Source organism: Paenibacillus sp. GCM10027628, assembly GCF_042676385.1.
Taxonomy (GTDB): domain Bacteria; phylum Bacillota; class Bacilli; order Paenibacillales; family NBRC-103111; genus Paenibacillus_E.
In genome coordinates this window covers 1-57,671 of the sequence record NZ_JBHTHA010000013.1, presented here as the reverse complement: position 1 = coordinate 57,671, position 57,671 = coordinate 1, and the positions used below count along the sequence as shown (strand labels likewise).

The 57,671-nt window shown below is 49.6% G+C and carries 53 protein-coding genes and 1 riboswitch (1 of these 54 running past the window's edge); of the genes, 34 read left to right on the top strand and 19 right to left on the bottom strand.

Translation table 11 applies throughout. The features are described from left to right. Window positions 1–9, bottom strand: the beginning of a protein-coding gene (locus ACFQZT_RS13665; RefSeq protein ID WP_379300655.1) for a TetR/AcrR family transcriptional regulator. Its footprint begins 597 nt before the window's first position; the window shows 9 of its 606 coding nt (coding positions 1–9); its start codon is at window positions 7–9; the stop codon falls past the left edge of the window. 145 nt (window positions 10–154) lie between these two features. Here ACFQZT_RS13665 and ACFQZT_RS13660 point away from each other — a divergent pair, with 145 nt between their 5' ends. Then, complete coding sequence (locus ACFQZT_RS13660; RefSeq protein ID WP_379300653.1) at window positions 155–1,399, top strand: MFS transporter; 1,245 nt, start codon at window positions 155–157, stop codon at window positions 1,397–1,399. Window positions 1,400–1,513: 114 nt separating this feature from the next. Here the strand turns inward: ACFQZT_RS13660 and ACFQZT_RS13655 are convergent, their stop codons facing one another. From ACFQZT_RS13655 to ACFQZT_RS13645, 3 genes are all read right to left on the bottom strand, one after another. Continuing rightward, window positions 1,514–2,122, bottom strand: coding sequence for a transglutaminase-like domain-containing protein (locus ACFQZT_RS13655; RefSeq protein WP_379300651.1), 609 nt, complete (start codon window positions 2,120–2,122; stop codon window positions 1,514–1,516). Between the two features lie 152 nt (window positions 2,123–2,274). Continuing rightward, a complete protein-coding gene (locus tag ACFQZT_RS13650) occupies window positions 2,275–2,790 on the bottom strand; it encodes a hypothetical protein (RefSeq protein WP_379300649.1) in 516 nt (171 codons plus the stop codon). Window positions 2,791–2,806: 16 nt separating this feature from the next. Next, window positions 2,807–3,259, bottom strand: a complete 453-nt coding sequence (locus ACFQZT_RS13645) for a hypothetical protein (RefSeq protein WP_379300647.1) — start codon at window positions 3,257–3,259, stop codon at window positions 2,807–2,809. 221 nt (window positions 3,260–3,480) lie between these two features. Between ACFQZT_RS13645 and ACFQZT_RS13640 the strand changes: the two genes are divergently transcribed. Next, window positions 3,481–3,849 carry a winged helix-turn-helix transcriptional regulator gene (locus ACFQZT_RS13640; protein WP_379300645.1) on the top strand — a complete coding sequence of 123 codons (369 nt, stop codon included), beginning with the start codon at window positions 3,481–3,483 and terminating at the stop codon, window positions 3,847–3,849. On the opposite strand, the gene ACFQZT_RS13635 is transcribed toward ACFQZT_RS13640, so the two are convergent. After that, window positions 3,842–4,930: a YncE family protein gene (locus ACFQZT_RS13635; RefSeq protein WP_379300643.1), complete on the bottom strand. Its 1,089-nt coding sequence runs from the start codon at window positions 4,928–4,930 to the stop codon at window positions 3,842–3,844. The genes ACFQZT_RS13640 and ACFQZT_RS13635 overlap by 8 nt on opposite strands. Window positions 4,931–5,196: 266 nt before the next feature. On the opposite strand from ACFQZT_RS13635, the gene ACFQZT_RS13630 reads away from it, so the two are divergent. Next, on the top strand, window positions 5,197–5,574 hold the full coding sequence (locus tag ACFQZT_RS13630; protein ID WP_379300641.1) for a PH domain-containing protein: 378 nt from the start codon (window positions 5,197–5,199) through the stop codon (window positions 5,572–5,574). A gap of 344 nt (window positions 5,575–5,918) precedes the next feature. Here the strand turns inward: ACFQZT_RS13630 and ACFQZT_RS13625 are convergent, their stop codons facing one another. Both ACFQZT_RS13625 and ACFQZT_RS13620 read right to left on the bottom strand, forming a co-directional pair. Further along, entirely contained in the window at window positions 5,919–7,253 is a 1,335-nt protein-coding gene (locus ACFQZT_RS13625; protein ID WP_379300639.1) for a 5'-deoxyadenosine deaminase, read from the bottom strand. Window positions 7,254–7,331: 78 nt separating this feature from the next. Then, a riboswitch (purine riboswitch) is annotated at window positions 7,332–7,431 on the bottom strand. Between the two features lie 161 nt (window positions 7,432–7,592). Then, window positions 7,593–9,773, bottom strand: coding sequence for a multicopper oxidase family protein (locus tag ACFQZT_RS13620; RefSeq protein ID WP_379300637.1), 2,181 nt, complete (start codon window positions 9,771–9,773; stop codon window positions 7,593–7,595). Between the two features lie 92 nt (window positions 9,774–9,865). Between ACFQZT_RS13620 and ACFQZT_RS13615 the strand changes: the two genes are divergently transcribed. From ACFQZT_RS13615 to ACFQZT_RS13595, 5 genes are all read left to right on the top strand, one after another. Then, window positions 9,866–10,087, top strand: coding sequence for an alpha/beta fold hydrolase (locus ACFQZT_RS13615; protein WP_379300635.1), 222 nt, complete (start codon window positions 9,866–9,868; stop codon window positions 10,085–10,087). A 223-nt stretch (window positions 10,088–10,310) separates the two neighbouring features. Continuing rightward, window positions 10,311–10,511, top strand: a complete 201-nt coding sequence (locus ACFQZT_RS13610; RefSeq protein ID WP_054817005.1) for a cold-shock protein — start codon at window positions 10,311–10,313, stop codon at window positions 10,509–10,511. A gap of 65 nt (window positions 10,512–10,576) precedes the next feature. After that, window positions 10,577–10,804, top strand: coding sequence for a cold-shock protein (locus ACFQZT_RS13605; protein WP_379300632.1), 228 nt, complete (start codon window positions 10,577–10,579; stop codon window positions 10,802–10,804). A 114-nt stretch (window positions 10,805–10,918) separates the two neighbouring features. Then, the gene (locus tag ACFQZT_RS13600) at window positions 10,919–11,545 is read left to right on the top strand and encodes a DUF2238 domain-containing protein (protein ID WP_379300630.1); all 627 of its coding nucleotides are present in this window, start codon (window positions 10,919–10,921) and stop codon (window positions 11,543–11,545) included. Window positions 11,546–11,592: 47 nt separating this feature from the next. Beyond that, on the top strand, window positions 11,593–13,014 hold the full coding sequence (locus ACFQZT_RS13595) for a peptidoglycan DD-metalloendopeptidase family protein (RefSeq protein ID WP_379300628.1): 1,422 nt from the start codon (window positions 11,593–11,595) through the stop codon (window positions 13,012–13,014). Window positions 13,015–13,106: 92 nt separating this feature from the next. On the opposite strand, the gene ACFQZT_RS13590 is transcribed toward ACFQZT_RS13595, so the two are convergent. Beyond that, window positions 13,107–13,262: a hypothetical protein gene (locus ACFQZT_RS13590; protein WP_379300781.1), complete on the bottom strand. Its 156-nt coding sequence runs from the start codon at window positions 13,260–13,262 to the stop codon at window positions 13,107–13,109. Window positions 13,263–13,429: 167 nt separating this feature from the next. Here ACFQZT_RS13590 and ACFQZT_RS13585 point away from each other — a divergent pair, with 167 nt between their 5' ends. From ACFQZT_RS13585 to ACFQZT_RS13575, 3 genes are all read left to right on the top strand, one after another. Beyond that, a complete protein-coding gene (locus ACFQZT_RS13585) occupies window positions 13,430–16,447 on the top strand; it encodes a carboxypeptidase-like regulatory domain-containing protein (RefSeq protein ID WP_379300626.1) in 3,018 nt (1,005 codons plus the stop codon). 142 nt (window positions 16,448–16,589) lie between these two features. Continuing rightward, window positions 16,590–18,683 carry a sensor histidine kinase gene (locus tag ACFQZT_RS13580; protein ID WP_379300624.1) on the top strand — a complete coding sequence of 698 codons (2,094 nt, stop codon included), beginning with the start codon at window positions 16,590–16,592 and terminating at the stop codon, window positions 18,681–18,683. A 3-nt stretch (window positions 18,684–18,686) separates the two neighbouring features. Beyond that, entirely contained in the window at window positions 18,687–19,391 is a 705-nt protein-coding gene (locus ACFQZT_RS13575; RefSeq protein ID WP_379300622.1) for a response regulator transcription factor, read from the top strand. A 499-nt stretch (window positions 19,392–19,890) separates the two neighbouring features. On the opposite strand, the gene ACFQZT_RS13570 is transcribed toward ACFQZT_RS13575, so the two are convergent. Continuing rightward, window positions 19,891–20,406 (bottom strand): MarR family transcriptional regulator, encoded by a 516-nt coding sequence (locus tag ACFQZT_RS13570; RefSeq protein ID WP_379300620.1) that lies wholly within the window; start codon window positions 20,404–20,406, stop codon window positions 19,891–19,893. A gap of 197 nt (window positions 20,407–20,603) precedes the next feature. Between ACFQZT_RS13570 and ACFQZT_RS13565 the strand changes: the two genes are divergently transcribed. Further along, window positions 20,604–22,940, top strand: coding sequence for an ATP-dependent DNA helicase (locus ACFQZT_RS13565; protein ID WP_379300618.1), 2,337 nt, complete (start codon window positions 20,604–20,606; stop codon window positions 22,938–22,940). A 25-nt stretch (window positions 22,941–22,965) separates the two neighbouring features. Here the strand turns inward: ACFQZT_RS13565 and ACFQZT_RS13560 are convergent, their stop codons facing one another. Next, on the bottom strand, window positions 22,966–23,337 hold the full coding sequence (locus ACFQZT_RS13560; RefSeq protein ID WP_379300616.1) for a VOC family protein: 372 nt from the start codon (window positions 23,335–23,337) through the stop codon (window positions 22,966–22,968). A gap of 424 nt (window positions 23,338–23,761) precedes the next feature. Beyond that, window positions 23,762–24,925 carry an iron-containing alcohol dehydrogenase gene (locus tag ACFQZT_RS13555; RefSeq protein WP_379300614.1) on the bottom strand — a complete coding sequence of 388 codons (1,164 nt, stop codon included), beginning with the start codon at window positions 24,923–24,925 and terminating at the stop codon, window positions 23,762–23,764. Window positions 24,926–25,290: 365 nt separating this feature from the next. On the opposite strand from ACFQZT_RS13555, the gene ACFQZT_RS13550 reads away from it, so the two are divergent. Continuing rightward, entirely contained in the window at window positions 25,291–26,187 is an 897-nt protein-coding gene (locus ACFQZT_RS13550) for a GGDEF domain-containing protein (protein WP_379300612.1), read from the top strand. Here the strand turns inward: ACFQZT_RS13550 and ACFQZT_RS13545 are convergent. Then, window positions 26,161–26,955, bottom strand: coding sequence for a PaaX family transcriptional regulator C-terminal domain-containing protein (locus ACFQZT_RS13545; protein ID WP_379300610.1), 795 nt, complete (start codon window positions 26,953–26,955; stop codon window positions 26,161–26,163). The two genes, ACFQZT_RS13550 and ACFQZT_RS13545, sit on opposite strands and share 27 nt — an antisense overlap. Before the next feature lie 157 nt (window positions 26,956–27,112). On the opposite strand from ACFQZT_RS13545, the gene ACFQZT_RS13540 reads away from it, so the two are divergent. The 10 genes from ACFQZT_RS13540 to ACFQZT_RS13495 all read left to right on the top strand — a co-directional run bounded on the left by ACFQZT_RS13540 (window position 27,113) and on the right by ACFQZT_RS13495 (window position 37,876). After that, a complete protein-coding gene (locus ACFQZT_RS13540) occupies window positions 27,113–28,078 on the top strand; it encodes a YbhB/YbcL family Raf kinase inhibitor-like protein (RefSeq protein ID WP_379300608.1) in 966 nt (321 codons plus the stop codon). 90 nt (window positions 28,079–28,168) lie between these two features. Then, window positions 28,169–28,564: a VOC family protein gene (locus ACFQZT_RS13535; RefSeq protein ID WP_379300606.1), complete on the top strand. Its 396-nt coding sequence runs from the start codon at window positions 28,169–28,171 to the stop codon at window positions 28,562–28,564. Window positions 28,565–28,685: 121 nt separating this feature from the next. After that, window positions 28,686–29,003: a GNAT family N-acetyltransferase gene (locus ACFQZT_RS13530; protein WP_379300604.1), complete on the top strand. Its 318-nt coding sequence runs from the start codon at window positions 28,686–28,688 to the stop codon at window positions 29,001–29,003. Between the two features lie 254 nt (window positions 29,004–29,257). Next, on the top strand, window positions 29,258–29,596 hold the full coding sequence (locus ACFQZT_RS13525) for a hypothetical protein (RefSeq protein WP_379300602.1): 339 nt from the start codon (window positions 29,258–29,260) through the stop codon (window positions 29,594–29,596). A 636-nt stretch (window positions 29,597–30,232) separates the two neighbouring features. Then, window positions 30,233–32,065, top strand: a complete 1,833-nt coding sequence (locus tag ACFQZT_RS13520; protein WP_379300600.1) for an ABC transporter ATP-binding protein — start codon at window positions 30,233–30,235, stop codon at window positions 32,063–32,065. Between the two features lie 260 nt (window positions 32,066–32,325). Then, complete coding sequence (locus tag ACFQZT_RS13515) at window positions 32,326–33,828, top strand: ATP-binding protein (protein WP_379300598.1); 1,503 nt, start codon at window positions 32,326–32,328, stop codon at window positions 33,826–33,828. A gap of 20 nt (window positions 33,829–33,848) precedes the next feature. Further along, on the top strand, window positions 33,849–34,829 hold the full coding sequence (locus tag ACFQZT_RS13510; RefSeq protein ID WP_379300596.1) for a Gfo/Idh/MocA family protein: 981 nt from the start codon (window positions 33,849–33,851) through the stop codon (window positions 34,827–34,829). Window positions 34,830–34,995: 166 nt separating this feature from the next. Further along, window positions 34,996–36,054 (top strand): ABC transporter substrate-binding protein, encoded by a 1,059-nt coding sequence (locus ACFQZT_RS13505; RefSeq protein ID WP_379300775.1) that lies wholly within the window; start codon window positions 34,996–34,998, stop codon window positions 36,052–36,054. Window positions 36,055–36,167: 113 nt separating this feature from the next. Further along, window positions 36,168–37,082, top strand: a complete 915-nt coding sequence (locus ACFQZT_RS13500) for an ABC transporter permease (RefSeq protein WP_379300594.1) — start codon at window positions 36,168–36,170, stop codon at window positions 37,080–37,082. After that, the gene (locus tag ACFQZT_RS13495) at window positions 37,082–37,876 is read left to right on the top strand and encodes an ABC transporter ATP-binding protein (RefSeq protein ID WP_379300592.1); all 795 of its coding nucleotides are present in this window, start codon (window positions 37,082–37,084) and stop codon (window positions 37,874–37,876) included. The genes ACFQZT_RS13500 and ACFQZT_RS13495 overlap by 1 nt, the downstream gene beginning before the upstream one ends. Before the next feature lie 346 nt (window positions 37,877–38,222). Here ACFQZT_RS13495 and ACFQZT_RS13490 read toward each other — a convergent pair whose 3' ends face one another. After that, window positions 38,223–38,693 (bottom strand): PepSY-associated TM helix domain-containing protein, encoded by a 471-nt coding sequence (locus ACFQZT_RS13490; protein ID WP_379300590.1) that lies wholly within the window; start codon window positions 38,691–38,693, stop codon window positions 38,223–38,225. Between the two features lie 264 nt (window positions 38,694–38,957). Between ACFQZT_RS13490 and ACFQZT_RS13485 the strand changes: the two genes are divergently transcribed. Continuing rightward, window positions 38,958–40,748: a methyl-accepting chemotaxis protein gene (locus ACFQZT_RS13485; RefSeq protein WP_379300588.1), complete on the top strand. Its 1,791-nt coding sequence runs from the start codon at window positions 38,958–38,960 to the stop codon at window positions 40,746–40,748. A 186-nt stretch (window positions 40,749–40,934) separates the two neighbouring features. Here ACFQZT_RS13485 and ACFQZT_RS13480 read toward each other — a convergent pair whose 3' ends face one another. Beyond that, on the bottom strand, window positions 40,935–41,420 hold the full coding sequence (locus ACFQZT_RS13480) for a hypothetical protein (RefSeq protein ID WP_379300586.1): 486 nt from the start codon (window positions 41,418–41,420) through the stop codon (window positions 40,935–40,937). A gap of 259 nt (window positions 41,421–41,679) precedes the next feature. Between ACFQZT_RS13480 and ACFQZT_RS13475 the strand changes: the two genes are divergently transcribed. From ACFQZT_RS13475 to ACFQZT_RS13465, 3 genes are all read left to right on the top strand, one after another. Further along, window positions 41,680–42,357 (top strand): response regulator transcription factor, encoded by a 678-nt coding sequence (locus ACFQZT_RS13475; RefSeq protein WP_379300584.1) that lies wholly within the window; start codon window positions 41,680–41,682, stop codon window positions 42,355–42,357. Further along, complete coding sequence (locus ACFQZT_RS13470; protein ID WP_379300582.1) at window positions 42,354–43,433, top strand: sensor histidine kinase; 1,080 nt, start codon at window positions 42,354–42,356, stop codon at window positions 43,431–43,433. The genes ACFQZT_RS13475 and ACFQZT_RS13470 overlap by 4 nt, the downstream gene beginning before the upstream one ends. 637 nt (window positions 43,434–44,070) lie before the next feature. Beyond that, window positions 44,071–46,086, top strand: coding sequence for a bifunctional diguanylate cyclase/phosphodiesterase (locus ACFQZT_RS13465; RefSeq protein ID WP_379300580.1), 2,016 nt, complete (start codon window positions 44,071–44,073; stop codon window positions 46,084–46,086). Between the two features lie 488 nt (window positions 46,087–46,574). Here ACFQZT_RS13465 and ACFQZT_RS13460 read toward each other — a convergent pair whose 3' ends face one another. The 3 genes from ACFQZT_RS13460 to ACFQZT_RS13450 all read right to left on the bottom strand — a co-directional run bounded on the left by ACFQZT_RS13460 (window position 46,575) and on the right by ACFQZT_RS13450 (window position 48,806). After that, a complete protein-coding gene (locus ACFQZT_RS13460) occupies window positions 46,575–46,976 on the bottom strand; it encodes an MmcQ/YjbR family DNA-binding protein (RefSeq protein WP_379300578.1) in 402 nt (133 codons plus the stop codon). A 153-nt stretch (window positions 46,977–47,129) separates the two neighbouring features. Next, a complete protein-coding gene (locus ACFQZT_RS13455; protein ID WP_379300576.1) occupies window positions 47,130–47,567 on the bottom strand; it encodes a GNAT family N-acetyltransferase in 438 nt (145 codons plus the stop codon). Window positions 47,568–47,732: 165 nt separating this feature from the next. Beyond that, the gene (locus ACFQZT_RS13450) at window positions 47,733–48,806 is read right to left on the bottom strand and encodes a M42 family metallopeptidase (RefSeq protein ID WP_379300574.1); all 1,074 of its coding nucleotides are present in this window, start codon (window positions 48,804–48,806) and stop codon (window positions 47,733–47,735) included. Window positions 48,807–49,605: 799 nt separating this feature from the next. Between ACFQZT_RS13450 and ACFQZT_RS13445 the strand changes: the two genes are divergently transcribed. After that, window positions 49,606–50,337 (top strand): MBL fold metallo-hydrolase, encoded by a 732-nt coding sequence (locus ACFQZT_RS13445; protein ID WP_379300572.1) that lies wholly within the window; start codon window positions 49,606–49,608, stop codon window positions 50,335–50,337. Window positions 50,338–50,352: 15 nt separating this feature from the next. Further along, window positions 50,353–50,922 carry a TetR/AcrR family transcriptional regulator gene (locus ACFQZT_RS13440; protein ID WP_379300570.1) on the top strand — a complete coding sequence of 190 codons (570 nt, stop codon included), beginning with the start codon at window positions 50,353–50,355 and terminating at the stop codon, window positions 50,920–50,922. Window positions 50,923–50,964: 42 nt separating this feature from the next. Here the strand turns inward: ACFQZT_RS13440 and ACFQZT_RS13435 are convergent, their stop codons facing one another. Continuing rightward, entirely contained in the window at window positions 50,965–51,663 is a 699-nt protein-coding gene (locus tag ACFQZT_RS13435; RefSeq protein ID WP_379300568.1) for a DNA-3-methyladenine glycosylase family protein, read from the bottom strand. Between the two features lie 127 nt (window positions 51,664–51,790). On the opposite strand from ACFQZT_RS13435, the gene ACFQZT_RS13430 reads away from it, so the two are divergent. The 3 genes from ACFQZT_RS13430 to ACFQZT_RS13420 all read left to right on the top strand — a co-directional run bounded on the left by ACFQZT_RS13430 (window position 51,791) and on the right by ACFQZT_RS13420 (window position 55,236). Beyond that, the gene (locus ACFQZT_RS13430) at window positions 51,791–52,219 is read left to right on the top strand and encodes a VOC family protein (RefSeq protein WP_379300566.1); all 429 of its coding nucleotides are present in this window, start codon (window positions 51,791–51,793) and stop codon (window positions 52,217–52,219) included. Window positions 52,220–52,768: 549 nt separating this feature from the next. Continuing rightward, window positions 52,769–53,326, top strand: coding sequence for a glycerol-3-phosphate responsive antiterminator (locus ACFQZT_RS13425; RefSeq protein WP_379300564.1), 558 nt, complete (start codon window positions 52,769–52,771; stop codon window positions 53,324–53,326). A 203-nt stretch (window positions 53,327–53,529) separates the two neighbouring features. Then, window positions 53,530–55,236 carry a glycerol-3-phosphate dehydrogenase/oxidase gene (locus ACFQZT_RS13420; protein WP_379300562.1) on the top strand — a complete coding sequence of 569 codons (1,707 nt, stop codon included), beginning with the start codon at window positions 53,530–53,532 and terminating at the stop codon, window positions 55,234–55,236. Between the two features lie 70 nt (window positions 55,237–55,306). On the opposite strand, the gene ACFQZT_RS13415 is transcribed toward ACFQZT_RS13420, so the two are convergent. After that, the gene (locus ACFQZT_RS13415; protein WP_379300560.1) at window positions 55,307–56,104 is read right to left on the bottom strand and encodes an N-acyl homoserine lactonase family protein; all 798 of its coding nucleotides are present in this window, start codon (window positions 56,102–56,104) and stop codon (window positions 55,307–55,309) included. 96 nt (window positions 56,105–56,200) lie between these two features. On the opposite strand from ACFQZT_RS13415, the gene ACFQZT_RS13410 reads away from it, so the two are divergent. Together ACFQZT_RS13410 and ACFQZT_RS13405 are read left to right on the top strand one after the other, a co-directional pair. Beyond that, a complete protein-coding gene (locus tag ACFQZT_RS13410; protein ID WP_379300558.1) occupies window positions 56,201–56,914 on the top strand; it encodes a TetR/AcrR family transcriptional regulator C-terminal domain-containing protein in 714 nt (237 codons plus the stop codon). Between the two features lie 41 nt (window positions 56,915–56,955). After that, window positions 56,956–57,543: a TVP38/TMEM64 family protein gene (locus ACFQZT_RS13405; protein WP_379300556.1), complete on the top strand. Its 588-nt coding sequence runs from the start codon at window positions 56,956–56,958 to the stop codon at window positions 57,541–57,543. Window positions 57,544–57,671: the final 128 nt, after the last annotated feature.

Here is a 57,671-nt window from a genome sequence, read left to right as displayed (position 1 = left end):
TTTTTGCATAATAATCCTCCGTTACACAAATAAATTCGTCATCCTATTATAACAAATGAAGCCTTGCTATTGAAAAAGGGAGCAATTATGTTATGATAAAACAAGAAAAGATACCGATCGGTATCTTCTATATATGGGATGGGGTGGAGTGTCAATGCAGGCAACGTGGTTCAAAGAGCCGAGATATGCTTGGATAGGTTTAGGTTCGCTTTGGATTATAGGGTTTATCGGGGCGCTAACGCGGTTCATCATGGCGTATTTCCAAGTGCAGATCGCTGAAGATTTGCACATGAACAGAGGGTTCATTTCGATGGCATGGTCAACCAACCTTCTTATCGCAGCCTGCTGTGCCCCTCTGGGAGGTTGGCTTGTTGATCGTTACGGCCCGAAGAAAGTGATGCTGTTCAGCACTGCCATGGGGATATTGGGTACAGGAATTGTCGTGTTGGGACATCATCCTATTGTTTTCTTTATCGGTTATGGGGTCATCTCCGGCTTGGTCGGTATCGGAAGCACCACCACGTATCTGCTTATGTTTGATTGGTTTCAGCATCATCGCGCCAAAGCGACAGCGCTGCTGACGAGTGCCTCTTCCGTAGGATTGGCCGTTAGTACGCCAATTTTCGTATCTTCCAGCTGGTTAACGTGGAAGGACGCTTTTATGGCATCACTGATCCTTGGTCTTCTCGTGACCTTGCCTGTTATTTGGCTTGGCATCAAAAGTCCGCAAAAGCACAAGGTGGACAGATCCACAGATATCGCTCCTGTCCCGGTGTTGCCATCAGCGGGTGTGACGCCATTCACGAGCAAAGCTGTGTATTGGCCGATCCTCATCGTAGTTGCCAGTGCGCTGTTCACCTGTGGATTCAATATGGGAACCGTTGAAATGAATCTGGTAGCCATCCATCAACTGGCTAACGTCCCGCCTAGCATGATCGCCATTTCCATGAGTGTGCTCGGGATAATGGAAATAACCGGTTCGCTCATTTTTGGATATTTTCTGGATCGGGTTAATAAGTTCGTCATGATGACGATTCTTTACGGCATTCGAATTATAGGGTTCGCTTTCCTCTTTATGCATGTCGGCTGGTCACCGGTACTCTTTGCCGTTGCATTCGGAATTACATACCTGAGTGCGATTCCAGGGGGGCTGCTCATCGTCAATGAGCTTGCCAAGGGAAGGGGAAAACAAACCGGGTTCCTGCTGCTCTTTCATCAAGGAGGCGGCATTCTTGGGGCACTGGTCGGAGGCGTTTCCTTTGATTTCTTTACCAATTATCAGGTATTAATCGGTGTTGATATTTTCATCTGCATACTCATCACGCTGGGTTATTTCTTGTTGTTTACGAGCGGCAGAAGACGGAATATTCGGCATCATCCGATAAAAGCTTCTGCCTGAGCGGCGTATGAATAAAATAAGCGGCTGTCGTTATCGCGGCAGCCGCTTACTCCTTTTTTTATAACCTTCCCCTACAGTGGGATCTCCTTTTTTAGGTTAGAATATCAATCTTGGCTACAAGTTAGTGGGTAAACCATGAGTATACATCGTTATACAATCAGTATGTTGCTTTAATGCATGAATTGTTTTTGGATTTGGCCGTGTAAATATTTCTAAATAGTCCACTTCGCCATATGCCGCACGCACCTGAAAAGCCAGCTTTTCTTCATATTCGGAAAATTCTGCATGAACGCCAACTTTATTCCCGCGTGCATCTAACCGAACCCATCTGCCTATAGATGTAAGATAAACGCCATTCAAAGCATGAAGGCAGTACCCGGTATCGGGCGTAACGCCTAGGGTAAGTCTTTGATAACAAAAACCGGCGGGGATCCCCTTGCTTCTTAATAGGGCACACAATAAATTAGACTTGGCGTAGCAAATGCCTTCCTTAAAGATGAGGGTTTCCGAGGCTTTACACGTAATTCGCGAACTTTGAATGTCCCAGGAATGAGAGATTTCATCACGGACAAATTCATAAGCTTTTTTTACATAATTAGTTTCGTTAAACGATTCGGCATATAATTCGGATGCTTTTTCTTGAATGAAAAGATGGCTGTAGTCAATTTCTTCCGTTTCTACTAAATAGTCTTCTAGAGCATTTGATTCGCAAGTTAAGATCATCTTCTCCTATTGCCCCTTTGAACAAATATATCATCGTATGCAAAAATGGTAAGTTAAGATATGAATTATTATGCATTATATCGAATTAATATACAATCAATTTTTGAGATAAAGAGCAATGACTAAGGAGAGTAATACGTGGCAATCAGAATTCATTGAACTCTGACGGGGTTTTCAGCAGGAGTCCTATCCCGGATTAGTTGGTACAGCAGGATCGTCGCTCTTTGGGTGCATAAATAGATAAGGAACGATATGAGCATCGTATAGCCGTTCTTATAGGTGAGCATTTTAAAAGTTAGAGCCAGCCACTCGGCCCCGATCGCCAGAAACGACCAGGCTATAATGTACGGGATTGCTTTCTTGGCATTTATTTCGAAAGCTTCGTAGAAATACATAAAAAAATATGAAAAAGGACTGTACATAAAGTAAGACAGCAAGTCAAAAAACTCATAATGGGGCGAATCATTGACGTCGTAATAATCGAACAGTCCCCCTCCAATAGTGAAGTCCCAGAATGTAGAGACTACAAACCCCCATAAGAAGAGCAGGAATGTACATTCCTTATTCAGCTTCGGGGGGAGCAACCAAGCTGCAAGGTAAGAAGCGAGAATTACGATAATGATGAACCACTCATTTTGATCGAATTTCCCGTAAGGTGTAATGTCCATAAGGCAAATCTCCTGTTTAAAATACGTTCCGATACCACCTAAGCGTTCCCATCGCAATGAAGAGCATAGCAAGTGTATAGATGGATGAATAGAGCAGAGACCATTTGTTATAGGTCATAATATGGGTCATTAAAGCTGTAATCTCGATGATAAGAAAAGTGAGCACGAACCCGGCAACCACAAGTCCCTTCGACCAAGCAGAGGAGTATATTAGCCATAAATTGAGATAAAGAAGCATGCCGTAAGGAATAATGACACTGCGGATAAGCAGAAAGGCAAGGTACTCCGGAATCTGATCGGATGCGGTGATCCAATGCCATTCTTCCACCAAGAACCAGGTTGCGTTAATAGAAATGGCTAGAAGCAGCAAAAAGAGGAATACACTTTCCTTGATTTGGATTGTACGAGGCATTACCGTATAGATCGATATAAGCAGCCATGTTACAATGGCGAAAATAATTAGCCCCATCCATGTTGCCCCATTCCTTATCCTTCGTTTAAAGAATCAGCGTTACATAGCATCTCCATAATTTTCATTAATATGTCGATGTCATTTCTGTCAAAGCGCTGACTGCCTGGCATAGGAAAATTAGACTCGTTTGCTAAAAGTAAGTATGATAAAATCATCTCTGAATATACATGCGAATTTGAAGTGTAGCATCGAAAAATATACTATAACGAGGTGAAGAAATGAAAAAACATGAAGGCCGATTCGGATCTTCACCGACTGGAGAAGGCTGCCCCGTAGAATTTACGCTGGATGTAATAGGTGGCAAATGGAAGGGTATTTTGCTCTATCATTTGATAGACGGAACGAAACGTTTCAACGAATTCCGCCGTATTTGTCCGAACATCACGCAGCGAATGCTGACATTACAGCTTCGGGAGCTGGAGAATGACGGCATCGTCCACCGCGAGGTGTATCAACAGGTGCCGCCGAAGGTGGAATATTCGTTAACCGAGTTTGGAACTACGCTCAAGCCCATTATTCTGAGTATGAAGCAGTGGGGCGAAATGTATAGAAATCATGAGGCTTTACAAAGCAAACCCACTACCTAATATGGAGGTAATGGGTTTTTTCTGCTTTGCGATCCTGAATGACTGTAATGGCGCCGGAGTTTCCCACATATAGACGATTGGTACGGAAGTTCAGTGCCATATTTCCGGGTGAATCTCCTGTGCGCAGCGTGGCGATGCGCGAGTTGGTGTATCCGCTATAGACGATCAGCTCCTTCTTTTCCGAATCACTGACAAAAAAATGGTTCGTCTGTGGATTCAAGGTGATCTCCGTAAAGGTTGGAATCTGCAGTGTTCTCAGTACTTTGTTCGAGAGTCCGTTCATGACGAAAAGTTTGCCGCGACCTTCAACCTGAGCACTGGTCACATAGATACGGTTCGTGACAGGATTGAGGGCTAAACCGCTTTGAAGGCGACCTAGATATGCAGGAACGCTCTTTTGATTCGTGCGGCCATTAATGACCGACAGGTAGCGGCTTAAGTTGTTCGCCACATAAATCCGATTCGTCCTCATATTCACGCTTGGTGCAATGATGGGATTTCTCCCCACTTTGATGACCGAGATCATCTTTTGCGTCTTCCCGTCGATAACATGAACGACATCATGTTCCGTATTGGTGACATAGATTCGGTTTGTACGTTCATTTATACCCAGAACCGACGGAGAACCGCCGACCTGCAGCGTCCTCAGGACACGATTGGAAATACCGCTAATGATGCTAATCGATCCGGACGTGTTTGCGACATAGATTCGATTGCTTGCTAAATGGATCCCGATGCCAAAGGGGTGCTCGCCAACGGGAATTGTCGTTATCACACGATGGGTCTTTCCATCAATGACCGAGACGGTGGCATCGCGGAAATTAGTTGAATAAATACGATTTGTACGAGAATTCACGGTAAGAAAGGTAGCTCCTTCGCCAACCTTAACGTTGCTTATCAGTTGATTCGTTTTTCCATCCAGTACGCCGACTTCATTTTCATTTTGAACAAAATAAACTTGGTTGGTCGCCGAATTCACCTTGATATCACCAACCGTCCCTGATACGGGAACGATCTTTATTACTTTTGGCTTCACTTGCCTCACCTTGACTCGGGCCGGGCGTTCTTTGTTTGAGGTCATGAGAGAGCTCCTTTCCATAGCAGCTTTTATCAATATATGGGTGGGCTGTCTATTTGGGAACTTAGCGAAAAGGCGAAGACTGAGAAATCACTTAGCAACGATTATTGCTTGGGAAATAAAAACTCTTATCCGTTTCACGCAGGCAGGGCAGATACTTTTGGGAAAAAGGCAAGCAAGCGTCGACGGCAGTGCTTGACCTCAGGTACAATGACATCAATGCTAACGATATAGGCTTTCCGTAAGGTAAGCCCCAAGGAGGACATACAATGGGATTATTTGATGGCTTGATGGGAAACGCCTCGGAGCTCAATTTGGCTGAAGTGAACAAGGAATTTACCCATGTGCTGGCGAAGTCCGAAACGATTGAGAAGGCATACAAACTCATCCGTGATTTATTTATTTTCACGAACAAAAGGCTTATTCTCGTGGATAAGCAAGGGCTATCCGGCAAGAAAATGGAGCTGCATTCGATTCCTTATAAAAGCATTACTCATTTCAGCATCGAAACGGCGGGAACTTTCGATCTGGATGCGGAAATGAAGATTTGGATCAGCAGCACGCATACGCCGATTGAGAAGAAGTTTAATAAGAGTTTGAATATCTATGAACTACAGAGCGTATTGGCGGAATACGTGTTGAAGTAGGAAAAAGCTTAGCTGGAAGGGCTGTCGGCCCATCTGACTAAGCTTTTTTTCTGTGGTGAGGGGTCTGCACTCCCACCCAACGTTTGCGCTGGGGAATTACCTCCCCTCTCCCCCTCTTTTACCATTCGGAAAAAACAGGGACTGCCGTAGGGTGAGAGGCCAGTGAGTGAGTATCTTTTGCCTGGAAGGCCTCTAGGGGCCGCTACAGACGACTTGAACGGGAACGTGCTGGCTGTAAGATCCCAAATGGGTCTTACGGCGGAGCGAGTCTTGATGAACGCTGCAACTCGGAGCTTTGAACCGATCGAGCACCGTGCGGCCGATCGGCATCCCGCCCGCCTACCCTACCGCAGGTTCGCGCGCTTCAGCAAGCGCTGGATCGAGCGGTTCGCCTCCGGCAGGACAATGTCCTTGTCAACCGTCCGCATGATGCGGTTCTCCATGACGATCTTACCGTTAATGATCGTCGTTTCAACATCGGCGCGCGTTGCGGAGTACACGATGCGGGAGATCGGATCCACGTCGAAGGACGGATACACGTGGAAGTTGTTCAGGTCGAGAATCGCCAGGTCGGCTTTCTTGCCGACTTCGAGGCTACCGATCTCTTTTTCCATACCGACGGCTTTTGCCCCTCCGATCGTCGCCATGCGGAACACCTTGCGCGCATCCATTGCCGTTGGGCCGTGTACCGGCTTCTGAATCAGCGCAGCTAGGCGCATCTCGTTAAACATGTCGAGATTATTGTTGCACGGTGCTCCATCGGCGCCAAGGCTGACGGAGATATCAAGCTCCAGCATCTCCGGCGTATCCGCGATCCCCGAGGCTAGCTTGAGGTTCGAGCCGGGGCAATGACTTACATGAACGCCGCGATCATGAATGATCCGTTTTTCTTCGTCATCAAGCCAAATGCAGTGTGCGAGAATGAGTCGCTCATTCGCCAAACCGAGATGGTCGAGATAGACGACGTTACGCATCCCTGTTTCCGCCTGCACGATGGCGATCTCGCCTTGATTTTCGGATGCGTGCGTGTGCACTTTTACATTGTACTGTTCGGATAAGTTGCGGACTTCCCGCAGCAGTTCTTCGGTACAAGAGATGACAAAACGCGGAGAAAACGCATATTGGATGCGTCCTCCGTCGTGTCCGTTCCATTTTTCCAATAAATCAACGCTCTGTTGAAGCGAATCGGATGTTTTTTCCTGCAGGGGGAGCGGCACTTCATCCCCTTTATCCATCATGACTTTGCCGGATAGCGCGCGAATGCCGCTCTCTGCAATCGCTTGAAAAGCGTGATCGGTGTGATGGACGGTTTCCATATCGACGATCGTTGTGGTACCGCTTTGGATCAGCTCGCCAATACCGAGCATCGCGGAATAATAGAGCGATTCCTCATCGTGCGACGCTTCCAGCGGCCAGATCCGCTTTTTCAGCCAATCAAGCAGCTCCAGGTCATCCCCTTTGCCGCGGAATAACGTTTGGCACAAGTGAATGTGTGTTTGGATAAAGCCGGGAATGATCGTCCGGTTCTTGGCATCAATAACTTTGTCGACCTGCGGGGGATTCAAATCGGGCCCGATCGCGGCGATCCGATCGTTTTCAATGAAGATGTCGCCTGTGATAATGTCCCCGTCTCCGTTCATCGTGATGATTTCTGCATGCTTGATTAACAAGTTTGCCATCGCGTGAAAACCTCCTATTTCCTCTTCCTTATTGGTGCAGTTCTCCAAGGCATAAAAAAACTAGCTATGAAAAATATGCCTGAGACGCACATTTTTCGTAGCTAGAAATTTACGGTTTCTAAGTAGAGACCCTTAATCCAATCATTAAGGTTATACGAAATGGATGTATTCAATTCCCTTCTAGGGTAAATGCTATGTGAGGATTTGTCAATATTGTGTGAGCTAATTTCACTCGAAAATGAATCAAATGTAGGAAAATGAAGCGAGAAATGTAGAAATGAGTCAGTAACTGCATTTTCATGAGAATATATGTAACAATGAAAAGGTACCGGTTTCTATTCATTCCGGGTGATTGTGAGTACTGCTGCCAACAGCGAACGGAGTCGTAATCCCCTCATACATAAGATGCATCGTCATTCCTGATGCCGCGTGCGTAAGATTATGACAATGATCCATCCAAAGGCCGGGATTATCGGCGATGAAGGCGACTTCATAGGTATCGCCCGGCCTTACTTCCAGGGTGTCCGACCACCACGGGCTGCCTGTTGAAGGTTTGCCGTTATGTGAAAGCACAAGCACGTGATGGCCGTGCAAATGCATCGGATGCTCGACAACGCCGCGGTTCACAATCGTCGTTTTCACGAGGTCGCCTTCCCGCACCATAAACATCGGCGTATTCGGAAACACCTCGCCATTCAGCGTATAAAGAAAATTGAAATTACCGTTATAGAAGCCTAATTTATTATCCAAAATCATTGTAAATTCTCTCGTAAACTTGCTGTTGGCATCGAAAGGTGTTGCTGCCTTTTGCCCATAATGGAGCGGATCGAAAGGCGTTGTTGCAGGGATTTCAGGAAGATCCCCCTGCCCGTCCGGACTCATGAACACACCGAGATTTTTTTTGCTGCCGACACTAAGGAACACGGGGTGCTCCGGCATGATGAACGTAATATCGTATCGCCCCCCGGTTGTTAATTCCAAGTGTGTGTTAGCGAGCACATCCGGCTTGTTGAGAGAAGTGCCATCTATAGCGGCAACTTCAAAATGAGTACCGGTCAGCGTGTACTTTTGGGTTACCCAATCGTCCGTATTTATAAGTCTCATGCGGACCGGCGTTCCTGGCGCGATAGTCATCCGTTCCACTGTATCGGACGCGCCAATGGCGAGATCGGCATTTTTCCATTCATGGGTGAGCACAGTCATATCTTTTTCTTGAGGCTGCGCATGTTGAATCGTTTGAGTTGGCTGCGTTAACTCCGTTTTCTGATCCGGTTGCTTTGGTTCGACAATGAGAGCTCCGAATAAGCCTTTGCTGACAGCTTCTTGAGAATCCTGATGGGAATGATACCAGAACGTTCCTGCTTGCTCCGCGCGAAAACGATATGTGTAGGTTTCACCCGGCATGACGGCGTTCTGTGTCGCGCCAGCGACGCCGTCCTCCGCGTTGGGCACGTCCAGGCCGTGCCAGTGCAAGGTTACACCCTGTTCGATATCTTGATTCACCAGGGTGACTTCAATCAGCTCCCCTTCCCTAACGCGCAGCTCCGGACCAGGAATCTGACCGTTGAATGTCCAGGCATCGACCTTTTTACCGGAACTCAGCTGCACGATCTGCTTTTGCGCTGTTAGTGTGAACTGACGATCCGGCGTCCCGGCTTGCGGCCCTGTCAGCTCGGTCACGGATACAAGCTTGCCGTTTGAACCGGCCATCGTGCTCATCGTACTGTCAGCATTCATGTGATGCTGATGTGTAGTCATGTCAGAAGCAACCGCCCCCTTCCCGTATTCGGCGATACCGCTGGCCATATTCAGCTCAGCAGGCAACTGACTGTTGTTCGTGCCGTAATTGATTAGCAAGCCGACGGCTGCGGCGATGACGGCGAGCACGCCAGTCATGGTTAAGGCGCGCTTCCAAAGAGCCGGTACCGCATATACTTCTAATTTGCCGATTTGCATGCAGCGAAACGAGTGTCTCCACCATAAGGCTATTGTGACCAACAGATATAAAGCAACGGGTATCCCAATTTTGATCCATTGAAAAGGAACCGGCGGCACTAATGCGAAATAAAGGGCAGTTAGCGCGCCCAATGGCATCATTTGGAATGGTACAATAAGTCCAGGTGCAGCGGCAGCTTGATACACTGAAATTTCTATTGAATCCACCGTTGCATCGGCAGGATTCCCTTGATTGCTGGTCATTTTGCGCAGTTTCCACAGCTTGGGCACCGCCATGAACCAAATAGCTGCGATCGGCAGCAGCACTAAAGGGGTATGAATAAACAAACGGTCTTGCCAAAATAAAGGGTCGAAAGACTGCTGCATCCAATAGGCAACTCCGCCGATCGCAGCGGCCGGAACCGCCAGAAACCAGGACCAGAAAAGCAGCTTACGCGCTTTACGATGCATGCGTTCACGGTTTCGGCTATAGAGCAACCGGGATGCCTTCACCGAGGCAATCCACGAAAACAAGCATAAAAGCAATATGAGCACCAGCTCAGTTGGAACAAATGCGCTATACAAAATAAACCCTCCTAAGAATCGATGACCTCATTGTACGATCGATGTCGAACGGCGCAAACCGTCCTGAGACTAAGAGGGCACCTAGACCAAAGTTGGGGATACAGTTCACGAGGTATGCGATCCCTGCACTCATTCTTACGGGCAGACAGGATGCGATCTGCGGCTACCAGGATCCGTGGCAAACGCTGATGAATGTGTTCCCGCGCGCGACATTTGCCGTCTTGGATGGAGCCGGCCATCTGCTCCCTATGGAGCAGCCGAACGTGTTCCAGGCGCTGACTTTGGATTGGCTCGAACGTGTGGATAAGCAGTAACCGCTTACTTTTCCACAGGGGCAAAGAATTTTTCTTGCATTTTCCTGTGGATAAAGTTTGCGTTTTCAAAACCGATGTGGTAAGATGAAATCAATCGACAAAGAACCTGAATTCACATATTGTAAAGGGTTAACATTTGTGTGATGGAACCTTGTACAATGTGTGAATTTTTTTCTTTTGAAGAATAAAAAAACATGTTAATAATTTTTTGGAGGTATTTTCCATGCAAACAGGTACAGTTAAATGGTTTAACGCAGAAAAAGGTTTCGGTTTCATCGAAGTTGAAGGCGGAAACGACGTATTCGTACACTTCTCCGCAATCCAAGGCGACGGTTTCAAAACTTTGGACGAAGGCCAACGCGTTGAGTTCAACGTAGTTCAAGGCAACCGCGGACCACAAGCAGAAAACGTTGTAAAACTGTAAGCTAATTAAAAAAGCTGCCCTTAACAAGTGTAAGGGCAGCTTTTTCAATTCAGGGGAGGGCTGTCATGTATTCCAGAAAAAAGTCGCTTGAAGAGATGCCTCTAGAAAATGTGACAATATGGTCTTGTGAAAAAGAAGGCTGTAAGGGCTGGATGCGGGATAATTTTGCATTCGAATACGTACCGACCTGTCATCTCTGCCAGTCAACCATGGTTCGAAGTGTGAAGCTGCTTCCTGTTGTGAATAATACCAATTATGATCAAAAATCGCTTAAAAAAGGCGTACAAATATAGACCCATACAGTGAAAACCATCCACCACGGAAACGCAATATGTTCCGGGCCGGGTGGTTTTTTTGTTGAATTTGGAATAATAGGGAAAGGGCTAAAGAAAAGAGGCGATTTTCGAGTGAATATTCCGTTTAAGCAAAATAAATGGCTGCAGTTGCTGGTCGTGGTGTTGGCTATCTTTTGGGTTGTATTGGCTATTCGTCCCACGAACCGTACGCAATGGTTTTTAGAAAATTTGCTGCTGATTGCAGCACTGCTAACCCTTGCTCTCACCTATAAAAAGTTCAGTTTTTCGAATTTGTCCTATACTTTGATATTCATCTTCCTTTGCCTACATGCCTACGCGGCTCACTATGCGTATCAAAATACACCGTTTGATGTGTGGTTGAAAGCTTCATTTCACACGCAGCGCAGTTATTTTGACCGCGTGGTTCATTTTGCATTCGGACTTTGTTGGACTTACCCGTTCCGGGAGTTGTACGTCTGTATTTCCACGCAGCGCAAACTTTGGACCTATGTCATTCCAGCCGCAGTCGTTTTTAGTTGCAGCGCATTTTTTGAGATTCTTGAAGTTGCCGTTGCTTACGCGGCCAGTTTGATTGGCAGGGCCGGTCAGGTTGGCGAGGATTATCTCGGACTTCAAGGGGATATCTATGATTCGCAAAAGGACATGGGACTTGGGCTCTTGGGCGCCATAGTCGCTATGGGGATCACTGCAGGAATTATTCGGGCCAAAGAGAAATAAATAAGAAGTGATTGAGATTGGATGAATGCGAGGGGGAGCAGGCCTGGATGAAACCGCGAAAGATGCGTCAAGGAAACCGTACTTCGCTGCTTTACACGCCGAAATATTGGCTTCTTCTAACTATCTTCTGCTTACTGACTGCCAGTATCGTCGTATATATAGGAAAGCAGCAAGGGGTGCCGGTTCCTTCTGCTCAGCAGAAGGACATTACGAAAGCAGCAGAGCAGCCGACAACGGCGCCTATCCATCGGAGTGCGCTCGATTTTCATATGACGAACTTCGAACAAGGCTGGTTGCGATTCACAGACGGCATGATGAAGACGGATGATGGGGGCGCGCATTGGCAGGAGACAAAGGCCGGTATTCCGGACGAGCCTGCTCAGGGTAAAGAGGTCACAGATGCAGCAATGCTCGGATTGCTAGATCCCGGCAAAAATCAGCCATTGGCCAGCTTGACGGTTGGAGCCAAAACGTATGCCGTCAAACAATCCCAATTTCTAACGGATCAAATCGGGTGGGCACTGGTGGAAGGGGCTGATGAGCTTAAGACGCCTTTATTGGTGACGGCAGACGGAGGGCAAACCTGGAACGATGAGGTGACATCAAGCACTCGTACCGCGATGCTCGAAGAAAAAGAACGACTTCAAAAGCTGCAGAAAGAAGCAGCCTTATATGCAAACGCTGATATCGCCAAGTTGACGCTCCGCGCGGAATGGGCACTTCTGCCGGATACGTCGGCTCCGGGAGATGTTGTGCTGGTTCGCCGCAATAAGCCGGGAAAAATAGAATGGCAAGGCAAAACTTATACCTTGCAACCTTTCGGGGCGGGTTATTTTACCTATTTGCCGATCACGATGCAGGCTAAGCCTGGGAAGTACCCGATCGGTGACAGAACGCTAACCATACAAGCAAAGAAATTTGATACGCAGTATTTAAAGGTGACAGAGCAAATGGAGAGCATGAAGCAGGATACCGGCCGTATCCAGGCGGACCAGAAGAAGATCGATCTGGCGCGCAGCAAATCCGAGCCGGCATTCCTGTTCAGCGGGCCGTTCGTGCAGCCGGTTGAGGGGATTTTGACCACCCCGTATGGGTACACCCGTTATGTGAACGGGAAATACGACAGCTCGCACATGGCCATTGATCTGGCCGCGAAGGAAGGCACCCCGATCAAGGCTACGAATGACGGCGTCGTCGCGCTGGCCGAGAGCCTGTACCTGACCGGCAATTCCATCTATATCGACCATGGGATGGGGCTTTTCTCGCAGTACGCCCATCTCTCGGAGCTGCGTGTAAAAGCGGGCGACCGTGTTAAGCAGGGCGATATCATTGGTCTTGTCGGCACGACCGGCTTCTCCACGGGGCCGCATCTGCACTTCACCTTTTGGGCGCATAATGTGCAGGTCAACCCGGATCTATTTTTCAAAACGACGCCATTTCAGTGGGTAAAGGCTAGTGATGGAAAATAACAGGTCGGGTCGGGCACACTCCGTTAAATCAAAAAAGGATCAACGTGAAGTCAGAGCGGCTTCATGTTGATCCTCTTTTTGTGTATGGACGGTTACACTACCTGTTGAAACTGGTTTGCATACAGCTCGTAGTAATGCCCGCGCCGCGCGAGCAGCTCCTCGTGCGTCCCTCGCTCCACGATCTCGCCGCCGTGGATAACGAGAATCACGCTCGCTTCGCGGATCGTGCTGAGCTGGTGGGCGATCACGAAGCTCGTTCGCCGTGGAAAGTCCGGGTGAGACGGCAACCAGCGATTCGACAATCTGATCGGAAATACCGCATCGGTTTTTGTTTTTTAAACCAGTTTTAAACTTACGGCCCTATGATGAAAAAGGAAGAAATTTGTCTTTTTTTATGCGTTAAGGGGGATTTGAGTTGCGAAATTTAGGACTTTTGATGCGGTTGTTGCTTATTTGCTCGATGCTGATTCTATTGCCGATACATGCCTTCGCACAAAGTATGACGGGTATTCATATTGATGATGTAGTGAAAGCGATGCTAGAGCATCCGGACCAGTTGGATAAAAATCATGATAACCAATTAAGCGCCGATGAAGTGAGGGCGGCTTTGAAAGAAATTGACCCTTTGAACGGCGCTGCGCCAGCAGAAGGTACGATCCAGGGAAAGGTCTTGGATCAAAAATCCGCACCTGTGAAGGGTGCCTTTATTAAGGTGACGGATCTGGGGATTACAACCGAAACGGACAATGAAGGTAATTATAGGTTGAGCCATGTTCCGCTTTTTACGGCTAACCACCAGATTGAAATTTTCAAGAGTGGATTTACGACGGAACATATCAATGGGATTGGCGTATTTAGCAGGGGGCTGATTACGGTTCCGGCCGTTACGCTGAAGGTGCCTGCGGGGAGCATGACGGTCCCTGAAGTCACATCCCTAACTTCAACGGGTTCTCTTGTCACCGTAGAACTGGCGGTCCCGAATTCAGGAATCTTAAAACTCCCTAACGGATGGGAAGCAGCTTGGGATTATGCTTTTACACCGGAAGCAGCGCCTGCAGCTGAGGACCTTCATTTCGCTGAAGAAGTAGGTAGTGTTACGCTTGTCAACGAGCCGGGGCATGCTGTCTTTTCATTATCGTTTAATCGAGATATACAGGATGGGGACAAGTTATCTATAGGTGATTTGATCGCGGATGCCGAAGGACACGCATTAATTCCGGTCACTTACGCTTATCAGAATGGCCTCTGGACGGTTTCGCCAAACACAGAGGGGAACGAAACCGTCACGTTCGACGAGGTTCCTCCCTTGGTACATCAGTGGCCGAATTTTTCAGGTACAATCCTTGAACCCGACGGTTATAGCTACGCTCAGCTCGGAATTAGCCTCAAAAATGAGCAGAACAAGTATTTAACGGCTCCAAGCTTTGACGGCGAGGATGTTCCGGGATCGTTTAGCTCGCCTTCAATCGTTTGGTTGCCAGTCTTTGTTTCTCCGTATAAAGGTGAAGATGGGGCCTACGGCTGGCATTCAAGTACTTCCGGCTCATACCTGCAGGGAAGCTACACGGCGACTATCGGACTTCGTAAACAAGACGGGACCGTTGAGCCTAAAGCTACATACAGCTTTTATTTAGATAATGTGCCGACTGTACAGGTGAAGGAGACGACGGTGCCGAAGAACGCTGCGAATAGCTTGCATGCGATGGTGGATGAACCGTCAACCTTATATCTGGTTCCATCGCGTTTACCTCAATACAACTCTGAATCACTGTTGGAGGCCATTAACCCGGCTCTGAAGAAAGTATATAGCACCCAAGCGACCGACTCCGTGGCCTTGGATGTAACAGGCTTGCCCGCAGGCAGTTATCAGCTTTACGCAGTGGATTCAGCCGGTAATGTATCATGGCCTGCCACCTATACGCCTGCACCTCCATATACGAATATCATCACCATTACAGAAACGGATGGGCAGGTAGCGGGTTCCTACAAGGATGCGATAACGGGTGCCGCTTTGGCCGACGCTGATGTGAATTTAACGGTTAATGGAATCACGACGAGCACGAAAACAAGTGTGAATGGTGAGTTTGCTTTTGCAGATGTACCGACAGGAGAAGCCGTCATCGATGTGGCCAAAACAGGGTACCGCAATGCGAAGCAGACCGGAGTTCATGTATCTGCAGGTCCGAATACGGTGCAACTGACAACGGTCAGCGATGCGGAACTGACATCTGAAGCGGATATGATCAAGGCCATGCAATCATCGGTCCAAGATTTTAATGTATCGCTTGCGGGCTTCTATACGGGACGGTTGACTAAACAGTCCGAAGCTGGAATGGCACCGCTCTTTATCTCGACTGAAGGTAGCGACGAAACCGCGATCGTTCGCAATTTGAGCGAGTTGCAAGCGGCTTTAAATAACGATCATGTGAGTACGATTGACATGCTTGCTTCCATTATCGAAATTTTCAATCAGCTGCAATTCCCGCCGAGAACGGTCAAGTTGGTGAGCGGAAGCGCGAAAACGTTAGAGGTACAAGGATATTCCGGTACAACGCCCCATGTGTCCCTAGCCAATGTTACGATGTCGCCTGATGCCGTAGGTCCCGAACTGGCAGCTAGTACCGATACTGTCATGCGTGGCGTAGAAGGTGTGTCCGTCAAAATGAATAAACAAGGTTGGGTATATATTGTACCGGCCAGTGCGAATGTAACCGATTGGACTTCTTTAATGAATGTGATGAGCAGCGATGATTATATCAATCGCAGGAGTATGGTAACCTATTTGGATGCCGGTCAGATTAACCAATTTACGCCTATCATTACAGGAGATTTGCCTGTAGGCGATTATCGCATTATTGGTCTGGATGTCTCGAATAATATGTCGCAGGAGCAGCTCCCTCTCGTGATTACACCGAATACGATCCCGGCAAATTTCATAAGCATATCTGCGACTTCGGTTCATCCGGGTGATACGATGCAGGTGAAAGTAGACAAGCAAGCGAGGCTCTATCTGGTTCCTCAAAGTGTAACCGGAGCTACATATGAAGAAGCGCTTGCATCCAACACCCGCAGCAACTATGTCTGGGCAAATGCGGATCAATCGGTCAACTTCTTGGTCTATCCGCAAGAAATGCCTGGCAACTACTATCTGTATGCCATAGAAACATTAGGCGGTAATATATCTCACTCTGAAGTTATTGAAATTCACTATACGCTAAGTCAAGCGGCGAATTTCATTCGAACGACGGATAGCTCTAATTTGAGCAAGGAAATATTATCGGATTTGGGTGTCCAACGAGTGAATGAGGTGTTAATGGCATCATATCGAACGGAGATAGCTTCCAAACGGGCAGCTGAATTATATCCGCTTAGCGATACGGACTTGGCGACAGCCGTTCAAACGATCATCGATCAAGTCAATACAGGTTCATAAAGATTACAAGCTGCTTTCAAACCATTTGAAGGCAGCTTTTTCATGTAAGTTTTCCGCGAATTGTGTCGTTTTTTTCTTGTGAGTCTTGGGATATCAATGCTAAGCTACATACATAATGAAAACAGCAATGGAGATCAAATGGATGAGAGTCTTTTTCACGCTAATCGTTGCACTCGTCTCGTTGTTACATGCTTTGCCCGTCCATGCTCAAGAGGGTCCGGTTTGGTCGCCCGGTGTGCTGGACCTCACTTCCGTGGATATCCCCCATATGAGTAATTTGCCGCTTGAGGGAGAGTGGGAATTGTACTGGCAGCAGTTATTGGATCCAATGGGGATACAAGAAGGGATGGCAACAAAGCCTGCATACGTGAAGGTCCCATCCAAATGGGGCTCTTATACGCTGGAAGGCAAACCGCTTTCCAATCAAGGCTACGCCACATACAGGCTAGTCATCAAAATGCCGCATACCGCCTATCCGCCATCGATGGCTCTGTATATGCGGGGGACGGCAACGTCTTTTCGGCTTTGGATGAATGGCCATGAAATTGCCGGCAATGGTGTGGTGGGTACGTCCAGGGCGACGATGGTGGCCATGAATTATCCGAAAATCGTTCACTTTCAGCCGCAGGAAGGGGATAACGAACTGGTTATTCAAGTGTCCAACTTTGTGCAGCGCAAAGGGGGCATTTGGGAAGCACCCCGCTTGGGCAATGCCGAAGCGATATCACACGAACGTACGACAAGATTCTCTTCCGAGCTTTTTATTGTGGGCGGTTTGCTGGTTATGGGGATTTACCACGTCAGCCTGTTTTTATTTCGAAAAAAAGACCCCGCACCGCTGTATTTCGGCTTGTTATGTCTTTCCGTATCGGCCAGGATCGTCGTCGTAGGCGAGGCTACGGCAATCTACTTATTTCCCGGTCTGAGCTGGGAGGCTGCAGTAAAAATCGAATACATCTCTGTGTTTTTAGCTATGCTGATGCTCGTGTTGTTCGTACAAGGCGAATACTCCAAAAGCAAAGGTTCGTTTGTTAAAAAGACCTCGTATCTCGTACAAGGCTTATTCACGCTTTTCGTGCTGTTGACTCCGGCGAGGGTGTATACATTGACTATGCTGCCCTACCAGCTGTTGGTGATCGTTCCTGTTCTTATATATATCCTTTTTATGTACATTCGGGCGTTTATGAGGAACCAAGAAGGCTCTCTTTACAATTTATTCGGCTTTATCGCATTTGGGGCTTCTGCCGCCTTGGAGATTCTATTGAATAATCAGGTCGTGGCGATCGGAAGTTTTGTTCCATACGGGATTCTGTTCTTCTTGCTTACGCAGTCCTTGAATATCTCCTCTAAATTTTCAAGAACGTACCGTCATGCAGAGGCGCTTAGCGCGCAGCTTCAAATCATTAATGAGTCGCTTGAACGCACCGTGGAGGCGCGAACCTTAGACTTGCAGCAAACCAACAGGCACCTCGAAGCGGCGAATGCGGAGCTTTCCCGGATGGCGCAGTTCCGACGCCAATTATTATCTGATGTTTCGCATGAATTGGGGACGCCACTGACGACGATCCGTGGCTATGCCAGCGCCATGATTGACGGTTTTACAGAAGACCACATAAAATATGCCCAGCGTATTTATGAGCGAACCTATCTCATGGAGCGGCTGATACATGACATTATGGAATTGATGAAGCTGGAAACGCGTCAAATCCGTTTCGATTTTCAGCGGATCAAGGCTATCCCGTTTTTCCAAAAGATTTACCATCTTTATGAGGCTGAGGCGCAGGAACATACGATGAGCTTGCAAGTCGAAGAATCTGCTCAGGCTGCCGAGCACGGTCTCGTGGCGTTCATGAATGCCGATCCGCTCCGACTGGAGCAAGTGATCTCCAATCTTCTGTCCAATGCGCGCAAATATACGCCTGCGGGAGGGCAGATTACGCTTGAAGTAGTTACCCGGTATACAGGTGAACGGCAAGGTGAAGCTACTTTTCGCGTGAAGGATACGGGCAGGGGTATCCCTGAAGGGGAGCGGGAGCGTGTTTTCGAGCGGTTTTACCGAGCGAGCGAAAGGGAGCGAACCGGATTGCGCGGGAGTGGCTTAGGGCTTTCTATTAGCAAGGAAATAATTATGTATCATCATGGCCAAATCGGGCTGGAGCATACGTCAGATACGGGAAGTATCTTTTATTTCAAGCTTCCTATGGAGTGGGTCCGTATTGCAGACAAGGAGAGGTAAAAGATGACGGATCAGATTCTATTCATTGAGGATGACGCAGATATTCAAGAAATCGTTGCTTTATATTTACGGAAAAGTGGGATGTTCGTCGACGTCGCCTCCGATGCCTCATCGGCTTTGCGGCTTTTTCAATCCAAGTCGTACGATCTGCTGCTTACCGACATTTTGCTTCCTGATTTGCATGGCACCGAATTGGCGCAGCGTATCCGGAAGCAATCGAGCATTCCGATTATTTTTATCAGCTGCAAGAAGGAATCGCAGGATATCGTTGACGGTCTCGAGCTTGGGGCCGATGACTATATCACAAAGCCGTTTGATCCCAACGTTGTAGTCGCGCGTGTGAGAGCACAGCTTCGCCGGTTCCAGTCCGGTAAGCAGGAGGCCGGCAACCGTGCGAAATTAGTGTGGCAAGACCAAAGAATGCGGATTGATCCGGATAACTATGAGATTTGCGTGGACGGACAGCCTGTTACCTTGTTTGCCAAGGAACGGCAGCTGCTGCTGTTTCTGGCTAACCGCCCTAACCAAGTGTTCAGCGTAGAGCATCTTTACGGGCAAATCTGGGGCTGGGACAAAGTCAGCGATGTGCGGACCGTGATGGTTCATATTCGGACATTGCGCAAAAAGATCGAGCAAAACCCCGCAGACCCTCGTTATATTCTGACTGTGCGCGGTTTCGGGTACAAGTTTGTTTGGGGCCATTCGTAGCGTGTAGAATGGCCTCAGTAGAGGTTTCAAGCGTACTGAAACGCTTATTCATGGATCGTGGGTCCGCTTATTTCGATGCGGGTTAGAGATGTGGAGCATGTGAAGGGGACATGTACCCGGAATAAGGGGCTAGCCACCATGGAAGTCGCAAGGTGCACGATAACAATTAGCAAGTGCGCCGCTGGAAAGGTGTTTTTCATCGTTACAGTGGCGAGTGGGAAATGAAATCGTATCTCTAACGATGTTTTTTATCTTTGCAGACGAGAAAAAAAGCAGCTCTGTTCGCTGAGCGAAGCTGGAAAAATGTTTTTCATCGTTACAGACGCGAGGGAATGTTGAAGTCGTGTCTCTAACGATGTTTTTTATCTTTGCAGACGAGAAGATGGGGGACTGACAAAGAACAAAGCCGTCTCATTCAGACTGGCTTGTGTGCAGCAGCGCGTATGCCCGCAAATGACAAGGAGCCGCATGCGATTTAAACCCGCATTCGGCTCCTTTATCATTTATTCAAGATCACGCTCATAGCGGCGATTGAGTTCTCAATCGCTTGGGTAATATCGCCGATTAGCCGGTCGATGAACTCAAACTCAGCATCCGTGTACCTATTAATGAACTCTTGGAAAAACTTCTCCGCATACAGATGGTACTGTTCATGTACTTCGTACACCATTTGACCGTCAGGCGTAAGCCGGAATAGAACTTCCTTGCGGTTTCCGCTCAGGGCGAACTTCTCAATCCATCCGCGATCGAGCAGCTTGGCGTTGATTTTGGTAATGGCACCCTTGGTCATGCCCATTTTCTCAGCCAGTCGGGTTACGTTGATCGTTTCATGAATGCCGATTTGCTCTATGACGTGGGTTTCGGACATCGTAAGGTCGTCGGATAAATTCCTGATTCCGCATTGCTTTGCGACAGCAAAAAAGATGTCTTTTTCTTTATTCTCATGCGCATCATACAGCTGCATCATCTTCTGAACTTTGCCGAATAAAGGTGCGATTTTAGAATGGTTATCCATCGAAAGGTTCCTCCGGAGGAGCAGGTATAAGAGATTTCTTTAATGTACCACTCGAAAAGCGTCGATATCAACATGTTGCCGGTAAATTTACCCTTTCTTATAGCTTTCATGGGTAAGAAAAGCAAGGTATTCTTTCTTTTCGCAGTTAAGCATGCTACAATAATGGAACAAATGTTCTTGAACGGAGAAAAATGAACATGGCGGATACGATCCATATTTCGGTGCGCTCTCTCGTGGAGTATGTGCACCGCAGCGGCAGCATTGATTCCGGGTTTCGAACGAGTACGACGCTGACCGAGGGGACGAAGGCACATCAGAAAATACAGAAGCAATACGGGGAGCAAGATCAATGCGAGGTCTATGTTTCGGCCGAAATCAGACATCAGGAGCTTGTATTTGCCATTGATGGACGTTGTGACGGGCTTCTTTTGGATGAGGATAAGGGAACGTTGACGGTGGATGAAATCAAGTCGACCGCATCGGATATTGGGCTAATCACGAAAGATTCTTATCCCGTTCATTGGGCGCAAGCGAAATGCTATGCCTACATGGTAGCCAAGGACAAGGGACTAGCCCTCATGCGGGTGCAACTAACCTATATGCAGGTTGAGACGGAGGAAACAAAGCGATTTGCCCAAGAGGCATCATTTGAGGAGCTCGAACGGTTCGTTCTCGATGTCGTGGAGCAGTTTTATCCGTATGCCCAAGCGAGAAAAGAGCACGAACGGCGAAGAAATGAAAGTATCAAAGCGCTATCGTTTCCGTTCGAATCGTATCGCGAAGGACAGCGCAAGCTTGCAGGTGCGGTCTACAAAACGATTGAGGGCGGGCACAAATTGTTCGCCAAGGCGCCGACGGGCATCGGGAAGACGATGTCTACGCTCTTTCCCTCGGTCAAAGCGGTCGGAGAGGGCGTGCTGCAGCGCATCTTTTATTTAACGGCAAAGACGATCACGAGAACGGCAGCAGAGGAAGCCTATGCGATTCTGAGCACTAAAGGGCTGCACATGCATACGGTAACCATTACCGCAAAGGAGAAGGTATGCTTTAAAGATGAGGTGCGCTGCTCCAAGGAACATTGCGAGTTTGCGGACGGTTATTACGACCGGATCAATGAAGCGGTGCTTGACCTGCTTCGGCATGAGACGGCTATGACCCGATCGGTCATCGAGACTTATGCGCGGAAGCACCGGGTTTGTCCGTTCGAATTCTCGCTCGATGTAGCTTATGCTGCGGACGCGGTCATTTGCGACTATAACTATGTCTTCGATCCGCGCGTCAATTTGAAGCGGTTGTTCGAGGAGCAAAAACGGCAGACCGCTTTGCTGGTCGACGAGGCGCACAATCTGGTCGATCGGGCGCGGGAGATGTATTCGAGCGCGCTGAATAAATTCGATTATCTCACCGTGCAGCGCGAGTTCAAAGGTGTTCGCCCCGAACTGCACGATGCGGCGAAGGCGGTGAACCAGCACCTGCTCGCGGTGCGGAAACAGATCGGCGAGCGCGAGATGCATGTCGCTCAGGAGCTTCCGGAGGCGCTCGTCGGGCTGCTCGAGGCGTTCATCGCCCAGGCGGAGCGGGAGCTTGTGGCGACGCGCTCGGGAGCTCCAAGTCCGCTGCTGCTGGACACATACTTCAGCGCGCAAAATTTTGTCCGTATCGCGAAGCTGTATGATGAGCGGTACGTGACCTTTACCGCGTGCGAGAAGAGCGAGGTCACCGTTAAGCTGTTCTGCCTCGACCCCTCCTATCTGCTGCAGCAGATGGGGAAGGGGTATCGGGCGCACGTCTTTTTCTCGGCGACGCTCTCTCCCTTGTCCTATTTCATGGACGCGCTCGGGGCTGGCGAAAATGATTATTCCGTCTCTGTGCCGTCACCTTTTTCGAAAGAGCAGCTGGATGTGCGAATCCAGCCCTTATCCACGCGCTACCAAGACCGGGAGCGCAGCAGGGATCCGATTGCCCGAACGCTTCATGAATTAACAACTTCGCGTCCGGGCAATTACTTAGTATTCTTTCCTTCGTATGCGTACATGAGCAGCGTGTACGAGGCTTTTACGGATCTGGCGGCTGCGGAAACTTCCTCCATGTCGAATGTAAGCCCGCCGCGCCTTCTCGTGCAGCAAACGCAGATGTCCGAGGAGGAGCGGGAACACTTCTTGGCGGCCTTCGAGGCGAATCGCGCGGACACGCTGGTCGGTTTTGCCGTCATGGGAGGCATCTTCTCCGAAGGCATCGATCTCGTCGGGGATCGGCTCACGGGTGTTGCCGTGGTCGGCGTCGGCTTGCCGCAGCTAGGCCCCGAGCGCAATATCATCAAGGCGTACATGGACCGTATTGGCAAAAATGGCTACGAATACGCCTACGTTTTCCCCGGCATGAATAAAGTGCAGCAGGCCGGGGGCCGTTTGATCCGCTCTGAATCGGATCGCGGCGTCCTGCTGCTCATTGACGACCGCTACCTGCAGCCGCTGTATCAGCGCTTGCTGCCGGAAGAGTGGCGGGACTACACGGTACTGCCGCACCACCGGTAAGCTTCTATAAACGAAAAAGGAGCGGTTATTTTAACCACTCCAGCATTTCAATCCGATTCCCGAAAGGGTCATCGACGTAAAAACGCTCTGCCCCTTCCAGCGCGTCGTCGTCTTTGACCTTGACGCCATGCTGCTCCAGGCGAGTCCGCAGCTCGGCCAGGCCTTGCACTTCGAAGGCCGGATGGGCTTTCTTCGCAGCGTGGAAGTCTTCCTGGACGCCGATGTGAACCTGGTGGCGTCCGCATTGAAACCATACGCCCCCGCGTGCCTGCAGCTTCTCAGGCTTCATAATCTCGGTCATTCCGAGAAATTCCCCATAAAACTGCCTGGCCTGCTCCTCACATCCGCGCGGTGCAGCCAACTGCACATGATCGATGCCTACAAAGTGATAGCTCATCCCTCAACACTCCTTTTCAGTTATATATATTCAAGAAAGTTTCATTGTATGAAATCTAGTTTCATTATATCGTTCGAATCTATTCTAACTCTTTCGTGACAACAGCGCTAGCCTCTTTTTTGACGATAGTAACCGCACGCATAGGCCGACTGTATGATCGAGGTTTGGGGGAGGAGGCAGTCCAACAAGGGTAGCCATTGGATTTCATACAGCAGAAAAGAAACATTGGAATAAATTCGATTGCATCGGTTGGAAAATATCCAATAGTTTCATTCGAAAATAAGGCCATTGCCTTTCTGGGCAGTAAATGATTGGATGAAATCCAATCTATTGCCCCTGCTGCAACGTTGATGGCCGAGGAATAGCCGCAATCAAAAAAAACGGAGCGCCGACCGCTATCAGGGTCAGCACTCCGTGTCCCGCATTACAGGGACATGCGGTATATAGTTACGACATCGTCGCGAGTGAGCTTCTTGAAGTTGCCGAAGTCGCCGTATACCATCGCTTTGTCCGCCATCAGCTCGATGGTGGAGTCGTCGATGTCATAATCGGCCAGTCTCGCCGGGGCGCCAATGGAGTTGAAAAATTGGCGCAGCGCCGCGATGCCTTCCTCCGCGACTTGACGATCGGTTTTGCCTGTGGCGTCGATGCCGAAAACATGCTGCGCGAACTGTTTAAACCGCGCCACGTTGGCGTCCAACGTATGGGTCATCCAGTTCGGGAACAGGATGGCCAGACCGCCGCCGTGCGGAATGTCATGCACCGCCGATACCGCATGCTCCAGGTTATGGGTTGCCCAGTCGCCGCGAATGCCCATGCTCAGCACGCCATTGAGCGCCATCGTGCCGCTATAGAGGATGGTAGCCCGTTCTTCCAGGTTTTGTAGATCCCGCAGCAGACGAGGTGCCGTATCGATGACGGTGCGAAGAATCGTTTCGCAAAAGCCGTCCTGCACAGGCGTATTTGTCACATGGTGAAAATATTGCTCGAATACGTGAGACATAATATCCACCATGCCGTAGACCGTTTGATTGGCCGGCAGGGAAGCCGTATGCGCAGGATCGAGAATTGAAAACTTAGGGAATGAATAGGGACTGCCCCAACCCAGCTTTTCCTGCGTTTCCCAATTCGTAATGACCGACCCTGAGTTCATTTCCGAGCCTGTCGCGGCAATCGTAAGTACAGTGCCTAGCGGCAGTGCGCCTGTCGCCGCAGCTTTGCGCGTTACGATGTCCCAGAAGTCGCCTTCGTACTTCGCGCCAACGGCAATCGCTTTGGCACAGTCGATAACACTGCCTCCGCCAACCGCAAGAATAAGGTCAATATGCTGACTGCGGCACAATTCCACACCGCGGTACACAGTGGTTAGCCGTGGATTCGGTTCCACACCGCTTAGTTCGACAACGTTCGCGTCCACACCTTTAAGCAGTTTCAACACGTTATCGTAGATACCGTTTTGTTTAATGCTTCCGCCGCCATAGACCAGCAGCACGTTCTTCCCGTATTTAGGTACTTCGGTTGTTAACTTCTCCAGCTGACCGCTGCCGAAATACAAAGTTGTCGGATTATAAAAGGTAAATGTGTTCATGAAATTTCCTCCTAAGAGTTTTGTTTTGACATGCAATAAACCCGTCATTTGTATTGTACACAATGTAATAGTAAAAAACAAAGTTTGAAGCAATTTGATAACCCTGCAACCTTTCCAATATATGGTTTATGATGTAGAATGTTAAGGGTCAATCCATCATTCCCTCTTTAGAAAGTGGTCACTTTATGCTAATGCCTAGAAAGTCCGATCATATAATGGAAATCGCTTATAGTTGTGTACGCTGGTTTTTCGTACCGACATCAACCCTTATATTCCTAAAATATTATCACCATACGCAGCAGGATCTTATCCTCTTTATCCTTTTATTTTGCTTTGCCGTCTGTTACATGGGGGTTACTGAGATCGTGTTGCATCGCACCCCTATTCAATCGGCTTCTTACCGGTATATGACCAAGCTTGGCGTGATTTTCGATTATTTGGCGTTCCTCTCCCTCATATCGTTAACGGGAGGGACGCAGAGTCCGCTATACCCCATCGCGTATTTAGTTATTTTGCATGCATCGCTTTATTGGAGTTTGGCAGGCTCGATGGTGGCGACTTTCATGGTCATACTAGGCTATATCGGTGTGGTGCTGACGGTGGATGGCGGTTTTGATGCAGAGGCGTTGCCTCGCCATTTGCTGAATTTCGTATTTTTAGTGATGATTGGGGTCATTGGCGGCATTATTGTTGCACGGGAAAGAAAGCATTTCGTGGAAAAAGGCATTTTCGAGAATTTGGCCAAAAAGGATTACCTCACGGGATTGTACAATCACCGAAGCTTCCAAGAGCAGATTAAAGACGCTATTTCGAAGAAAGATCCATTTACGCTCGTCATGGGCGACATCGATTACTTCAAGGCCATTAACGACACTCATGGCCACCAGGTGGGAGATGCTGTGCTGCGGGAGATAGGCGCTTTATTTGAGGCGGTCATCCCCAAGGATCACGGCAATGCTTTCCGTTACGGCGGTGAGGAATTTGCCATTCTCTTATATACACAGGACAGGCATCTGGTGAATGCTATTATGCAACGATTTATGGAAAAATTGCGGTCGCTCGAATTCGGTCCGGAGGCATTCAAGTTTCACGTCACGATGAGCTTCGGGGCGACGATTCGTGATGACGAACAGCAGGCAACCGAACTGGTGGCGGCAGCGGATGCCCGCTTATACGCAGCCAAGGCTCAAGGAAGAGATCGTTTGGTCTGGGATAGCGGGCAGGCTGCCGAAAAATTAGGACCGGAGAAAAGCGGCATATAACGAATCCGCAGGAATAGCTTGGATGAGCGCTTGGAGATAGTTTTGGAGCTTTCGCAGAATACTGCGACATTCCCAATCCGGGGGCAATAGCTCTTTGGGAAGCATAGGATCCGCCAAATATAGCTCGCTAATCACTTCCCCCAGATGTAAATAAGCAGTGAATAGCGTTAACGGCTCTGCATGATGATGCAGGGTCTTTTGCATGTTGGGCTCGAATTCGGTCGTGAACCAATGCAGCTTGTCGCGATACGTGCCGGCTACTTGATCCAAAGACCAAATCGAAGCCGCATCCGAAGGGGCGATGGACGTATCCAGCATGGCGCCGTGAAATTGCGTGACCTGTCCGGACAGTCCGTGTTTGTCGATGAGCTGCCCCACTTCATGCCTGAATATCCACGGGGATATATATACGCTGTTATAAAGCAAGCCGAACCCGATTTGTGCCATCTCGGAGCGGAATTGATCTCTTTTTTTGCGCTCGGATTCGGGAATTTGCAGCATGACCAGATGCCACTTATGATCCCAGGTTTCTTGATAAAGCTCGGGTTTATGGTTGATGGATTGAATAAACGAACGTCCTTCATCGGTAATCTGATAACGGGAGCGCGAGGGCGTGACGGCAAACCCTTCTTTTTTTAATTTAGCTAAACTGTTGCGTATGTAGGGGGCGGAGTAATTCCTTTTTTCATAAATGCGAATGAGTTCTTGCGCGTCCATGCTGTCCGTGCGCGACAACAAGAACAGCAGCTGTTTTTCGATGGATAGCAAAATAAATTCACTCCCTTATTGACATCGGAAGAAAATGGTTATAACATAAATTTACACGATCGTGTTAAAAATTATTATAAACATGTTAATTCTTGCTGTCCCTTATTTTACCTCAAAAGCAAAAGGAATAGTTAAAGAAACTTGAAGGAGTGGAAAAATGATGTCGAATAAACGAAGAATCCGTTTCACCTGCGCTTTGGTACTGTTGTTGCCCGGACTGCTGCCGGCTTATGCTTCAGCAGAAACTAACGCACCTGCAACACCTGTACCCCAAAAGGATGTTATGAGCAATGTGAGCAGTTTTTTAAAATGGAACACGCCTATTACGATCACACTGGATGGCAACAAGCTGCCCGTTCAAGGGGTTATGACCAATACGGAAATTCTAGTGCCGCTTCGAGCCGTGTCTGATGCCATCGGCAACCAAATTACATGGGATACGGAGGCGAATACGGCTCACCTGTCAGGGAGTGGCTATACGATATCGCAACATGTAGGCGAAGCAACTGCCATCGTCAATGGGATTAGTTATGAGCTGGATCATGAAGCGACCATCATGGACGGGCGTCTCATGGTATCCGCGCGAATACTCCCGCTGGCCCTAGGCTTAGAGCTCCGCTGGGATTCCTCGAGCAGAACGTTGTCTCTCTCTTCTCGACACGGCGAGGGCGGCATTCAATTACAAAGTGCTGCCTTCACTGCCAATGGAGATATTCCTGTAAAGTATGCGCATGGCGGTGTTGCTGGAGGTCAGAATATCAGTATGCCGGTTAGCTGGAGCCACGCGCCGGAGGGAACCAAGTCCTTCGCAGTTGTGATGTATGATTTGCACCCGATAGCAGATAATTACATTCATTGGAGTGTTATTGACATACCGGCGGGCACCAAGGAACTGAAGGAAGGGGCGGCAGGGTCGCTGCCTGCGGGGAAAGAGCTGAATGCCTATTTCGGTATGGAACCTCCTCGTTTCTCGGGAGATCATCTTTATCGCCTTGCGGTGTATGCGCTGGATACGGAGAAGCTTGATGTTGGCCGGACCCCCTCTTTTTTTGAGGAGTTAGAGCCGCTGCTTCTGAAGCATTCACTCGCTTATTCGGAGCTGGACGGATTCTTTAAACAGTAAGTACGTACCCTTGTCCCTCTCTCCCGAAAGAATGATATACTTAGTTGGAGCCACATTAGAATTCAAAATAATTCATTGGGAGAGATGAGCATGGCCATTCTAACTCCATACATCTACAGCAGTGATGCAAGGAAACATGCGGATTTCTATGTCAAAGCGCTTGGCGGTGAGATCGTTACTCTCCGCACATTTGCTGAAATGCCGGGAGCCGACGAATCGATGAAGAACCGTGTGATGCATCTGGAGATGCACGCCGTCGGTCTAAAAATCTTCATGGCCGACTCCGGTACGGATACGGTTGACCGAGGTCAAGGACTGGATCTGACTCTCGAGTTCAAGACGGAAGAAGAAGCCCGTCGTATTTTCGAGGGACTATCAGAAGGCGGCATCGTGAAAATGCCTTTTGAGCGCATGTTCTGGGGCACGATGTTTGGACGCGTCGAGGATCCGTTTGGCGTGCGTTGGCAAGTTACAACCGAAGCATAAGGGTGGTTCTAAAGTCTCTTACGAGAGCGGCAAGTGCCGACGGTAAGGGACTTTTTTTATGTTGAATAGCTATCAATAGCGTGATAATATGGATAAAATTTACTCCGTGAGGTGGGCGTTTATGGCTAGTTCGGTGCGTTTGGTTAAACCGTCTATTGAACTGGAGCAGGCATATCTATCCTTTTATGAGGAATGGATCCAAAGCTCGGAAAATATCGTGCCGTGGGTCGTAGAAGAAAACCAGAAGGATTTTTCGGCTTACGTCCGGTTTCTGCTTGATGGGGAGAAGGAGGAGCTTGTGAAGGATGGTTGGGTCCCTCACTCCACCTACTGGTTGCTGCATAACGAGGGGAAGATTGTCGGCGCTGTGAATATCCGTCATCGATTAACGCCATATCTGTTAGAGCGCGGCGGGCATATCGGGTATGGCATGTTGTGAAACGATTTTGGATTGAACCTTAGATCGCATAAAGTATGATCCATTCACCGCCTCGTACTACACTCCTAACGTGAATTTTTCAAACATCCACCAATCATTCTATTTAGCTACTTAAGAAAGTAGGGGTTAATTTTAAGAAACTGTACAAGTTTCGTCTATTTGTCATTTGTTTCATGATTAGTTTGTTCTGTAGTCCATGGACACTGACTCATGCGGTTTCGGCTTCCGGTGTGCCTGAGGGGCCTGAAAATGATGTGGGGGGAGATGCTCGAGGGCGGCTGTCACAAGCTACGCTTGAAGCAGGTAGCGTGAAAAATGGCTTGATCACCTTGAAGTTGAATAGTGATATAGTCAGTGATCTTTTATCCATGAATGATTTTGAGTCGATAAGCGCTACTGTGGCAGGAGCGACTTATAAACTTGCAGGAATAAGATATGCCTATGACATTGGGCTGCCTGGAGAAATAATTGAACGTAACCCGCATATTTATTTCGATCCCGTACAAGGAGCAACAGGTGATATAGTCACAATCCATGTAGCGCGTTCAAGAAACTCACAGTATCTTGATGAAAATTCGGAGAATTTGAATTAACATTCCAAATCCCATAACAGGAAAAGCCTGACGCACATCCCATTGTCATGGGGGCGTTGGGCTTTTCTTTTATATCCTGCGGAAAGGCTGTGAACCGTGGGACTTTAACGCTGAATTTCCGCGTTAAAGTCCGAGTGAAGGCTGAGCTGGAGGAGTTAAGGCGGAAAAACAGGCTTAAGTCTGTAGAATCGAGTCTGAAGCCGTGTGAAAGCACGATTTAACGCTGAATTTCCGCGTTAAAGTCTGGGTGAAGGCTGAGCTGAAGGAGTTAAGGCGGAAAAACAGGCTTAAGTCTGTAGAATCGAGTCTGAAGCCGTGTGAAAGCACGATTTAACGCTGAATTTCCGCGTTAAAGTCCGGGTGAAGGCTGAGCTGAAGGAGTTAAGGCGGAAAAACAAGCTTATCTCCTTCGCAGCCAGTGAAGGAAGCCGGGAATTGCTGCGAATGACGCGCGTGTAGCGCCCTTTTTGGGCGCTACAGCCCCGCCTCCCGCCTCCGGCGAGCGAGCAAGATCTTTTCCGCCCCCGGCCGAATCTATCTTGTTTATATTCCGTTTAAAATAGATGTGTATGATGCGGAAGTAAGGTCATTCAAAGAGAACGGACGGGAGTCCGGTCGGATAAAGGAGAGAAACTCATGAAAACAACCACGACTGCAACAGAGCAATCGGGCAAGAGCAACTGGCGCGCATTCGTCCGCCTGCTTGTTGAGGCGAATCCGCCCAAGCTCGTACTAAGCATAGCACTGGGATTAAGCATCCTATCAACACTGGTGGGACTGGTGATCCCGCTGTTTACCAAGAACGTCGTCGACAGCTTCTCGATCAGCTCGCTGAGCTGGGCGCAGATTAGCGGGATGGCGATCGCTTTTGTGGCACAGGCCATTGCTTCGGGGATTTCGGTTTACCTGCTCAACTACGCGGGACAGCGTGTAGTGGCGGGCATTCGCGACCGCTTATGGAAGAAGCTGCTGGTGCTGCCGGTTGGCTATTACGATAACCACCAAACAGGCGACACCATATCCCGCATGACGAACGATACCGCGGTTATCAAAGGTCTGATCACCGAGCACATGTCGGCTTTCATTACCGGTATCATCGCGATCATCGGCTCGATCGTCGTCCTGCTCTACATGGATTGGAAAATGACGCTAATCATGTTCAGCGTATTCCCTATAGCCTTTGTCATTCTATTTCCGCTGGGCAGACAAATGTACAAGGTTTCCAAAGGCCTTCAGGCTGAGACGGCAAGCTTCACCTCGGTACTCAACCGGGTGCTCTCTGAAATTCGTCTGGTCAAGGCCGCGAATGCGGAACCGGGTGAATATAAGGAAGGCAGCTCAGGCATTCAGAAGCTGTTCCAATTCGGGTTAAAAGAAGGCCGCATCCAGGCGATGATGGCGCCGCTGATCTCTTTTGTCATGCTGATGCTGCTCGTCGTGCTCTTCGGCTATGGCGGCATGCGTGTATCCACCGGTGCGATTACGGCGGGCCAACTGGTCGCCTTCATGCTGTATTTGTTCCAGATCGTTCTGCCGATTACGCAGATTACGCAATTTTTCACTCAAATGCAAAAAACGATGGGGGCAACCGACACCATCCTCAAGGTGCTGGATCACGAAGAGGAAAATCCGCACGCCGGGGAAACGCTGCAAGACGCGACGAAGTCCCTTCATCTCGAAGGCGTCACGTTCAACTACAAAGAAGGGGAACCGGTGCTGAAAAACGTCAGCTTCACGATGGAAGCGGGCAAAGTGACGGCCATTGTCGGGCCTAGCGGCAGCGGCAAAACGACGATGTTCTCGCTCCTGGAGCGGTTCTACCAACCGCAAAACGGTTCGATCAGGCTGGGCCAAGACCCGATCGATCGATTCTCACTCGTATCCTGGCGCAGCCAGATCGGCTACGTTTCACAGGAAAGTCCGCTCATTGCCGGAACGATTCGCGATAATATTTGCTACGGCATGCAGCGCGAAGTTACGCTGGAAGAGCTTCGGCGCGCTTCTCAAATGGCGTACGCGGATGCGTTTATTGAAGAGCTGCCGGATAAATACGATACCGAGGTCGGTGAGCGCGGCATCAAGCTATCCGGCGGACAGCGGCAGCGGATTGCTATCGCAAGGGCACTGCTCCGGGATCCGAAGATTCTGATGCTGGATGAAGCAACTTCCAGTCTGGACAGCAAATCGGAGGTCGTGGTGCAGCAGGCGCTGCAAAATCTGATGCAGGGGCGAACAACGCTAGTTATCGCGCATCGTCTGTCAACCGTTGTAGATGCCGACCAAATCATTTTTCTCGACAAAGGCAAGGTGACAGGCAGCGGTACGCACCAGCAACTGCTGGAGAGTCACGACATGTACCGGGAGTTTGCCACTCAGCAGTTGCAGCTCCAGGATCAGCAATTCCAAACGATACAGCCACCGGAACAACCGGCGATCCCCATGCGCCCACATTTAGGTGTGCGCGCTTAACCTACAAGGGCATTTCAATCCTAGAAATCTAGGTTTTGAAATGCTTTTTTGTGTATGAATCCATTTATACCTATTTGTAAAGGAGGAGGAAGTCGCTGCGTCGAATATATAGTTTTAACGTAATAATAGGAGGTGGGGATCTCATTCTGCATGTAAAACGATGGGTTTGGCTAACCTGCTTAGGTCTATCTGTGCTTCTGACCATGCTGATCGGCTATTATATGCCGCGAGAAGGGTCTTTCACCATAGCTGGCTTGACGATGGCAGTATGGCTGCTCACCATTGGTCTGCTGTATGGGATTTATAATCGCATGTCGGCGAAATTGGCCTACAAACAAAATATGGTTTCATGGATGGTCACTCAGATTCCAGGCGGCTTTCTGTCCACTGATGTCCATGGCCGGATAACCTTCATCAATGAAGGAGGGCGTCAAATCATCCGGTCGCTGTCGCCCCATCACAGCAATAAGGATATGATCGGAATGGACTTGCGGGAGGTGTTTGCCGGTATTGCCGGTAACCCCGAAGACGCGAACTGTCCCATTTGGAATTCTCTCAAATACGGTCAAATCTGTCATAAAGTGCGCGTTCCTATCGGAGATCGCATGATTCTTTTGGACAGCACGCCCATTATTGACCCGATTACGCATCAAATTGTAGGGTTAAGCGCCTATTTTCAAGATATATCCGAAGAAGAGCAGCTGGATAGACGGCTCCGAAGATTGACATCCGAGGCTGTAGAATACGCCAAAGATTTGCAAACACTGCTCAATTTCCTGCCTATTTCGGTCGTATCCGTCGACCAGCACGGCTGCATTTTACATTTCAACGAGATGTCAATGACATACTATCCGCAGCTAAAACGGGAGGACATTATCGGTCGCAGCTATAAAGATTTTTTGGAAAAAAACGGTGGGGACTACAATAATTCCGTGATTTCGAAAGCTCTAGGTGGCTTAAGGACGGCGGGGAGCTATTCCAAGTACGATGGAAAATCTTTTCTAAGCTATGGGTACCCGATTGAAAAGAATGGGGAAATTCTGGGGGCCATAGGGATTTATCAGGAAATTACCGAAATGGAGAAACTGAGGCACGATCTCAGTCAAATGGAACGGCTCAGTCTGGTCGGCCAGATGGCGGCAAGCATTACCCACGAAATTCGAAATCCGATGGCGGTGATCAAGGGATTTATCCAACTGATCAAAGAGCGTACAGGCCCGGATCTGCAAGAATACTTCGTGCTCATTCTGGAGGAGCTGAATCGAGCGAACGAGATCATTAATGATTTCCTATCGCTGGCCCAGAATCGGAATGTACCCATGGAAACTGGGGATTTGAATGCCATTATCAAGTCGCTGCATCCCATTATCCAGGCTGATGCCAATATGCGCGGCGCCCAAGTCGAACTCCAGCTTTATTCGGAACTGGCTCCAATGCTCCTTAACGAAAAGGAGATCAAACAGCTGATACTCAATCTGGTGAGGAATGGGTTGGAAGCAATGAGCGGCAGCGGAGTGATCAAGATCGAAACCAGGCAGGCGCAAGATCAGGTGGAGCTTCTGATTTCGGATACGGGGAGCGGAATTCCGGAAGAGAAACTGGCGCGAATTTTTGAGCCGTTTTATACATCTAAAGAAAAAGGTACCGGTCTGGGACTCCCGGTGTGTCTCAGCATCGTGCAGAAACACGGCGGTCAAATGACGGCTAGATCGGTCCAAGGCAAAGGGACGACATTCGCCGTTACGCTGCCTGTCCAAGTGTAATGAACGCGGAGGTTGAACGTATGGATACGATTCGTTGGGGGATTATCGGCTGCGGGAATGTAACTGAGGTGAAAAGCGGCCCTGCCCTGCAAAAGGCGCAAGGCTCCGAGCTTGTCGCAGTTATGCGGCGAAATGGGGCGCTCGCGGAAGATTATGCACGCCGGCACGGAGTAGCCAAATGGTATGATCAGGCGGAAGCGCTCATTCATGATCCTGACGTGAATGCGGTTTATGTAGCAACGCCGCCGGCGTTTCACCGGGAGTATGCACTGCTGGCCGCTAAGGCTGGGAAGCCGGTCTATGTCGAAAAGCCGATGGCCAGGAATTACAAGGAGTGCTTGGACATGTTGAACGCTTGCGAAGCCGCCGGCGTGCCGCTGTATGTGGCATATTACCGGAGAGGACTTCCGCGGTTTGCACATATCAAGGAAGTGCTTGATAGCGGTACGATCGGCGACATCCGGTTCGTTCAATCCGTGCAGCTTCAAACACAGAGAGTTTCGGAAGGCCAGGCGCTCCCTTGGCGCATGCAGCCGGAACTCTCCGGCGGCGGTCTGTTCGTGGATCTGGCGAGTCATACGCTTGATATTTTGGATTATTTGCTCGGTCCGATCGGCGAGGTCAAAGGATTCGCCGTTAATCAGTCGGGTCAGCATCAAGTTGAGGATTTGGTGACAACGACATATGCGTTCGAATCCGGCGTCATAGGCACGGGCGCATGGTGCTTTAGTTCGTATACCCGCAGCGATATGAACGAAATCATCGGGAGCCGGGGAAAAATCAGCTTCTCCACCTTCGGCGAAGATGTTCGTATTGAGCTGGCGGACGGGCAGGTCCGGGAACTGACAATCCCGAATCCGCCGCATATCCAGCAGCCGCTCATTCAGCGGATTGTAGATGAGCTGCGGGGGTCGGGACATAGCCCAAGCACAGGGCTATCGGCCGCGAGAACGAATCGGGTTATGGATGATTTGCTTCGGGATTTCTATAAAAGCGTATAAAACAATTGACGGAAACGAGACAGCAATTTAAACTATGGTTAATTCAAATTGAGCTTGGACGTTCGTTGACCCACACTTTGGTGCTTTGTTGGATAGAAGCGTTAAAGGGGTAAGAGGGCGAATGATACAAGCCAACTCATACATGGGATTAAAGAGAGGGGTAATGATGTTGAAAAAGAAAACATTAGTAACACTCGTATTATCCGCGGCATTAATGACGGTAGCAGGCTGTGGCCAGAAAGCTGCAACTGAAGGCAACCAAGCAGCAGGCGGTGCTGCATCCGCGACTCCAGCAACAACAACAGCGGCTAAAACGTACAAAATTGCGATTTCCCAAATCGTTGAACATCCGTCTTTGGATGCAACACGTCAAGGCTTCCTTGCAGCGCTGAAAGACGCTGGCATCGTAGAAGGCACCAACCTGAAGGTTGACTTCAATAATGCGCAAGGCGATCAAACGAATAACCTGTCCATCGCGCAAAAAATCGCCTCCGCCGATAATGATCTGGTGTTAGGTATCGCAACACCTTCCGCGCAAGCGGTTGTACAGCAAGTGAAAAAAGCTCCGGTTTTATTCGCAGCGGTTACAGACCCTTTAGCAGCTAAAATCGTAAGCAATGTGGACAAGCCAGGCGGTAATGTTTCCGGCGCGTCCGACACGAATCCGCAAGCGGTTGCCCAATTGATGGATTTCGTTGCGGCTAATATGCCACAAGTGAAAACAGTAGGCCTAGTTATCAATGAAGGCGAGCCGAATGCCGTGATTATGGCTAAAAATGCCGAAGAATCCCTGGCAAAGCATAACATCAAGCTTGTAAAAGCACCTGTAACGAATACGTCGGAAGTCAAGCAAGCGGCTCAATCTCTGGTGGGACGCGCCGATGCATTCTTGATTACACTTGATAATACGGTTGTTAGCGGTGTGGATTCCATCATTCAAATCGCGAACGAGAAGCACATTCCGTTCTTCTCCAGCGATCGGGATACGGTAGAAAAAGGCGCATTTGCAACAGTCGGCTTCAAATACTACGACCATGGCTACCAAGTTGGCCAAATGGCGGTTGAAATTTTGAAAAACGGTAAAAAACCAGCGGACATGAAAGTAACCGTTCCTGATAAGCTGGACCTGATCTTAAACTTGAAGGCTGCTAAAGCGCAAGGTATTGAAGTAACGGATGCGATGAAAAACGCAGTTAAAGATAAAGAGAAGAATATCATTCAGTAACCCGGCTTCTCAAAAAGGGGTGAACGAAAGCATTCGTTCGCTCCTTTTTCTCTCGCTTAGGGCTGCGTAGGTGATATCGCTCAGTTTTATATTGGAATAACGGAGGTTTTCAAATGATTAGTTCGTTGAACGGAGCCGTAGAGCTAGGTCTTCTATACGCGCTTATGGCGCTGGGTGTTTACATCACGTTCCGTATTCTCGATTTCCCGGATTTGACGGTGGATGGGAGCTTCACGACAGGCGGAGCTATCGCGGCCATCATGATTTCTCATGGTTTCTCGCCATGGCTGGCTTGCCTGGCTGCCTTCGCCGGCGGTCTCGTTGCAGGAGCATGTACAGGTCTGCTGCATACGAAAGGGAAAATTAACGGCCTTCTATCCGGTATTCTGATGATGATTGCCTTGTACTCCATCAATATGCGCATCATGGGTAAGCCGAACATTTCGTTGCTTGGCGCTGATACGCTATTTACGACCATCCCTCCGATCGCCCTTGGGCTCATCGTGATGGTTGTCGCCAAGCTGCTGCTCGATGCTTTTTTGCATACCGATCTTGGACTTGCCTTGCGAGCTACGGGAGATAACGCCCGTATGATTCGCAGCTTCGGCGCCAATACGGATAATACGACGATTCTGGGCGTCAGCTTGTCGAACGGACTAGTTGCATTGTCAGGCTCGCTCATCGCGCAGCAATCGGGTTTTGCCGACATTTCGATGGGGATCGGGATGATCGTTATCGGTTTGGCTTCCGTTATTATCGGGGAAGCGATTTTTGGCGCACGTACGGTATTTCGAGCGACGCTGGCTGCAGTACTCGGCTCCATCGTGTACCGTATCGTGGTTGCATTGGCGCTTCGCGTCGAATGGTTGAGCGCCTCCGATTTGAAGCTGATCACCGCGATAATCGTCATTATTGCGCTTGTCTTTCCATCGTTGCAACGCTCGATCAAGCAAAAGGCGATGGCCAAGCGTCGAACTGCCGAGCTTATCGCCAAGTCGCTTCAGCCTAATCAGGGAGGTGGGCGCTGATGCTACAGCTCTCTAACGTTTCCAAATTATTCAACCCCGGCTCAGCGGATGAAAAAATCGCGCTGATCGGGATTAACTTAAACCTGAAGCCCGGCGACTTTGTGACGGTCATCGGCAGTAACGGCGCCGGCAAATCGACGCTGATGAACATCATCTCCGGCGTGATGACACCGGATGCCGGCGAAGTGCGCATAGGCGGCGAAGTCATTCACCACCTGCCGGAGTACGAGCGCAGCCGCTGGATCGGCCGCGTCTTTCAAGATCCCATGGCGGGGACCGCTCCTCGGATGACCATCGAGGAGAATCTCGCCATGGCGTATGCCCGCGGCAAGAAGCGCGGGCTCAGCTTCGGCACCACAGCGGCTAAGCGCAAGCTGTTCTTGGAGCAGCTGAAGCGGCTGGGCATCGGCCTGGAAGGCCGATTGCGCGCCAAAGTCGGCCTGCTCTCCGGAGGCGAGCGGCAGGCGCTCAGCCTGCTGATGGCGACCTTCACCAAGCCGCAGATCCTGCTGCTTGACGAGCACACCGCCGCGCTCGACCCGGCTCGCGCGGAGCTGATCACACGATTGACCGAGGAGATCGTGCGCGAGATGAAGCTGACCACGCTGATGGTCACGCACAACATGGAGCAGGCGATCCGGCTCGGCAACCGCCTGATCATGATGGACAAGGGCCGCATCATCCTCGATGTGAGCGAGGAACGCAAAAAACACCTCACCGTCGAGCAATTGCTCGGGGAGTTCGAACAAATCAGCGGCAGCAAGCTGTCGGACGACCGCGTGGTTTTGGGATAAAACAGAAGCCTCCAGCGAAGGAATGAATGCCTTCGCTGGAGGCTTTTTTTGATAAGCTGATCCCCTCACCCTGCAGTAAATTCGGTTAACGAGGTTTTACCGCGTTAAAGTAACTGCTGAGCGCAGAAGGTACAGTTTAACGCTGAAAAACATGCTTAAATCAAGAGATATGAAGCGAATTGGTTAATAATTGAGAGATAACGCGGTTTATCCGCGTTAAAATCACCGGTGAAAGCAGAATGGGAAACTTAACGCTGAAAAACATGCTTAACTCCACGCGTTTCGCGCTTGCGGCAGTATGCCACGCCGGATGTTCCCTGCATATATGGATAGCCGGAACGCCCCATCAGCCCTCTGACACAGCCCGTCGCTTCCTTTGGACGCTCTGAGCGCGCAAAGTTTTAATCGACAGTGTAATCCCTGTTAACGTTAGGACAACCATGCCAATCGCCGTAAGGTCGATCAGCCATCTGACATCCGTCTGACCGACTCTACCCTCGTGAAGGCCTTTGACGATACCGATAAAGCTCGAATTGCCTCCTCCGCCCTCCCCTCCAAACTGCGGTCGCTCCCCTTGGGATGCAGATCCATTCTTTACATTTTGTCCAGTCGCATCTGTACCTGCTGTATTTGCTGTATCAGTATTCAAGTTGGCTGCATTCGTTCCCGCTGCTGCTTGAGGCGGTCTGCCCTCCATACCACCGCCTAAACCGAGCAGTGATTTCTCCGATAAAAGAAGTCCCGTAATCGATTCAAAAAGAATAAATACCGAGCAAATTAATCCGATCCATAAGTGCAGTTGCCGTGTTTTTTTCATGTCCATTCAATCCCCTTTGTTTGATTATGATCTTCTTCGCCAGTATAAAAGCCATGGCTGAAACCGTTCTGAGAACAAGCTGAGGATTGGCTGAAAAATGGAAACATATTCTTGCGGAAGATGAAGAGCGATCCTGCATGGTACGAATGGGTGAAGTCGAGGCCTATGGACAAATTCCTGGAGCGAAATAGATAGGAATTTCGCAACGGCGGGTGGAATTGACGATTATCACCCTAAGTAACCGTACAACTGAGGAGGCACATCATGACCAAGCAAGGTAGTATTCACAAAAAGCTAAAGCTGCATCAAAGTTTTTCATTCCGGCTCATCCTTACGGTTTCTCTAATTGTTCTAATTAGCGCTAGTAGCATTGGCATTACGGCATATCTGTATGCGGAACAGAAGCTGATAGAGGCTGGGAAGCAAAATATGCAGGATATCGTTGCGGGCGCAAAGTCCACGATTCAGCAGCAAGACGCCGAGGTGAAGGCGGGAAAAATCACACTGGAGGAGGCCAAGGAACGCGCGCGCACGCAAATCGATGGACCTCTGATCAAAGAGGGCGATCCTAAGCGAGATATTACGAAGTCAGCTTTCGTTTATAAGAAGCAAGGATACATTTTCGGAAATGATTCCAAAGGGCTTATGGTATTATCCAACACGATACCTGTCGGTAAAGAAATGATCGACGCTAAGGACGCTAACGGCCTCCCGTTGATTCAAGCATACATTCGGCTCTCGAAACTCAGCAATCCGCAGGATCGATATCTGAATTACGTTTGGAAAAACCCGGACGACCCGGCTCCCCGGGCCAAATTAGCCTATATTGACTATTACGAGCCTTGGGATTGGGTTATAGGGATTGGTGCGTACGATGAAGATTTCAACAAACCGCTGCAGCAGTTAAAATATGTGGTAGCCTCGATTTGTGCCGTATCCATATTGTTAGGCATGATCGTTTTCTACTTGTTGATTCGCCGTAGAATGAATCTGATCAGACGCATGCACGCCATCACCGAAAGTATCGCCGGCGGCGATCTTCGCGTGTCTGAGCTGCAAGGACTCACTCGTGATGAGATCGGCCAAGTGGGTGCCTCAGTAAATGTTATGGTCACGAGTTTGCGCGACCTTATCGGTAAATCCAGCGAGCTTGGCGCGCGCGTCGTGGGCCTTGCCGCTTCCCTGTCCTCCAGCTCGGAGCAATCGGTGAAAGCATCTGACCAGATTGCTGCTTCGATAACGGAAGTAGCGGAAGGCGCCGAAACACAGCTCATCAGTACGCGTGAAGGTTCTCGCGCTATGGCCGAGATGGCTGTGGGCGTGCAGCGGATTGCTGAGTCTACCATGAACGTTACGGAGCTATCCGCCGAAACCGCCCGTGAAGCGATCAGCGGCAATGCATCAATCCAGCAGGCCATTGTGCAAATCGATCATATTAACCAAGCGGTGCAGGAGTCCTCAACGGTCATTCGCCAACTCGGCGAACGTTCCAAGGAAATCGGTGAAATCGTTGGCATTATTACCGATATCTCTAACCAGACGAACCTGCTCTCCCTCAACGCGGCGATTGAGGCGGCTCGGGCCGGCGAGCATGGTCGCGGCTTTGCAGTTGTGGCCTCGGAAGTGCGTAAACTGGCGGATCAGACGACCCAGTCCGCAGGCAAAATCGCCGAGCTTATCCAGGAAATCAGGCAGGATACCGATCAGTCGGTACGGGCGATGGAAGGGGTCGCGCAGGAGGTGAGGCAAGGCATGGATACGGTTCATGCCGCAGGCAGCACCTTCGGTACGATTGTGCGCTCCTCCCAGTCTGTAGCAGAGGAGATCCAGGATGTCTCCGCTGCGGTTGAGCAGATGTCTGCGGGATCCGAGGAAGTGGCTGCCTCGCTCCAAGAGATGACGAGCATCTCGTCGAACAATGCCAACCACTCGCAAAATGTAGCGGCTGCTTCCGAGGAGCAGCTCGCAACGATGGGGGAAATCTCCCATGCTGCAGAAACATTGAAGCAGTTGATTGAAGAACTGGAAGAACAGCTTAGCCGCTTCCAGGTGTAATTACGAGAGCTCCGGCGTATAAGCCCGGAGCTCTTTTTCTTTGGAGCAGGCGTGAAGAACGGTGGGGTGTTGTTACTCTTCCAAAGTAAGGTCGGCGTGGTCTACGGTAACGATCCGCCTGCCCCAGCACAAAACACATTAGAAGTAATAAGGATCCTTCCGCAGAATGTGCGGAGGGACCCTTGCTTATGAACCCTTGTCCTCGATTAAAGTTTGAATCTTCTGCAGCCGAATATACTCAGCCTTCTCTAACTGCGGGCGGAAATAGGCATACAAGTAAGCGGCATCATTGAACTGGAGTCCAGGGTAACAGACCACCTCTTGTATGGCCCCTGGATTGTCCAGAATCACTTGCCATTCGCCATTTCTGTCATGTGGAGGCACTTGTTCTAACACGCTTCTCTTATAGGCTGCAGTATCCCCAAGTTCTTGCCATATACGTTCCCAAGAGGGACTGAAGATGACGGGTTCGGGGAACATCCGGCTGGCCTTGGCAACTGCCTGTTCGATCCCCGCGATATCTGTGTCCATCGCAGACTTCACAGCTTCCGTGAAGCCGTCTAACAAACGGCGAAAACCGGAGTAGCCCTCCTGCAGCAGCATCGCTTGAAACGCTGCGGCCTCCACCTCGGTTTGAATCTTTCCAAAACCATCAAATAGGTTGTTCAGCATCGTATCATTGACCACCTTGATCTTGATGAAAGGCTGGATTCAGAGCAAGTCTGCCCTCTTCCAAAATGTAACATAAAAGACTTTTGAAAAAAAGTAAATTCAGTTGTTTGCCTCACAAACCGTTTACATTGAGTTTATAAAATTCGCTTATGCTGTTTTCATTCAATCCCGATGCAGCAATTTGAATTCGTCTAAAGGGCAGTTCTGATGTATGCTAAGACTAATATGACAGGGACCGGAAGAAATGAGGCGAGTACAAATGGCAAAAATCATGATCGTCGATGATGATCCGTATATTCGCGAACTCGTGCGCGTCTTCATGCGGAACGAGGGCTTCGATGTTGTCGAAGCCTCGGACGGTGCGGAAGCGCTGGAAAAGCTGGAAACCGTCCAGGTCGATATGGTCATCACGGATGTGATGATGCCGAATATGGACGGATGGGAGCTGTGCAAGGAGCTGAAGGAGCACTACGACTTCCCTTTGCTCATGCTTACCGCCAAAGGCGAGACCGCGCAGAAGGTCAAAGGCTTCGAGCTCGGCACTGACGATTACCTCGTCAAGCCGTTCGAGCCTGTGGAGCTCGCGCTGCGCGTGAAAGCGCTGCTCAAGCGATACAAAATCTCCTCGTCCCAGACGGTGCAGGTCGGGGATCTGACCATGAACCGCAAAACCTACGAGGTGAACGTCGGTATAGAGAGCGTCACCCTGCCGCTCAAGGAATTCGAGCTGCTCTATAAGCTGGCGAGCTACCCGGGCAAAACCTTTTCGCGGGACCAGCTCATCGAGCAGATCTGGGGTTTCGACTACGAGGGCAACGAGCGTACCGTTGATGTCCACGTCAATCGCTTGCGCGAGCGGTTCCCGGAGGAACGGCATGCTTTTCGGATCAGCACGATCCGCGGGCTGGGGTATCGCATGGAGGTGCTGCGCACATGAGCAAAAAGGGACGCAAGATCAGAAGCAAGCAAACCCGTGCTCAGCGGATTCGCGGTTTCCTTTTCTTTATTGGCCTTTTAGGCTTGATCATCTTCTATTGGGTAATTTCCTATTATGCAACGGAATGGCTCTTCAGCTACTTCGATAAGCGTCCGCAACCTTTGATTGTGCAGCTTATCGACTCCATTGTCGGCTTGTTCCTATGGGGGCTGACCATGACGACTTTGGGTAAATATTTCCGATCCAAGGAGATGGAGTTTTTCCAAACGATGATCGACGCCATCCGGCGTATGTCCAGAGGGGACTTCAACGTATCGGTGGAAAATAATCCGCTCAATGGTCCCTTTGTAGAGCTGGTGAACAGCATCAATGATATGGCCGTAGAACTGGGACAGCTGGAGAAAATGAGGCAGGAATTCATCTCCAATGTGTCGCACGAGATTCAATCGCCGCTTACTTCAATCAGTGGGTTTTCCCGCGCACTCAAGAACGAGAATATCTCGGAGGAAGAGCGCAGGCACTACCTCGATATCATCGAGGCGGAGAGTAAGCGCTTGTCCAAGCTTAGCGACAACCTGCTCAAGCTCACCTCACTGGAGTCGGAGCATCATCCCTTTGAGCCGAAAAGTTTCAGACTGGATAAGCAGCTGCGCAATCACATTCTCGCCTGCGAGCCGCAATGGCTGGAGAAAGAGATCGAGATGGACATCGAGCTTGCGGCAATCAGCCTTACAGCGGATGAAGACTTGCTTAGCCAAGTGTGGACAAACCTGATTCACAACGCGATTAAGTTCACACCTGACGGCGGCACGATTGGCGTCCATTTGAAAGCCGGAGATAAAGAAGCGGAGATTCGGATTTCAGATAACGGAATAGGGATATCGGAAGAGGATCAGGCCCATATCTTCGAGCGTTTTTACAAGGCGGATAAATCGAGGAACCGTACTTCAGGCGGCAATGGACTCGGTCTTTCCATCGTAAAGAAAATTATCGATATGCATCAGGGGTCTATAGAAGTGACCAGTCAACAGGACAAAGGTACAACGTTTACCATAAATCTGCCGTTATCTGAGTAAATGTCCGCGATTCCACGGGCATTTATCATACCCTTCGGGCATAGCAAATAGGGACCCCGCTTATCCAAGATAACCGGAGATCCCTATGCTAGAGTAATCTTATTCAATTGTAACCAAGCACGCTCCTATCAAACAACTCACGTTGCAAAATCAACCCTATGAAACTAAACCGCTCACGTAGTCCTTTCCTCGAATGCATATCCGCATAACCGTTCGTGCAATCCGTTTGAGTTCCCACATGCCCTAATAGCTGATTAAGCTTTTTACACCTCATCCCTTCAAGTATTCAGGTTTTGGGGGCATGCTTCGCTAACCGTCTTCATTGGACTATCCCCTTTCCTCTTGATCGAGATTATCTCGGCTCGCCATTTGATCGATCATCGACTTGGTCGAGGATTTGTTCAGCGGTGAGCTTGATTTCAATATAGCCTATTATTAAAATATTGTAAATATTCAGATTATTTTACTATGACCGAAAAATCCCCATTATTTTAGCCTAATCTTTCTATTACTCTATTATTCTTAAAATTTGGATATAGAGCATTCTTTAAGCTATCGATTTGAGGATACATATCATATAATAGAACTAGAATTAGTTACTTCCAAACCAAGAAAGCAGGTGGCATACATAGAACAGATGCAGGGCCATTTCAACGGCTGGATTGTCCTATTATCATTCGTCATTGCCGTATTGGCCTCTTACTCAGCGCTCAACTTAGCTGGAAAAATCACTCGTTCCCGGGGGAAGAACCGAACAGTTTGGTTAATTGCAGGGTCTTTGGTCATGGGGGTTGGCGTATGGTCCATGCATTTTGTCGGCATGCTCGCCTACCATATCCATGCGAATGTTACTTATGACGCGACGATTACGGTATTGTCCTCGCTTGGCAGTATATTGGCGTCGTTCATTGCTTTTCATATTACAGCGAGGAGTCATTCCGGCGCTTGGCGGTACGGAATCGGCGGTTTAATTATGGGATGCGGTATCGTAACGATGCATTATACGGGCATGAGTGCCATGCGTATGCCTGGTCAAATTACGTATAATCCCGCGTTGTGGCTCCTCTCAGCCGCCATAGCGTTAATTGCTTCTTATGCTGCACTGTACCTGTTTCACAGGCTCCGCCATGTGCCGGATTTCAGTGTGTGGAAGCTGATCTGCGCAATCGTCATGGGCATCGCCATATGCGGCATGCACTATACGGGCATGGCTGCAGCTCAATTTACATACACAGGTGAAGCCCATCAAGCTATGGCCAGCGATGAACAACCGCAGTTCTTTTTGTTAGTGGGCGTAGCGTTGTCCACCTTTATTATCCTTGCGGTTTCATGGGGGGCGATCTTTTTTGAACGTCATGTTTTGGAAAAGATGGCTTACAGCGATCAGCTGACCAATTTGCCGAATCGGCACGATTTGCAGCGCTATTTTGCAGAGCAGTTCGAAGCGTCAATGAGCGGAGCGCTTTTGTTTATAGATTTGGACCGATTTAAGACCATTAACGATACATTAGGGCATGACTTTGGTGATTTGCTGCTTCAACAGGTGGCAGGCAGATTGAGAGCCTGTATCGGGGACAAAGACACGCTCTTTCGACTGGGAGGCGATGAATTCCTAGTCATTACCAAAGAAACGGATCAAGAGAACATCAAGCAGTTAGCCCAAAATATTCTTAACGGAATCAAGCAGGCATATTTCATCGAGGTTCATGAGCTCTACGTGACGGGGAGCATAGGGATTAGCGTAGCGCCGGCTCACGGGGTTGACCGCTCCTCGCTGCTGAAGGCGGCTGATACGGCGATGTATAATGCCAAGCACGCCGGCAAGAACCGTTACCGGTTCTTTGATGAGGAGATGAACCGCACCCAGCTGCGTAAGCTGCTCCTGGAGAAGGATCTTCGTAAAGCGATGGTTCATAATGAATTCAAGATTATGTATCAGCCCAAGTGGGATACGGACACGAACCAGTTAGTCGGAATGGAAGCGCTGCTGAGATGGGAGCATCCGCAGCTTGGTTTGGTTTCACCGGGTGAGTTCATTCCGATCGCAGAGGATACCGGTATCATTGTGCCGTTGACGCGCTGGATTCTGAATGAGGTTTGCGACCAAAACAAACGATGGCATGACGAAAATAACATGCGTGTATGCATCTCCGTTAATATGTCTATTCGTGTGTTCGAAAGCGGGCTGCTCTACGAGATGGTCTCTGAAGCACTGCAAGTTTCGAGTCTGCCTGGCAGCTATCTCGAGCTCGAAATTACAGAGTCCATCGCGATGAGCGATGTTGCCGATACGATTCGGCAGCTGCATACCGTTCGTGAGCTGGGTGTTAAGATATCGCTCGATGATTTCGGTACGGGGTATTCTTCGCTCGGAAATTTGGATGAACTGCCCGTGGATACGCTGAAAATTGATCAAATCTTTATTCGTAAAAGCAATCAGACCCCTAAACAAGCAATTATCAGCAACATTATCGCGATTGCCAAAAATTTGAACATGGACGTTGTGGCTGAAGGCGTAGAAACCTCCGAGCAGATCGAATTCCTTCAATCACGCGGGTGCCATGTCATGCAGGGCTATTACTACGGAAAGCCAATGTCCGTCACAGACGTTAACTACTGGCTGGATCATGTGCAAAGCAAAATGTCCGTATAAAATGAGTTCCAGGGGAGGACCGTGTGGCTCGCCTTTCTAAGCGAGTTCGACCCGATGGGACGCTGATTGATGCCTTAACGATGTTATTCAGCGTTGGAGGCGTAAAAGTAAATGGAAACGAGCGAATAGCGATGCTTTCCATCGTTACAGAATAGAAAAAGGCAGTATGGTGAGCCAGAGTGAAGCAATAGCGTTGTTTTTCATCGTTACAGACGTCAGAGAAAATGGAATCGAGTCCGTAATGATGATTTTCATCGTTACTGATTTGAACTGTGCAGATGCGATACCTAATTATCTCCTAAGTCGCAAAAGGATGGATTTACACGCAAAAGAACCGTCAGGGACAGGCCCTGACGGTTTTTCTCACCACATAAGAAAGTATTAGTTTTCGGGATCCGAAAACCGCTTTCTTATTGGCGATAAAACTTACCTCTGAACGCGGTCGCTCATCTTTGAATGGCCTCGATAGAGGTTTTCTCACTGAGCTCTTAAACGGACGGCGCAGCGAATTCCGAAGCTCTCCACTCTGCGATCAGCTTCTTCGGAGCCGTGCGTGCATATCCCTCCACGAGAAGATCTTCAATTTCCGACCAAGCGACCCGCTCAGTATCTTGAATCGATACCCAGCCATGGTGGCCGATATAGGCCGTTTTTGAATAGGGCGTACCCTCCTGCTGAAGCAAAAACTCTTGAGTGGTTAGGTTCGTCTTAAGCGCCATAGAGGGGTTTCCTTCGTGCTCACCCAACATGACAAAAGGCTTGTCCTTCACGCGGAACGTGGTATGTCCGAAGCCATCCACTTTTTCTTCAACCTGAGGTAGCTTGATACAGAAGGTGCGTACTTTTTCGAGCAATTCCAAACCTTTAACGGATATAAATTCATGGGTCATTAGATACACTCCTTTAGTCGGCCTAGGATTCATTCAAGACGTAATGATGAAAATTTGTTGTTAAGGTTCACAATCGCCTCCATGTTATAACAAACCATACTCGCCATACACCGGATCAGCAATTCCCGTATACGGCTGTTCTCGAATACCATACTAGAGAAATCGCTTCACGAACCGGTATCCCGTTTCTTGAAATCCGAGCGATTGACTTAGGGATTGAGTCCCGTTCTTGCTCTCCGATCCGGCTACCCACCATAAGCCCGTACACTCATGCTGATTTGCCAGCTGTTCTGCGTATTCTTTTAACTTGCTGCCAGCGATTTGATGCTGCTGCGTCGCATTGGATGAAATGAGCGAGGCTTCGCTGTTTTTAAATTCGTTATCGCCGCACTGGCGAATTCGAAAGGCCAGCGTTCCGAGAATCTCGCTCTTTGTTTCGCAAACAAATAGCGATTCATAGGGGGTGCCGCGCATGAAGTGGAGCCTATTCTCGATGTGCAGCGGAGAGATCGATTTACCGGTATGGCGTGAAAGGAACAGGCTAATCTCTTTCGTGTCTTGCGGGGTTGCTTGACGAATGACTAAGTTCATACGAGGTCCTACTTTCTTTAATAAAGTGGCTTTGTTAATTGTACCATATATTGGAACGCCAGTTCTATATTTGCAATCACGCGAGGTGGCTCGCGGGTTCCAGCGCTTAGCATCGATAATAGAAAAACCCGCCAAGTTGGCGGGTTTAAGACTAAATCACACGGTTCATGCCTGCGCATGAATCGTGTTCAGCGTTGTGCGGTCGCTCGCCTGGACGAGCTTAATGAGCAGTTCCTTCGCGGCGGCGTAGTCGTCCACGTGAAGGATCGACGCGGACGTGTGGATATACCGCGCGCATACGCCGATGACGGCAGACGGAATGCCGCTGCCTTGCACGTGCACTTGTCCGGCGTCCGTACCGCCGGACGAGATGAAATACTGATACGGGATCTTGTGCGTCTCCGCCGTATCCAGAATGAACTCGACCAATCCCCGGTGGGTGATCATGGTCGGGTCAAAGATGCGCAGCAGCGTGCCGCGCCCCAGCTGCCCAAAGGCATTGCGGTCGCCGGTCGCATCGCCGGCGGCGCTGGCATCCAGCGCGTAGAACAAGTCCGGCTGGATGAGATTCGCCGCCGTCATGGCGCCGCGCGCGCCAACCTCTTCCTGTACGGTCGCCCCGGCGTACAGGACGTTCGGGAGCTTCGTGCCGTGAAGCTCCTTCATGAGCTCAATCGCCAGGCCGACGCCGTAGCGATTGTCCCAAGCCTTAGCCATGATCCGTTTCGGATTGGCTAAGGGGGTGAACGGGCAGACCGGCACGATCTGCTGCCCGATCCGAACGCCGATGGCTAGCGCATCGGCTTTGTCTTCAGCGCCGATGTCCACGTACATCGACTTGATGTCGGCCGGCTTGCTGCGCGCAGCTTCGTCCAGCAAGTGCACGGGCGTCGAGCCGATGACCCCGAGGATCGGCCCGTTGTCGGTCATGATCTGCACGCGCTGCGCGGGCAGCACCCCGCTGAACCAGCCGCCGAGGGGCTGGAACTTGATGGTGCCGTGCTCGGTGATGCCGTTCACGAGAAAGCCGACTTCGTCGAAATGTCCCGCGACCATCACCTTCGGGCCGCTCTCATCGCCGCGCAGGATGCCGAATAGGCTGCCGAGTCCATCCTGGATGAACTCGTCCGTATATTTTTCCATTTCGCCGCGTACAAATTGACGAATCTCACGTTCAAAGCCCGGCGCCGCTTGCAGCTCGGTTAACGTGCGAAAAAGCTCCAATGTCTCTAAATTCACTTGAGTCCCTCACTTTTAGGAAAATGGTGTTGCATGTCCTTCTATCATGAGCCCTATTTTACCATATTAGGCAGGTGAAACTCATGCTGTTCTCATGTCCGGCTGGCATAATTTTGACAATGGTTTATGATTTGGCGGGAAATGGGATTCTGTAATCGAGAGGATCATTGTAAGAAAAGGTGGTAGGTGACTGAAACTGACGTATATGGGAACCTTTCGCGAAGACGTAGAAAGAATGGGGCTGTTAAACGTGTGGGAGATCCCCTTGGAGAAATGGCGCCTATAATCGGAAAGGCACTTGATAAGTGTCTTTTTCATTGTATAGGAAATTGTGCAAGAAGCTGATTGTGGGTAAATGAGCATTTATTTTGGAATGTGTGTTTGGCTGAACTCTTTGGAGTCTGTCACCTTAGTTTGCTGATTTTTCCTATAGAGAACAAACGTTCTCTATTAAAGCCCGAAGAGACGCTAAAAGGGGAAGAATCTCCGTCTAGGGGTCGATTAAAGAACAAATGACCATAAATATGGAAGATTGTTCTTTAATTAAAGACCATTGTTCTTTCGAGACCTGTTTGGAACATTCCTCCAATGAATTTGCGTCCAACGGGTGCTCTAATAGCGACCCTTAGTCTCTAATCTGCTGACTATACCTACTTTCAATCACCTTATGCCCCTTCGTTCTTTAAATGCAGATTCGGCATTAAGACGACCCGTAAAAAATAGGCCAAGAATCCCCGTTGACAAAACTAATGTAATTAGTTATTATACTAATATAAATAGCAAACGGGAGGCGTTTTACATGAAAATAACTCGCAACGGTGCTTTGTATCAACTGGCTTTTATGCCGCGGATTTTTCCGGTCAATTGCTATCTGGTAGAAGAGGAGAAGGAGCTGACGCTCGTTGATGCGGCGATGCCTTTCAGCGTGAAGGGCATTCTGCAGGCGGCGGAGCAGATCGGCAAGCCGATTACCCGCATCGTGCTTACGCATGCGCATGGCGATCATATCGGGGCCTTGGACGGGTTGAAAAAAGTGCTGCCGCAGGCTACTGTGTACATCTCCCGCAGAGATGCTAAGCTGCTGGCAGGGAGCAAGGAGCCTGAGGCGGGTGAGCCGAACTCGCCGATCAAAGGCGACGTTCCCAAACCGGGGGCGGTGCAGACGAAGCCGGACGTGCTTTTAAATGACGGCGACCGGATTGGCTCGCTGCAGGCAATCGCCGCTCCGGGCCATACGCCGGGGATGATGGCGTTCCTCGATGTGCGGAGCCGTGCTTTGATTGCCGGCGATGCGTTTCAGGTTCGCGGCGGCGCAGCCGTGTCAGGCGTGGTGAAGTTTTGGTTCCCGTTCCCAGCCATGGCTACATGGAATAAACAAGTTTCACTGGAGAGTGCACGTAAGCTGAGAGAGTTGAAACCGAGCCTTCTGGCTGTCGGACACGGAAAAATGATTGAGCATCCGCAGCCGGTTCTGGACAAAATTTTGGAAGAAGCGGCAAAAAAGATTACAATGGAAGCAGCGAGTATTTAGAAACGAGGATAACTGATGGCATATCGACAAGGATTAGACACAGACACCGTTTTGCAGGCGGCGATAGAAATCGCGGACGTTCAAGGCGTCGAGCAGGTGACTTTAGCGGCATTGGCTGCCAAATTAAACGTGAAGACCCCATCCCTTTACAATCATATTAAAGGTCTGCCTGCACTCAGAAAGCAGTTGTCTCACCTCAGCTTGGTTCGGATCAAAGAAGCGATGGTCGAAGCCGTGCTTGGAAAAGCGGGAGAGGACGCTTTACTGGCCGCAGGTTTTGCCTACGTTGAATTTGCCAGGAAGCGGCCGGGACTATATGATGCCATGGCATCCCTTCAAGATTTCGGAGATCCGGATTTGCAGGAGGCAAGCAGCAATGTAGTGGGGTTTATGCTGCGGCTGCTTGAGCCGTATTCGCTCAGTGAGGAAGATGCGCTGCACGTCGTTCGCGGGTTCCGCAGCGTTGTACATGGCTTTGCTTCCTTGGAGCTCAAGAACGGCTTCCGTATGGAGCTGGAGCGCGATGAAAGCTTAAGACGACTGTTGACTACGTACTTGCGCGGTTTGCGAACCGCCGACAAATAAAAAAGCGCGAGAGGCCGTTTAAGGGCTTCTTGCGCTTTTTGTTCATGAATACGATTGGCCTGGCTGACAAGCTTCCACCTGAAGTCCGGAATCGACGTAGCCCTTATCGATGGATCGCCATAGATATAATGATGCGAAACTGCGGTAGGGGGCCCATGCCGGTGCGACAAGTCCCAAATAATTGCCGTCCGGTCGGTCTTCCAGACAGTGAAGCCATTTGGCTGCCCGCTGAAGGCCGACATCGCCTAATGACATGATATCGGGTCGTCCCAAAGCAAAAATAAGAAACATCTCCGCCGTCCACGTTCCGATACCTTTGACGCTGACGAGCTGCTTGATCAAAACATCGTCCTCCAGTTTGTGCAGCTCATCCAGCTGTACTTCACCGGCAAGTACTTTGCCGCTCAAGTCGCGAATATATCGGATTTTGGGATAAGAAACGCCGCACTGCCTGATCGCTTCCTCATCCGCCGCAAGCACCAAATCGGGTGTGACGCTCGGCAGTACAAGTTTCACTCTCGATTTGATCGTCGCCGCCGCCTTCGCGGAAAGCTGCTGGGAAATAATCGACATGACGAGAGATTCGAAGGGATTGGAGCTAGGTATAATTGAAAGGTCACCTACGAGTCTGATCAAAGATGCGAGCTTCGTGTCGGCTTGGCTAAGGAAATCGATAGCGGGATTACGACTGTTGAGATGAATCGGGCTGAAGGCTGTCTCGACAGGTTCTCTGATATCCATGGGTTCCTCCGCATCAATGTTTATTCATTTCTTTTACAATACCATTAATTGTAAAGGATTACCCGATAAGGTACAATGAAACATGTGGGTTTTCACAAACTAAAAATTGTAGAAGAGGTGTCTCAGAATGGTTTTAGGTATAAACCCGTATATTACATTGGATGGTCAAGGCCGGGATGCAATAAAATTTTACGAAGATGCAGTAGACGCAAAAGTCGCGGTAGTTCAAACGTTCGGAGAAATGCCAGCCAACCCTGAATACCCATTACCAACTGAAGCTAAAGATCGCATTCTTCATGCCCTCTTAAAAGTCGGAGATAACAGTCTTATGATTTCTGACACATTCCCCGGTCATGCTGATGAAGTAGGAGCTCATGTTTCCATTGCCATTATGATAGGCAGTGTGGAAAAATCCAAACAAGTCTACGAAAAACTGCAGCAAGGCGGTCAAGTGAAAATGCCTTTGCAGGAAACTTTCTGGAGCCCGTCTTATGGTATCGTTACCGATAAGTTCGGAGTAACCTGGCAAATCTCAACAGAAGTTGCTTCTAAATAAATAGGTCGAAAAAAGGGCTGTAACGCGAAATGTCGTGTTACAGCCCTTTTTTATAGCTGTGAAGCATGTGAAGGGGGGTGGTACTCGGAATAAGGGGCAAGTTAGCATGAAAGTGCAAAGCGTACAACAACAAGCAGCAAGTGCACTGCTGGAAAGATGTTTTTCATCGTTGCAGTGGGCGAGGGGAAATGAAGTCGTATCTCTAATGATGTTTTGAATGCTTGCAGACGAGAAAAAAAGCATTGTTGTACTCTGAGCGAGGCTGGAAAGATGTTTAACATCGTTACAGGCATGTAGGGATGTTGCCATCGTGTCGATAACGATATTTTTCATTTTTACAGACGGGATGATGGAGGATTGGCGATGGTCTGCGGTTTCAAAACGTAATTTCCAATTGACACCTACCGCCGCGGTAGCTACAATGAACTTAAGTTCATACAAGTGACGGAGAACAGGAGAGCTCACGGAGATTGCCCATTGCAAGCAATGAGGCAATTCTTGTGAGTTTTTTTGTTCCATTCGATCACATACGAAACGGAGACGATCGCAATGTCTTTGCAAGCGCAAAACATTTTACCGGCTATTCGTAAAATTAAAGACTTGGAAAAGTTATTTAAGTCCAATTATACGTATATTGTGATGCTGGACAGCCATATTGGCCAGCTCAAAAGCGTGGTGGATCTCGCGAGATCCAACGGGAAAAAGCTGCTGCTGCACGCTGATTTGATCGAGGGGCTCAAGAATGACGAGTACGCAGCGGAATTTCTTTGCCAAAGCATTCGGCCGGCCGGTTTGATTTCAACTCGGGCTAATGTGATTACGAAAACAAAGCAGAATGGATTGCTCGCGATTCAACGGCTTTTCCTGCTTGACAGCAGCGCCTTGGATAAAAGTTATACATTGCTGGAACGGACGCAGCCTGATTATATTGAGGTACTCCCTGGCGTTATCCCGCATATGATTACGGAGGTGAAGGAACGTTCAGGCATCCCAATTTTCGCCGGCGGCCTCATTCGTTCGGTCAATGACGTGGAGAATGCGCTGCAGGCTGGAGCTACGGCCGTAACAACATCGGATACCGCATTGTGGCGGTATTACGACAGCTGATCTGGTGCCAGGATCAAGGGCAGCCCAAGTTTTACAAAGCTTTAGCTTTTAAAGTAAAGACGGCAGTGTTATACTAAATTACAAGTTCATATTCGGTTGGAGACTAGGAGAAACCACAGCGGCCTGTACGTGCAAACGTGCCAGGTATGTTGTGGTTTTTATTTTTTATCTAAAGCATACACCTACGAGGGGGAGAGAATAACATGACAATGAAAGCACAAGGGTTTTCCGGGTTGAAAAGAACGCAGTTGCTGCAAGAGATGGCAGGGCAAGAGTTTGATTTGATTGTAATCGGCGGGGGAATTACCGGCGCCGGCATCGCTTTGGATGCGCAAAGTAGAGGGCTTCGTACGGCGCTTGTGGAGATGCAGGATTTTGCTGCCGGTACGTCGAGCCGCTCGACGAAGTTGGTGCACGGAGGGCTGCGCTATCTCAAGCAGCTTGACGTGAAAGTGGTTGCCGAGGTAGGGAAAGAGCGCGCTATCGTTTATGAAAATGGGCCGCATGTGACGACGCCGGAGTGGATGCTGCTGCCTTTTTATAAAGGCGGGACGTTCGGCAAGCTGTCCACATCGCTCGGTTTGCGGGTTTACGATTTCCTGGCAGGGGTCAAGCGTTCGGAGCGCCGCCGCATGTTCGATCCGGCAGAAACGCTCGCACACGAGCCGCTGCTGAAGAAAAACGACCTCAAAGGCGGCGGCTACTATGTAGAATACCGCACGGATGATGCACGTTTGACGATCGAGGTGATGAAAAAAGCCGTCGAGCTGGGTGCAGTGGCGGTGAACTACGCTAAAGTAGAGGAGCTGCTCGCGGAGAATGGCAAGGTGGTCGGTGTGCGGGTTGTCGATCAGATCGGCAGCGGTAAAGGCAAAGGCGAAGGTGATGGAGAGGCTTACTCGATCTACGCCAGCAAAATCGTCAACGCCGCAGGCCCTTGGGTGGATACGCTGAGAGAGATGGATCGCTCGAAGCATGGCAAGACGCTGCACCTGACCAAGGGGGTGCATCTGGTGTTCGATCAGAGCCGGTTTCCGCTGCGGCAGGCGATATATTTTGATACGCCGGACGGACGGATGGTGTTTGCCATCCCGCGCGATGGCAAAACCTACGTCGGGACGACGGATACGAACTACAGCGGGGATATCGTGAATCCCCGCATTACGGTGGCGGACCGCACCTATTTGCTGCATGCGGCCAATGAGATGTTCCCGTCCCTCGGGTTGACGGAGGCCGACGTCGAATCGAGCTGGACAGGGCTGCGCCCGCTGATCCACCAAGAGGGAAAAGACCCGTCGGAGATTTCGCGCCGAGACGAAATCTTCATCTCAGACTCCGGCCTCATCTCGATGGCCGGGGGCAAGCTGACCGGCTACCGCAAGATGGCGGAGACGGTCGTGGACAAGATCGCCGCCATGCTGGCGGCGGAGGGCAAAGCGCCGGCGGCCCTGCCGCCGAGCCGCACCCGGACGCTGCCGATTTCCGGCGGCGAGGTGGGCGGCTCCGCGAAGCTGGCGCCGTTCTTGCAAAGCAAGGTCAGCCAAGCCCTGCGGCTGGGGCTGACCGAAGCCGAGGCTGCGCTGCTCGCGCGCCGGTACGGCTCCAACGTGGATGCCGTTTATGAGCTGCTCGAGCAGCTGAGGGATGAAGCGGCGGAGCGGGAGCTCCCTGCCGCGGTGCTCGCTGCGCTCGTGTACGCGATCGAGCGCGAGATGGCGGTGAAGCCGGCGGATTTCTTTATCCGCCGCACGGGCGCCCTCTTCTTCGACATCGCGTGGGCAAAGCAGTGGAAGGCGCCGGCGATCGCCTTCATGGCCGAACGCTTCGGCTGGGACGAAGCGCAAACGGGCGCCTACACCGCGGAGCTGGAGCAGCTGCTCCATGACGCGGTGAACCCGCTGGAGGCTTAGCTCCAGCGCCTATAATAAGCTAGACGGCCGCGGTCGTCTGGCTTTCTTTGCTTTTCGTCCCCATTTGCACTCACCAAATAATTTCCTGAACGGCCGGATCGTGGTTCGCTATGACCGCCAAACAGTCCTTCCTTTGCGAAAAATCCCTAATCCATTGTAAGGATTCTCTTGCTTGCTGTTCGTCACTTGTATGACCGGGCAGCACCAACTCATTCCACGATTTCTCGGAATAGGCTGCATCTGAAACGAGTAGGACCCAACCGTCACGTACACGGACAAGCGTAGAAATCAATCCCGCCGTGTGCCCGGGTGTATAGATCAGATAAATCGTTTCATCACCGTACAAGTCTTTACCAAGTTGATAAGGACCGAATGGAATCGGTTCGAGCACAAACGGCTCGAGGGTAATATCCTTGCATCTTGCTATTTGATAGGGCTTCGCCGCATTCCATTCCGGCTCGCTGACGATAAAAGACTGAGCACCTGCAAGTAAATGCAAGCCGCTGATGTGATCGACATCGAGATGGCTGATCACTACGCATTTGATTTGTTCGGCAGTTCGATGCCGGGCTGACAAATGTTCTTTGATGGATTGGCCGGGGGGCAGCTGTGGATGGCAATACTTATAAGCGTGCCCCAGATGCTGTTCCGGATCAGTGCGTACCATTTCGCTCCAGCCTGCATCAATGACAACATCCCCTTCGGGATGCTCGATCAAATAACAGGAAACGGGCAGCCATAGTTGATAAGCTTCTGATCTTTCATCAACAGGCGGGACATCGGCAATTGTACTGTCCTTATAAGCTAATCGGTGATCGACTTTAACTTTCCCGCAATGCAAAATATGAACTTTGATATCGGTTTTCAATGTGTGTCCTCCTTTCATTTTAATAACGTTAAATTAATCTAATAGTATTAAAATAAAGTTTTATGGTATACTTGTCAAGTGTAGGAGGGGAAATTTATGGCGAGAAGACGAATCTATCCGCAGAGCCGTCTCACCGGCTTTGAAGAGATCGAACCCACTCATATTCCGCTGGACCGTGCGCGTATTATTGAAGTGACAGTAGACTTGTTAAATGAATGTGGTTTAAAAGACTTAAGTATGCGGAAAATAGCGGATGCATTGGGTGTGAAGACAGCCTCCCTCTATTATCACGTTAAGGATAAAGACCAGCTGCTGCAGCTGCTTGGCGATAAAATTAGCGAGGACATGATTTGGCCGGATCCGCAACTGCCCTGGAAAGAGCAAATGGCGCAATGGGGAGCTAATTTTCGTAAGATTCTTAGTAGCTACAGAGATGCTGTAGAGATCTTTAATTCCGCAATCGGAATTGGCGACGGCCGGCTGAAGCAGATCGAAAAGCTTTATCAACTATTCGTTGCAGCCGGATTCCAAGACAGTCAAATACCTTGGATGGCGGCCATGATAAAAAATTATGTGCTTGGATTCGTGGCAGAAGAAGCTCGTCTTTCCTTTTTTGCCCAACAGGGAGAAGTAGACGCTCAGCAGTTTAGTGAGCAATACAATCAGTTCTATAGTCGTCTTCCCGCGGACAGGTTTCCGAATATGATCCGATTAGCGCCTTATACAACAAGCTCCAATTGGGAGAATGAATTTCAATTCGGTCTCGGCGTGCTGATCGACGGTTTCTCCATGAAGCTTCCGAATTCTTAATCACGGAGAATCATTTTGCAGAAGTAGGTGTATGCCCGCAAATGGAAACATCGGAGCTTTTATCGTACTTAACCGAGGAAAATTTGGCGATGCTGCTGGCCAAGTATCGGTCGCTTGGACCTTTTCCCGGCATTTTTTTAACCTTCATGAAATCGTTCATTCCACCGCTCCCAACGCTCGTCATTATTAGCGTAAATGCGGCTGTATATGGTCTGTGGCTTGGCTTCCTCTACTCTTGGATCGGCATCGTGAGCGGATGCACGGTCACGTTTCTCATTGTCAGGAAAGTTGGCGGCCATCGCTACTTGGAGCGCTGGGTGCAGAAGCCCAAGGTGCAAAGAGCCTTGCTGTGGGCCCGTCGCCATGCCTTCAGTTATGTGTTTATTCTCAGCTTATTCCCTGTGGGGCCGTTTGTGGTGATTAATGTGGCCGCAGGGCTTGTCCAAATGAAATTACGCGCTTTTCTAATCGCGGTTGCGCTCGGCAAAGCGGTTATGGTGCTGTCCGTTTCTTATATTGGCTACGACGTGAAGCGGTTTATTGAGCATCCGTTTCAACTTGTGTATGTCGTCTTGTTTATTGTCCTTTCCCTGGTTCTCAGCAAGCGGATCGAGAAGCGGTTTGTTTGAATATGCCTGAGGGAAATTCCACAGCTAAAAAAAGAGTCGAAGGGTTTTCCTTCGACTCTTTTTGCGGGTGCGCCCAGCATGGGCGCTATCTATAGGGTTCAAGTCCCGAATGGCGAAGGCAGTAGTAG

Coding starts and splice junctions, on each gene's coding strand:
- ACFQZT_RS13440 (WP_379300570.1), top strand. CDS start 50,353: ATGGCATATCGACAAGGATTAGACACAGACACCGTTTTGCAGGCGGCG.
- ACFQZT_RS13645 (WP_379300647.1), bottom strand. CDS start 3,259: ATGGGGCTAATTATTTTCGCCATTGTAACATGGCTGCTTATATCGATC.
- ACFQZT_RS13425 (WP_379300564.1), top strand. CDS start 52,769: ATGTCTTTGCAAGCGCAAAACATTTTACCGGCTATTCGTAAAATTAAA.
- ACFQZT_RS13555 (WP_379300614.1), bottom strand. CDS start 24,925: ATGAACACATTTACCTTTTATAATCCGACAACTTTGTATTTCGGCAGC.
- ACFQZT_RS13485 (WP_379300588.1), top strand. CDS start 38,958: ATGACCAAGCAAGGTAGTATTCACAAAAAGCTAAAGCTGCATCAAAGT.
- ACFQZT_RS13515 (WP_379300598.1), top strand. CDS start 32,326: ATGGCAGTATGGCTGCTCACCATTGGTCTGCTGTATGGGATTTATAAT.
- ACFQZT_RS13535 (WP_379300606.1), top strand. CDS start 28,169: ATGGCCATTCTAACTCCATACATCTACAGCAGTGATGCAAGGAAACAT.
- ACFQZT_RS13610 (WP_054817005.1), top strand. CDS start 10,311: ATGCAAACAGGTACAGTTAAATGGTTTAACGCAGAAAAAGGTTTCGGT.
- ACFQZT_RS13490 (WP_379300590.1), bottom strand. CDS start 38,693: ATGAAAAAAACACGGCAACTGCACTTATGGATCGGATTAATTTGCTCG.
- ACFQZT_RS13595 (WP_379300628.1), top strand. CDS start 11,593: ATGAAACCGCGAAAGATGCGTCAAGGAAACCGTACTTCGCTGCTTTAC.
- ACFQZT_RS13565 (WP_379300618.1), top strand. CDS start 20,604: ATGGCGGATACGATCCATATTTCGGTGCGCTCTCTCGTGGAGTATGTG.
- ACFQZT_RS13430 (WP_379300566.1), top strand. CDS start 51,791: ATGGTTTTAGGTATAAACCCGTATATTACATTGGATGGTCAAGGCCGG.
- ACFQZT_RS13510 (WP_379300596.1), top strand. CDS start 33,849: ATGGATACGATTCGTTGGGGGATTATCGGCTGCGGGAATGTAACTGAG.
- ACFQZT_RS13435 (WP_379300568.1), bottom strand. CDS start 51,663: ATGGATATCAGAGAACCTGTCGAGACAGCCTTCAGCCCGATTCATCTC.
- ACFQZT_RS13570 (WP_379300620.1), bottom strand. CDS start 20,406: ATGGATAACCATTCTAAAATCGCACCTTTATTCGGCAAAGTTCAGAAG.
- ACFQZT_RS13660 (WP_379300653.1), top strand. CDS start 155: ATGCAGGCAACGTGGTTCAAAGAGCCGAGATATGCTTGGATAGGTTTA.
- ACFQZT_RS13520 (WP_379300600.1), top strand. CDS start 30,233: ATGAAAACAACCACGACTGCAACAGAGCAATCGGGCAAGAGCAACTGG.
- ACFQZT_RS13505 (WP_379300775.1), top strand. CDS start 34,996: ATGTTGAAAAAGAAAACATTAGTAACACTCGTATTATCCGCGGCATTA.
- ACFQZT_RS13500 (WP_379300594.1), top strand. CDS start 36,168: ATGATTAGTTCGTTGAACGGAGCCGTAGAGCTAGGTCTTCTATACGCG.
- ACFQZT_RS13480 (WP_379300586.1), bottom strand. CDS start 41,420: ATGCTGAACAACCTATTTGATGGTTTTGGAAAGATTCAAACCGAGGTG.
- ACFQZT_RS13655 (WP_379300651.1), bottom strand. CDS start 2,122: ATGATCTTAACTTGCGAATCAAATGCTCTAGAAGACTATTTAGTAGAA.
- ACFQZT_RS13625 (WP_379300639.1), bottom strand. CDS start 7,253: ATGGCAAACTTGTTAATCAAGCATGCAGAAATCATCACGATGAACGGA.
- ACFQZT_RS13445 (WP_379300572.1), top strand. CDS start 49,606: ATGAAAATAACTCGCAACGGTGCTTTGTATCAACTGGCTTTTATGCCG.
- ACFQZT_RS13650 (WP_379300649.1), bottom strand. CDS start 2,790: ATGGACATTACACCTTACGGGAAATTCGATCAAAATGAGTGGTTCATC.
- ACFQZT_RS13405 (WP_379300556.1), top strand. CDS start 56,956: ATGGAAACATCGGAGCTTTTATCGTACTTAACCGAGGAAAATTTGGCG.
- ACFQZT_RS13420 (WP_379300562.1), top strand. CDS start 53,530: ATGACAATGAAAGCACAAGGGTTTTCCGGGTTGAAAAGAACGCAGTTG.
- ACFQZT_RS13605 (WP_379300632.1), top strand. CDS start 10,577: ATGTATTCCAGAAAAAAGTCGCTTGAAGAGATGCCTCTAGAAAATGTG.
- ACFQZT_RS13410 (WP_379300558.1), top strand. CDS start 56,201: ATGGCGAGAAGACGAATCTATCCGCAGAGCCGTCTCACCGGCTTTGAA.
- ACFQZT_RS13460 (WP_379300578.1), bottom strand. CDS start 46,976: ATGACCCATGAATTTATATCCGTTAAAGGTTTGGAATTGCTCGAAAAA.
- ACFQZT_RS13465 (WP_379300580.1), top strand. CDS start 44,071: ATGCAGGGCCATTTCAACGGCTGGATTGTCCTATTATCATTCGTCATT.
- ACFQZT_RS13580 (WP_379300624.1), top strand. CDS start 16,590: ATGAGAGTCTTTTTCACGCTAATCGTTGCACTCGTCTCGTTGTTACAT.
- ACFQZT_RS13530 (WP_379300604.1), top strand. CDS start 28,686: ATGGCTAGTTCGGTGCGTTTGGTTAAACCGTCTATTGAACTGGAGCAG.
- ACFQZT_RS13640 (WP_379300645.1), top strand. CDS start 3,481: ATGAAAAAACATGAAGGCCGATTCGGATCTTCACCGACTGGAGAAGGC.
- ACFQZT_RS13470 (WP_379300582.1), top strand. CDS start 42,354: ATGAGCAAAAAGGGACGCAAGATCAGAAGCAAGCAAACCCGTGCTCAG.
- ACFQZT_RS13540 (WP_379300608.1), top strand. CDS start 27,113: ATGATGTCGAATAAACGAAGAATCCGTTTCACCTGCGCTTTGGTACTG.
- ACFQZT_RS13475 (WP_379300584.1), top strand. CDS start 41,680: ATGGCAAAAATCATGATCGTCGATGATGATCCGTATATTCGCGAACTC.
- ACFQZT_RS13575 (WP_379300622.1), top strand. CDS start 18,687: ATGACGGATCAGATTCTATTCATTGAGGATGACGCAGATATTCAAGAA.
- ACFQZT_RS13635 (WP_379300643.1), bottom strand. CDS start 4,930: ATGACCTCAAACAAAGAACGCCCGGCCCGAGTCAAGGTGAGGCAAGTG.
- ACFQZT_RS13560 (WP_379300616.1), bottom strand. CDS start 23,337: ATGAGCTATCACTTTGTAGGCATCGATCATGTGCAGTTGGCTGCACCG.
- ACFQZT_RS13455 (WP_379300576.1), bottom strand. CDS start 47,567: ATGAACTTAGTCATTCGTCAAGCAACCCCGCAAGACACGAAAGAGATT.
- ACFQZT_RS13630 (WP_379300641.1), top strand. CDS start 5,197: ATGGGATTATTTGATGGCTTGATGGGAAACGCCTCGGAGCTCAATTTG.
- ACFQZT_RS13495 (WP_379300592.1), top strand. CDS start 37,082: ATGCTACAGCTCTCTAACGTTTCCAAATTATTCAACCCCGGCTCAGCG.